54 protein-coding genes and 1 pseudogene (1 of these 55 only partly in view) are annotated in these 55,677 nt (G+C 71.2%); 21 read left to right on the top strand and 34 right to left on the bottom strand.

Annotation, left to right across the window (positions count from 1 at the left end):
• From AQJ58_RS37180 to AQJ58_RS45145, 10 genes and pseudogenes are all read right to left on the bottom strand, one after another.
• Positions 1–121, bottom strand: the beginning of a protein-coding gene (locus AQJ58_RS37180) for a hypothetical protein (protein ID WP_067258641.1). The gene continues 140 nt to the left of window position 1, outside the view; 121 of the gene's 261 nt are visible here — the first part of the coding sequence; its start codon is at positions 119–121; the stop codon falls past the left edge of the window.
• Complete coding sequence (locus AQJ58_RS37175) at positions 118–1,023, bottom strand: carbohydrate ABC transporter permease (protein WP_067258639.1); 906 nt, start codon at positions 1,021–1,023, stop codon at positions 118–120. The genes AQJ58_RS37180 and AQJ58_RS37175 overlap by 4 nt, the downstream gene beginning before the upstream one ends.
• Positions 1,020–1,955 carry a carbohydrate ABC transporter permease gene (locus tag AQJ58_RS37170; RefSeq protein WP_067258638.1) on the bottom strand — a complete coding sequence of 312 codons (936 nt, stop codon included), beginning with the start codon at positions 1,953–1,955 and terminating at the stop codon, positions 1,020–1,022. The genes AQJ58_RS37175 and AQJ58_RS37170 overlap by 4 nt, the downstream gene beginning before the upstream one ends.
• Before the next feature lie 83 nt (positions 1,956–2,038).
• Entirely contained in the window at positions 2,039–3,784 is a 1,746-nt protein-coding gene (gene araD / locus AQJ58_RS37165) for an L-arabinonate dehydratase (RefSeq protein ID WP_067258636.1), read from the bottom strand.
• A complete protein-coding gene (locus AQJ58_RS37160; RefSeq protein WP_067258634.1) occupies positions 3,781–4,692 on the bottom strand; it encodes a dihydrodipicolinate synthase family protein in 912 nt (303 codons plus the stop codon). Before AQJ58_RS37160 ends, araD begins: the two co-directional genes overlap by 4 nt.
• Positions 4,689–5,345 carry a GntR family transcriptional regulator gene (locus tag AQJ58_RS37155; RefSeq protein ID WP_067258631.1) on the bottom strand — a complete coding sequence of 219 codons (657 nt, stop codon included), beginning with the start codon at positions 5,343–5,345 and terminating at the stop codon, positions 4,689–4,691. The genes AQJ58_RS37160 and AQJ58_RS37155 overlap by 4 nt, the downstream gene beginning before the upstream one ends.
• 151 nt (positions 5,346–5,496) lie before the next feature.
• The gene (locus AQJ58_RS37150; RefSeq protein WP_067258629.1) at positions 5,497–6,249 is read right to left on the bottom strand and encodes an MBL fold metallo-hydrolase; all 753 of its coding nucleotides are present in this window, start codon (positions 6,247–6,249) and stop codon (positions 5,497–5,499) included.
• Between the two features lie 133 nt (positions 6,250–6,382).
• A complete protein-coding gene (locus AQJ58_RS37145; protein WP_079079465.1) occupies positions 6,383–7,051 on the bottom strand; it encodes a TIGR03086 family metal-binding protein in 669 nt (222 codons plus the stop codon).
• A 70-nt stretch (positions 7,052–7,121) separates the two neighbouring features.
• The gene (locus AQJ58_RS37140) at positions 7,122–8,285 is read right to left on the bottom strand and encodes a hypothetical protein (protein ID WP_067258626.1); all 1,164 of its coding nucleotides are present in this window, start codon (positions 8,283–8,285) and stop codon (positions 7,122–7,124) included.
• Positions 8,282–8,492, bottom strand: a pseudogene (locus AQJ58_RS45145) (5-dehydro-4-deoxyglucarate dehydratase); the annotation flags it as partial. The pseudogene AQJ58_RS45145 and the gene AQJ58_RS37140, both read right to left, overlap by 4 nt.
• Positions 8,493–8,635: 143 nt before the next feature.
• Here AQJ58_RS45145 and AQJ58_RS37135 point away from each other — a divergent pair.
• Both AQJ58_RS37135 and AQJ58_RS37130 read left to right on the top strand, forming a co-directional pair.
• Positions 8,636–9,445: an NAD-dependent epimerase/dehydratase family protein gene (locus AQJ58_RS37135; RefSeq protein WP_067258623.1), complete on the top strand. Its 810-nt coding sequence runs from the start codon at positions 8,636–8,638 to the stop codon at positions 9,443–9,445.
• Positions 9,446–9,508: 63 nt separating this feature from the next.
• Positions 9,509–10,708, top strand: coding sequence for a TerD family protein (locus tag AQJ58_RS37130; RefSeq protein WP_067258621.1), 1,200 nt, complete (start codon positions 9,509–9,511; stop codon positions 10,706–10,708).
• A gap of 64 nt (positions 10,709–10,772) precedes the next feature.
• Here the strand turns inward: AQJ58_RS37130 and AQJ58_RS37125 are convergent, their stop codons facing one another.
• On the bottom strand, positions 10,773–11,339 hold the full coding sequence (locus AQJ58_RS37125; protein WP_067258619.1) for a TetR/AcrR family transcriptional regulator: 567 nt from the start codon (positions 11,337–11,339) through the stop codon (positions 10,773–10,775).
• A gap of 77 nt (positions 11,340–11,416) precedes the next feature.
• Between AQJ58_RS37125 and AQJ58_RS43620 the strand changes: the two genes are divergently transcribed.
• The gene (locus AQJ58_RS43620; RefSeq protein WP_159056385.1) at positions 11,417–11,566 is read left to right on the top strand and encodes a hypothetical protein; all 150 of its coding nucleotides are present in this window, start codon (positions 11,417–11,419) and stop codon (positions 11,564–11,566) included.
• On the opposite strand, the gene AQJ58_RS37120 is transcribed toward AQJ58_RS43620, so the two are convergent.
• The 4 genes from AQJ58_RS37120 to AQJ58_RS37105 all read right to left on the bottom strand — a co-directional run bounded on the left by AQJ58_RS37120 (position 11,548) and on the right by AQJ58_RS37105 (position 17,099).
• Entirely contained in the window at positions 11,548–12,573 is a 1,026-nt protein-coding gene (locus AQJ58_RS37120) for a 1-aminocyclopropane-1-carboxylate deaminase (RefSeq protein ID WP_067258616.1), read from the bottom strand. The genes AQJ58_RS43620 and AQJ58_RS37120 overlap by 19 nt on opposite strands.
• 14 nt (positions 12,574–12,587) lie before the next feature.
• Positions 12,588–13,226: a GntR family transcriptional regulator gene (locus tag AQJ58_RS37115; protein WP_067258614.1), complete on the bottom strand. Its 639-nt coding sequence runs from the start codon at positions 13,224–13,226 to the stop codon at positions 12,588–12,590.
• A 337-nt stretch (positions 13,227–13,563) separates the two neighbouring features.
• The gene (locus tag AQJ58_RS37110; protein WP_067258612.1) at positions 13,564–15,012 is read right to left on the bottom strand and encodes an alkaline phosphatase PhoX; all 1,449 of its coding nucleotides are present in this window, start codon (positions 15,010–15,012) and stop codon (positions 13,564–13,566) included.
• A 656-nt stretch (positions 15,013–15,668) separates the two neighbouring features.
• Positions 15,669–17,099, bottom strand: coding sequence for a hypothetical protein (locus AQJ58_RS37105; protein ID WP_067258608.1), 1,431 nt, complete (start codon positions 17,097–17,099; stop codon positions 15,669–15,671).
• 248 nt (positions 17,100–17,347) lie between these two features.
• Between AQJ58_RS37105 and AQJ58_RS37100 the strand changes: the two genes are divergently transcribed.
• Positions 17,348–19,174 carry an endonuclease/exonuclease/phosphatase family protein gene (locus AQJ58_RS37100; RefSeq protein WP_067258606.1) on the top strand — a complete coding sequence of 609 codons (1,827 nt, stop codon included), beginning with the start codon at positions 17,348–17,350 and terminating at the stop codon, positions 19,172–19,174.
• 4 nt (positions 19,175–19,178) lie between these two features.
• Here the strand turns inward: AQJ58_RS37100 and AQJ58_RS37095 are convergent, their stop codons facing one another.
• Positions 19,179–19,913, bottom strand: coding sequence for an SRPBCC family protein (locus tag AQJ58_RS37095; protein WP_067258604.1), 735 nt, complete (start codon positions 19,911–19,913; stop codon positions 19,179–19,181).
• Positions 19,914–19,933: 20 nt separating this feature from the next.
• Entirely contained in the window at positions 19,934–20,572 is a 639-nt protein-coding gene (locus AQJ58_RS37090) for an ArsR/SmtB family transcription factor (protein ID WP_067258602.1), read from the bottom strand.
• A 177-nt stretch (positions 20,573–20,749) separates the two neighbouring features.
• Between AQJ58_RS37090 and dapA the strand changes: the two genes are divergently transcribed.
• The gene (dapA, locus tag AQJ58_RS37085; protein ID WP_079079464.1) at positions 20,750–21,649 is read left to right on the top strand and encodes a 4-hydroxy-tetrahydrodipicolinate synthase; all 900 of its coding nucleotides are present in this window, start codon (positions 20,750–20,752) and stop codon (positions 21,647–21,649) included.
• A 410-nt stretch (positions 21,650–22,059) separates the two neighbouring features.
• On the opposite strand, the gene AQJ58_RS37080 is transcribed toward dapA, so the two are convergent.
• Positions 22,060–23,283 (bottom strand): hypothetical protein, encoded by a 1,224-nt coding sequence (locus tag AQJ58_RS37080; RefSeq protein WP_067258598.1) that lies wholly within the window; start codon positions 23,281–23,283, stop codon positions 22,060–22,062.
• Positions 23,280–23,837 (bottom strand): SigE family RNA polymerase sigma factor, encoded by a 558-nt coding sequence (locus AQJ58_RS37075; RefSeq protein ID WP_067258596.1) that lies wholly within the window; start codon positions 23,835–23,837, stop codon positions 23,280–23,282. The genes AQJ58_RS37080 and AQJ58_RS37075 overlap by 4 nt, the downstream gene beginning before the upstream one ends.
• A gap of 295 nt (positions 23,838–24,132) precedes the next feature.
• On the opposite strand from AQJ58_RS37075, the gene AQJ58_RS37070 reads away from it, so the two are divergent.
• From AQJ58_RS37070 to AQJ58_RS37050, 5 genes are all read left to right on the top strand, one after another.
• The gene (locus AQJ58_RS37070; protein WP_234360429.1) at positions 24,133–25,311 is read left to right on the top strand and encodes a tyrosine-type recombinase/integrase; all 1,179 of its coding nucleotides are present in this window, start codon (positions 24,133–24,135) and stop codon (positions 25,309–25,311) included.
• Positions 25,308–27,932 carry a tyrosine-type recombinase/integrase gene (locus AQJ58_RS45130; RefSeq protein WP_067258590.1) on the top strand — a complete coding sequence of 875 codons (2,625 nt, stop codon included), beginning with the start codon at positions 25,308–25,310 and terminating at the stop codon, positions 27,930–27,932. The genes AQJ58_RS37070 and AQJ58_RS45130 overlap by 4 nt, the downstream gene beginning before the upstream one ends.
• Entirely contained in the window at positions 27,929–28,516 is a 588-nt protein-coding gene (locus AQJ58_RS37060) for a DUF6262 family protein (protein WP_067258588.1), read from the top strand. The genes AQJ58_RS45130 and AQJ58_RS37060 overlap by 4 nt, the downstream gene beginning before the upstream one ends.
• A gap of 69 nt (positions 28,517–28,585) precedes the next feature.
• Positions 28,586–29,161: a hypothetical protein gene (locus AQJ58_RS37055; RefSeq protein WP_067258586.1), complete on the top strand. Its 576-nt coding sequence runs from the start codon at positions 28,586–28,588 to the stop codon at positions 29,159–29,161.
• A 146-nt stretch (positions 29,162–29,307) separates the two neighbouring features.
• Entirely contained in the window at positions 29,308–29,787 is a 480-nt protein-coding gene (locus AQJ58_RS37050) for a hypothetical protein (RefSeq protein WP_067258815.1), read from the top strand.
• A 115-nt stretch (positions 29,788–29,902) separates the two neighbouring features.
• Here the strand turns inward: AQJ58_RS37050 and dapD are convergent, their stop codons facing one another.
• The gene (gene dapD, locus AQJ58_RS37045) at positions 29,903–30,892 is read right to left on the bottom strand and encodes a 2,3,4,5-tetrahydropyridine-2,6-dicarboxylate N-succinyltransferase (RefSeq protein WP_067258584.1); all 990 of its coding nucleotides are present in this window, start codon (positions 30,890–30,892) and stop codon (positions 29,903–29,905) included.
• Positions 30,893–31,025: 133 nt separating this feature from the next.
• Positions 31,026–32,255: an MFS transporter gene (locus tag AQJ58_RS37040; protein ID WP_067258582.1), complete on the bottom strand. Its 1,230-nt coding sequence runs from the start codon at positions 32,253–32,255 to the stop codon at positions 31,026–31,028.
• Positions 32,256–32,380: 125 nt separating this feature from the next.
• On the opposite strand from AQJ58_RS37040, the gene AQJ58_RS37035 reads away from it, so the two are divergent.
• Positions 32,381–33,292 carry a winged helix-turn-helix transcriptional regulator gene (locus AQJ58_RS37035; protein ID WP_067258579.1) on the top strand — a complete coding sequence of 304 codons (912 nt, stop codon included), beginning with the start codon at positions 32,381–32,383 and terminating at the stop codon, positions 33,290–33,292.
• On the opposite strand, the gene AQJ58_RS37030 is transcribed toward AQJ58_RS37035, so the two are convergent.
• Both AQJ58_RS37030 and AQJ58_RS37025 read right to left on the bottom strand, forming a co-directional pair.
• Positions 33,234–33,818: a TetR/AcrR family transcriptional regulator gene (locus tag AQJ58_RS37030; protein WP_067258578.1), complete on the bottom strand. Its 585-nt coding sequence runs from the start codon at positions 33,816–33,818 to the stop codon at positions 33,234–33,236. The genes AQJ58_RS37035 and AQJ58_RS37030 overlap by 59 nt on opposite strands.
• Positions 33,818–34,138 carry a DMT family transporter gene (locus AQJ58_RS37025; RefSeq protein WP_067258575.1) on the bottom strand — a complete coding sequence of 107 codons (321 nt, stop codon included), beginning with the start codon at positions 34,136–34,138 and terminating at the stop codon, positions 33,818–33,820. Before AQJ58_RS37025 ends, AQJ58_RS37030 begins: the two co-directional genes overlap by 1 nt.
• Positions 34,139–34,338: 200 nt before the next feature.
• On the opposite strand from AQJ58_RS37025, the gene AQJ58_RS37020 reads away from it, so the two are divergent.
• Entirely contained in the window at positions 34,339–35,217 is an 879-nt protein-coding gene (locus tag AQJ58_RS37020; RefSeq protein WP_067258572.1) for an AbfB domain-containing protein, read from the top strand.
• Positions 35,218–35,292: 75 nt separating this feature from the next.
• Here the strand turns inward: AQJ58_RS37020 and AQJ58_RS37015 are convergent, their stop codons facing one another.
• The 8 genes from AQJ58_RS37015 to AQJ58_RS36980 are packed head-to-tail and all read right to left on the bottom strand — an operon-like array spanning position 35,293 to position 41,847.
• Positions 35,293–35,625, bottom strand: a complete 333-nt coding sequence (locus AQJ58_RS37015) for a metal-sulfur cluster assembly factor (RefSeq protein ID WP_067258571.1) — start codon at positions 35,623–35,625, stop codon at positions 35,293–35,295.
• Positions 35,622–36,086 carry a Fe-S cluster assembly sulfur transfer protein SufU gene (gene sufU / locus AQJ58_RS37010; protein WP_067258568.1) on the bottom strand — a complete coding sequence of 155 codons (465 nt, stop codon included), beginning with the start codon at positions 36,084–36,086 and terminating at the stop codon, positions 35,622–35,624. Before sufU ends, AQJ58_RS37015 begins: the two co-directional genes overlap by 4 nt.
• Before the next feature lie 16 nt (positions 36,087–36,102).
• Positions 36,103–37,359 (bottom strand): cysteine desulfurase, encoded by a 1,257-nt coding sequence (locus AQJ58_RS37005; protein ID WP_067258565.1) that lies wholly within the window; start codon positions 37,357–37,359, stop codon positions 36,103–36,105.
• Positions 37,356–38,120 carry a Fe-S cluster assembly ATPase SufC gene (sufC, locus tag AQJ58_RS37000; protein ID WP_055636906.1) on the bottom strand — a complete coding sequence of 255 codons (765 nt, stop codon included), beginning with the start codon at positions 38,118–38,120 and terminating at the stop codon, positions 37,356–37,358. Before sufC ends, AQJ58_RS37005 begins: the two co-directional genes overlap by 4 nt.
• A 7-nt stretch (positions 38,121–38,127) precedes the next feature.
• The gene (locus AQJ58_RS36995; protein WP_067258562.1) at positions 38,128–38,445 is read right to left on the bottom strand and encodes a non-heme iron oxygenase ferredoxin subunit; all 318 of its coding nucleotides are present in this window, start codon (positions 38,443–38,445) and stop codon (positions 38,128–38,130) included.
• On the bottom strand, positions 38,445–39,626 hold the full coding sequence (gene sufD, locus AQJ58_RS36990; protein WP_067258560.1) for a Fe-S cluster assembly protein SufD: 1,182 nt from the start codon (positions 39,624–39,626) through the stop codon (positions 38,445–38,447). The genes AQJ58_RS36995 and sufD overlap by 1 nt, the downstream gene beginning before the upstream one ends.
• A 59-nt stretch (positions 39,627–39,685) precedes the next feature.
• The gene (sufB, locus tag AQJ58_RS36985; protein WP_067258557.1) at positions 39,686–41,107 is read right to left on the bottom strand and encodes a Fe-S cluster assembly protein SufB; all 1,422 of its coding nucleotides are present in this window, start codon (positions 41,105–41,107) and stop codon (positions 39,686–39,688) included.
• On the bottom strand, positions 41,104–41,847 hold the full coding sequence (locus AQJ58_RS36980) for a helix-turn-helix transcriptional regulator (RefSeq protein ID WP_067258555.1): 744 nt from the start codon (positions 41,845–41,847) through the stop codon (positions 41,104–41,106). The genes sufB and AQJ58_RS36980 overlap by 4 nt, the downstream gene beginning before the upstream one ends.
• Before the next feature lie 172 nt (positions 41,848–42,019).
• On the opposite strand from AQJ58_RS36980, the gene AQJ58_RS36975 reads away from it, so the two are divergent.
• The 4 genes from AQJ58_RS36975 to AQJ58_RS36960 all read left to right on the top strand — a co-directional run bounded on the left by AQJ58_RS36975 (position 42,020) and on the right by AQJ58_RS36960 (position 45,671).
• A complete protein-coding gene (locus tag AQJ58_RS36975; RefSeq protein ID WP_067258552.1) occupies positions 42,020–42,817 on the top strand; it encodes an AAC(3) family N-acetyltransferase in 798 nt (265 codons plus the stop codon).
• Between the two features lie 79 nt (positions 42,818–42,896).
• Positions 42,897–43,820: an ABC transporter ATP-binding protein gene (locus AQJ58_RS36970; protein WP_067258550.1), complete on the top strand. Its 924-nt coding sequence runs from the start codon at positions 42,897–42,899 to the stop codon at positions 43,818–43,820.
• Positions 43,821–43,870: 50 nt separating this feature from the next.
• Positions 43,871–44,587, top strand: coding sequence for an ABC transporter permease (locus AQJ58_RS36965; protein WP_234360432.1), 717 nt, complete (start codon positions 43,871–43,873; stop codon positions 44,585–44,587).
• 91 nt (positions 44,588–44,678) lie between these two features.
• The gene (locus tag AQJ58_RS36960) at positions 44,679–45,671 is read left to right on the top strand and encodes a COX15/CtaA family protein (protein ID WP_199844781.1); all 993 of its coding nucleotides are present in this window, start codon (positions 44,679–44,681) and stop codon (positions 45,669–45,671) included.
• A 75-nt stretch (positions 45,672–45,746) separates the two neighbouring features.
• On the opposite strand, the gene AQJ58_RS36955 is transcribed toward AQJ58_RS36960, so the two are convergent.
• From AQJ58_RS36955 to AQJ58_RS36945, 3 genes are all read right to left on the bottom strand, one after another.
• A complete protein-coding gene (locus AQJ58_RS36955) occupies positions 45,747–46,853 on the bottom strand; it encodes an amidohydrolase family protein (protein WP_067258543.1) in 1,107 nt (368 codons plus the stop codon).
• A 73-nt stretch (positions 46,854–46,926) separates the two neighbouring features.
• Positions 46,927–47,268 (bottom strand): hypothetical protein, encoded by a 342-nt coding sequence (locus tag AQJ58_RS36950; protein WP_067258541.1) that lies wholly within the window; start codon positions 47,266–47,268, stop codon positions 46,927–46,929.
• 95 nt (positions 47,269–47,363) lie between these two features.
• Complete coding sequence (locus tag AQJ58_RS36945; protein WP_067258539.1) at positions 47,364–48,317, bottom strand: heme o synthase; 954 nt, start codon at positions 48,315–48,317, stop codon at positions 47,364–47,366.
• Between the two features lie 474 nt (positions 48,318–48,791).
• On the opposite strand from AQJ58_RS36945, the gene tkt reads away from it, so the two are divergent.
• The 5 genes from tkt to pgl are packed head-to-tail and all read left to right on the top strand — an operon-like array spanning position 48,792 to position 55,535.
• Complete coding sequence (gene tkt, locus AQJ58_RS36940; RefSeq protein ID WP_067258536.1) at positions 48,792–50,879, top strand: transketolase; 2,088 nt, start codon at positions 48,792–48,794, stop codon at positions 50,877–50,879.
• Between the two features lie 34 nt (positions 50,880–50,913).
• Complete coding sequence (gene tal, locus AQJ58_RS36935; RefSeq protein WP_067258534.1) at positions 50,914–52,032, top strand: transaldolase; 1,119 nt, start codon at positions 50,914–50,916, stop codon at positions 52,030–52,032.
• Between the two features lie 4 nt (positions 52,033–52,036).
• Positions 52,037–53,575 (top strand): glucose-6-phosphate dehydrogenase, encoded by a 1,539-nt coding sequence (zwf, locus tag AQJ58_RS36930; RefSeq protein WP_067258532.1) that lies wholly within the window; start codon positions 52,037–52,039, stop codon positions 53,573–53,575.
• Positions 53,572–54,756, top strand: coding sequence for a glucose-6-phosphate dehydrogenase assembly protein OpcA (gene opcA, locus AQJ58_RS36925; RefSeq protein WP_067258529.1), 1,185 nt, complete (start codon positions 53,572–53,574; stop codon positions 54,754–54,756). Before zwf ends, opcA begins: the two co-directional genes overlap by 4 nt.
• Positions 54,753–55,535 carry a 6-phosphogluconolactonase gene (gene pgl, locus AQJ58_RS36920; RefSeq protein ID WP_067258526.1) on the top strand — a complete coding sequence of 261 codons (783 nt, stop codon included), beginning with the start codon at positions 54,753–54,755 and terminating at the stop codon, positions 55,533–55,535. Before opcA ends, pgl begins: the two co-directional genes overlap by 4 nt.
• The last annotated feature ends 142 nt before the right edge of the window (positions 55,536–55,677 follow it).

The raw sequence follows: 55,677 nt of genomic DNA, 5'->3' as shown, positions 1-55,677 counted from the left end.
CGTAGGCCGCCCAGTCGTCGGGGGTGTGGGTGGCGCGGCCGATGTCCCGGGCCTCGGCGTGCGCGGGGGCGCGGAAGGCGCCCACCAGGACCCCCACGGAGGCGATCTGCCGGAGTCTCACCCCTTCACCGCCCCCGCGCTGAAGCCGGTGATCAGCCACTTCTGGATGAAGGCGAACACGATCACCACGGGGACGGCGGCGATGATGCCGCCCGCGGCGAGTGCGCCGAGGTCGACGCTGTCCGCGCTCATCAGGGTGTTCAGACCGACCGGAATGGTCTGCTTGGTCTGGTCGGAGAGGAACATCAGGGCGAAGAGGAAGTGGTTCCAGGCGTGCACGAAGGCGAAGGAGCCGACGGCGATGAGGCCGGGGCGCAGCAGGGGGAGGACGACGATGCGGAAGGCGGCGAGCCGGCCGCAACCGTCGACCCAGGCGGCCTCCTCCAGGGAGTAGGGCACGTTCCGGATGAAGCCGCTGATCAGGATCATCGACAGGGGCAGCTGGAAGACCGTCTCGGCGATGATGACGCTGCCCAGCGAGTTGATCATCTTCAGCTCGGCGAAGATCTGGAAGAGCGGGACCAGCAGCAGCGCGCCCGGGACGAACTGGGTGCAGAGCAGGGCCAGCATGAACCCGCGCTTGATCCTGAAGTCGAAGCGGGCCAGGGCGTAGCCGCCGGTCAGCGCGACGACGGTGGTGAGCAGCAGGGTGGCGACGCCGGTGAGCACACTGTTCTGGAAGTAGGTCCCGAAGTCGCGTTCGTTCCAGACCTTCTCGAAGTGCTCGAAGGTCATCGGCCAGGGCACGAGCGAGGTCGAGCCGGCCGGGCGGAACGCGAAGAGCAGGATCCAGTAGAACGGGATCAGGGTGAAGAGCAGGTAGATCGACAGGGGGACGTAGATCTGCCGGCGGGGGACCTCGTCCCAGGCGCGGTGCTTCCTGCGCGGCCGCTGGTCGGCGGCGGGGGTCACGGGCGCGGGTGCGGGTGCGGGAGTGACCTCGGTGGCCTCCTTGGTGATCACGTGCCTTCGCCTCCGAACTTGCTGAGCCGCAGATAGACCATCGAGCAGAAGAGCAGGATCACGAACGCCACCGTGGTGAGGGCGGACGCGTAGCCGAAGTCGTGGCCGTCGACCGAGGTGTTGGCGATGTAGAGCGGGAGAGTGGTGGTCTCCCCCGCCGGGCCGCCGCCGGTGAGCGTGTACAGCAGGTCGACGTTGTTGAACTCCCACACCGCGCGCAGCAGCGTGGACAGGACGATGGCGTCCTTCAGATGGGGCAGGGTGATGTACCGGAACTGCCGGAGGCGGCTCGCCCCGTCGACCTCGGCGGCCTCGTAGAGGTCCTTCGAGACGGACTGGAGGTCGGCGAGGATGAGGATCGCGAAGAAGGGGACCCCGCGCCACAGGTCGGCGACGATCGCCGCCGGGAAGACCGTGGAGGGGTCCGACAGCCAGCTGGTGCCGTACTCGCCGATGCCGGCGTCGGCGAGGTAACGGGTGATGCCGGTCTGGGAGTTGTAGAGGAGCACCCAGATCGCGGAGGTCAGCACGCCGGAGACGGCCCACGGGGAGAAGACCAGGGCCCGGCCCAGCGCCCGGCCGACGAAGGTCTGGTTGACGATCAGCGCCAGCGCCAGGCCGAACAGCAGTTGCAGCCCGACCTCGACGACGACCCACTGGGCGCTGAAGGTCAGGGTGTCCCAGAACTGCGGGTCGTCGGTGAAGGCGTGGACGAAGTTGTCGAAGCCCGCGTAGCCGTTCCGCCACGGCTTGGTGGGGTTGTAGTTCTGCAGGCTGTAGTAGAAGACGCTGATCACCGGGTAGGCGATGAAGCCCAGCATCAGCAGGGCCGCCGGCGCGATCAACAGGTACGGGAGCCTGCGGGGCGTCGCTGAGGCACGGCGCCGCCGGGGTGGCGCGGGCGGCTTCGCCACGGCTGCGGCTTGGGCCATGGACTGTTCTCCGTTCTCGGTCGCGTCGTGCAGGAAGCGCTTTCTCCATGGGCAGGGGTGTGCGCTGTCGTCCGGCCGGCGGGTCAGCCCGCGTAGGGGTCGGCGACTGTGCCCGGACGGGCCAGGAACGCGAAGTCGCAGCCGGTGTCGGCCTGGGTGATCTGTTCGTCGTAGAGCGCGCCGTAGCCGCGCTCGTAGCGGGCGGGCGGCGGGACCCACCGCGCCCTTCTGCGCTCCAGCTCCTCGTCGTCGACCTCGAGGCGAAGAACGCGCGCCTGCACGTCCAGGGTGATCGGGTCACCGCTCTCGACCAGGGCGAGCGGCCCGCCGACGTGCGACTCCGGCGCCACGTGCAGCACACAGGCGCCGTAGCTCGTGCCGCTCATCCGGGCGTCGGAGATCCTGACCATGTCCCGCACGCCCTGCTGGAGCAGGTGGTCGGGGATGGGCAGCATGCCGTACTCCGGCATGCCCGGGCCGCCCCTCGGACCGGAGCCCCGCAGCACCAGCACGCTGTCGGCGGTGATGCCGAGCTCCGGGTCGTCGATGGTGCGTTGCAGGGTGCGGTAGTCGTCGAAGACGACCGCGGGACCGGTGTGCTTGAGCAGGTGCGGCTCGGCGGCGATGTGCTTGATGACCGCGCCGTCCGGGCACAGGTTGCCGCGCAGTACGGCGACCCCGCCCTCGCTCGCGACCGGGTGGTCGCGGGGCCGGATCACGTCGTCCTGGTGGACCCGGGCGCCGGCGATCTGCTCGCGCAGGGTGTCGTGGGAGACGGTCGGCCGGTCGAGGTGGAGCAGGTCCGGGATGCGGGAGAGGAAGCCGGGCAGGCCGCCCGCGAAGTGGAAGTCCTCCATGAGGTACTTACGGCCGCCGGGGCGGACGTCGGCGAGCACGGGGACCGTGCGGGCGATGCGGTCGAAGTCGTCGAGGGTGAGGCGGACCCCGGCCCGGCCGGCCATGGCGATGAGGTGGATGACGGCGTTGGTGGAGCCGCCGAGGCCGAGGACGGTGGTGACGGCGTCCTCGAAGGCCTCCGCGGTGAGGATCTCGGAGAGGACGCGCCCCCGGTGGACCAGTTCGACGATCGTCAGTCCCGCCCGCGCGGCCATCCGGTCGTGTCCCGCGTCCACGGCCGGGATGCTCGACGCCCCCGGGACCGTCACGCCCAGCGCCTCCGCGGCCGCCGTCAGCGTGGACGCCGTCCCCATCGTCATGCAGTGGCCCGGTGAGCGCGCGAGGCCGTTCTCCAGCTCGGCCATCTCGCAGTCGCCGATGAGGCCGGCGCGCTTGTCGTCCCAGTACTTCCACATGTCGGTGCCGGAGCCGAGGACCTCGTTGCGCCAGTGCCCCGGCAGCATCGGCCCGGCGGGCACGAAGACGGTGGGCAGGTCGACGCTGGCCGCGCCCATGAGCAGCGCGGGGGTGGTCTTGTCGCAGCCGCCCATCAGGACCGCCCCGTCGACGGGGTAGGAGCGCAGCAGCTCCTCGGTCTCCATGGCGAGCAGGTTGCGGTAGAGCATCGGGGTCGGCTTCTGGAAGGTCTCGCTGAGCGTGGAGACCGGGAACTCCAGCGGGAAGCCGCCCGCCTGCCAGACGCCCCGCTTGACCGCCTGCGCACGGTCACGGAGGTGCACATGACAGGGATTGATGTCCGACCAGGTGTTGAGGATCGCGATGACCGGCTTGCCGAGGTGCTCCTCGGGGAGGTAGCCGAGCTGGCGGGTGCGGGCGCGATGGCTGAAGGAGCGCAGGCCGTCGGTGCCGTACCACTGGTGGCTCCGCAGCTCCTCGGGCCGCTTGCGGGGAAGATCGTCGAAGCGCTTCACAGGGCCCACCCCGCGACGATGGCGGCGACCTCGGCACGCTCGCTCTCGGGCAGTGCGCGGCTCGGCGGGCGGACCTCGGCGCGGCACAGGCCCAGGGAGGCAAGGGCCGCCTTGACCACCGTGACATTGTCGGCGGACCCGTTGGCGGCCCGCAGCTCCTCGAAGCGGCGGATCTGCTCCCAGACCTTCATGGCCGCCGGATAATCTCCTGATCGAAGCGCTTCGATCATGTTCAGCGAAACGGCGGGGGCGACGTTCACCAGCCCCGAGGTGAAGCCGGTGGCGCCCGCCGAGAAGTAGGAGGGGGCGTAGGGCTCGGCGAGCCCGGCCACCCAGACGAAGCGCTCCAGACCCGCGTCCCGGGCGAAGGCGGCGAAGCGGGCCGCGTCCGGGACGGCGTACTTCACGCCGATCACGTGGGGGCACGCGTCGGCGAGTTCCGCGAGGCGGTCGCCGTGCAGCTGCGCGTTGCGGATGTACGGGACGACGCCCAGCTCGGGCACGGCCTCGGCGATGGCCCGGTGGTAGTCGACCCAGCCGCGCTGGGAGACGTACGGGTGGACGGGCTGGTGCACCATGACCATCGCCGCGCCCAGCTCCCGGGCGTGCCGGGCGGAGGCGACGGCGGTGGGCACGTCGTGCCCGACCCCGACGAGGATCGTCGAACGGTCCCCCGCCTCCTCCACCGTCAGTTCCGTCACCAGCCGCCGCTCCTCGGGGGTGAGCGCGTAGAACTCGCCGGTGTTGCCGTTCGGCGTGAGCGTGGTGATCCCGCCGTCGAGCAGCCGGCGCAGGAGGGCCCGGTGGGCGGCCCGGTCGACACCGCCGTCCCCGGCGAACGGGGTCACCGGGATCGCCACCACGTCGGCCAGGGCCGCACGCTGGGTCTCGAACGCCACGCCGCTCATCCCTGGCCTTCCTGGTGCGCCGCCTCGGGGAACGCTCGTTCGACGAAGGACGCGATGTGGGCGTGCAGGGCGCGGGCCGCGCCGTCGGCGTCGCCGTCGAGGGCGAGCCGCAGGATCTCCCGGTGCTCGCCGGCCTCGCGCTCCCAGGAGGGCGAGGCGGCCCAGGCGACGGCGGAGACCAGGGCGGCCTGGTCACGGACCTCGTCGAGCATCCGGCCGAGCAGCGGGTTGCCGCAGGGCAGGTACAGGGCGCGGTGGAACTCCCGGTTCGCGAGCGAGCGTTCGGCGGTGTCGGCGGCGCCGTCGGCCCGGGCGAGGGCGTCCCGGGCGGCGTCCAGCGAGGCCCCGCGCCGGACGGCCCGCTTCAGCGCCTCGGGCTCCAGCAGCAGCCGGACGTCGTAGACCTCGCGCGCCATGTCCGCGTCCACCATGCGCACCGTGACGCCCTTGTACTGGCTCATGACGACCAGTCCGGTGCCGGCCAGGGTCTTGAGCGCCTCTCGCACCGGCGTCTTGGACACCCCGAACCGTGCGGCGAGCTCGGTCTCCACCAGGGCCTGCCCCGGCGTCAGCTGCCCGGTGAGGATGCGGCGTTTGATCTCCTCCAGCACGTACTGCGTGCGGGAGGGGATCGGCGTGGGCACAGAGGTCATGCGCGCCTCTCGGATCTCAGATCTCGGATCGGATCTCACATATCGCGTCTCATATATGACGTACGAAGTGCGACGCGTTGAAGGTAGGAGGCCCGCCGTGTGCCGTCAATGCTTCCGGCAGAGGGAAGTTGAGGTGACCGCGACGCCCGGCTCAGAAGGGGATGGTCTCGCCCTCGCGCGCGGTGCGGGTCGGTCCGCCGAAGACCGCCGCGGCCCGCGCGGTCGCCTCCTCGCGGGTGAGCGTGGGCCCGACATGGGTGATGAACAGTTCGCGCACACCCGCCTTGCGGGCCGCCTCACCGGCGCCCTCCGGAGTCAGGTGCACCTGTTCGCTTTCGCCATGCCGGTCGACGTCCGCCTCGCAGAGGAACAGGTCGGCGCCGGAGGCGGTCTCGGTGAGCGCGTCGCACGGGCCGCTGTCCCCGGAGTACACGAAGACGCTCCCCTGGCTCTCGGCGCGCAGGGCGTACGCCTCGGTGCCGTGCGCCACCGCGCGGGAGGTGAGGCGTACGTTCCAGTGCCGGACGGTGTGGCCGTCGTACAGGGGCCGGAAGTCGAAGACCTCGCTCAGGAACCGGATGTCCGGCCGCCCGAAGAACCCGGCCAGGCGCCGGGCGCAGTCCATGGGGGCGTACACCAGGATGGGCACCGGCGGGGTCAGGCCGCCGTAGGCGAACGCGTAGGCGGCGGAGAGCAGATCGGCGCTGTGGTCGGCGTGGAGGTGGGAGATCCAGATCGCCGTGAGCCGTTCCGGATCGGTGTGCCGCTGCAACTCGGCAAAGGTTCCGGGGCCCGCGTCCACCCAGATCTCGGCGCTCCCGCCGCGCAGCAGATAGCCCGAGCACGGGCGCCCCGGACGGGGGTGCGGGGAGGCGGTGCCGAGGACGGTGAGACTCAGGGGCATGGTGGGGAGCGTACGGTCCGCCCCCGCCGCGCGGGCCCGGATCGCGGAGGTCTACGGCATCCGTACAGCACCGTCTACGGCCCCCTACGGCCCGCGACGACCCCCTGCGGCCCGCCGGGGCCTCTCTCGGCGGTCACCCCCGCGGCCGGCCCGGGTCCCGTCCGCTCAGGCCGACCGCCCGGTCCAGCAGGGACGCGTCCTCCGGTACGGGCACCACGGGCCCGAAGATCCCGCCCCCGCGGCTCGGATCGTCGGCGGCGGCGCACAGGAAGGCGTACGTCGCCTCCAGCGCGGCCGGGTCGGGGGTGTACTCCTGGCCGGTGGCCCGGGCGAGGTCCCAGCCGTGGATCACCAGCTCGTCGGCGGCGACGGCTCCGGCGACCGCGCCGGGCAGGTCGATGCCACCCGCGCGGGTCGTCCCGGTCCAGGCGGCGGGGTCCCGCCAGGCCTCGGCCAGTTCGTCGAGCACCCGGGGCAGCTCGGTGCGCCAGCCGGGAGCGAGCCGGGGCACGGAGTCGGTCGGCGGAGTGTCGGTGGTGGCCCCCAGGTCCTTGCGCGCGGCGTCCCGGAAGGCGGCGGCGAGCCCGGCCAGATGCCCGAGCAGGGTGCCCACGGGGTACGCGGGGCAGGGTGTGCCGTCCGTGAGCTGCTCGTCCCGGACGGCCGCCGCGAGACGGGCCACGATCCGGGTCTGGGGGCCGAGGTCGAGGAGGCCGGTCGGGGTGCCGGTCGTCGCCGCGTCGGTCGTGGTCGCGTCGGTGGTTTTCGTGGTGGTCGTTTTCGTGTGGGTCGTGTGGGTCATGGAGGGTGGACCGGACGGGGCGCGAGAACTCATCGCGGCCCGGCCCGCCGCCGGTCGGCGCCCCCGGTGGTCAGCGGGCCGCCAGTGCCTCCTGTACGGCGGTCAGGTCGGCGTCCGAGGCCAGGCCCGCGTGGTACAGCCGGATCTCCGTCGCCCCCAGCTCACGCGCGCGTGCCGTGTCCTCGGTGAGCGTGCCGGGGCTGCCGCCCATCCCGGAGACGATGCCGAGGTTCGCGGCGATCACGGCGTCCGCGCGGCCCCGCACGGCGAAGGGGGTCAACAGGCCCGGCCCGCCCGCGCACGGCACCACGACACCGTCCGCGACGGAGAGGACGTGCCCGGGGTCGACACCGGCGTTGGCGCCCACGTGGTGGGTCACCGGGTCGGCATGCAGCAGCACCTGGAAGCCCTCGGGGGCGGCCGCGCGGACGGCGGCGACCGCGCTCTCCTGGAGCGTGCGGGCGGTGCCGTCGCGCCACGCGCGCGTGGCTGCCGCCGTCTCCTCCCCCAGCAGCTTCTCGACGCCCGCCCAGCCTCCGTCGTCCGGCGCCCCGCGCCACAGCGGCTCCAGCGCCTCGCGCACGGCGGCGGCGAGCGCGTCGGCGTCCAGGCCCTGCTCGCCGTAGCCGGTCCGGCAGGCGGGGCAGAAGCAGAGCGCCATCAGGTACTGGCCGGCGTCACCGAGGCCGACCCCGCCGGTCTTGTCGTGGGCGTGCAGATGCTGGAGGCCGTACCAGCCGAGGGACTCCAGCTCGGTGCCGCGCGCGCCGGGGCGGACGGCGGCCTCGGCCGCGAGGTCGACGAGGTACGCGCGCGTGGCGGGCTGGGCGATGCACGGCGCCCAGGGGTAGCGGTCGCCGTAGGCGTTGACGACGGAGGTGTCCGGGCGGTCGGCGCCCAGCCGGGAGTTGTGCGCGAGCACCACCCAGCTGTGCACCTCCAGGCCGGCGGCCGCGAGGGCCTCGGCGGCCCGGCCGTAGGCGTCGCCGGGCGCCCAGTCGCCGGCCGGGTACGGGCGCAGCTCCCGCCCCTCCCAGCGGGCGTCCGCCGGGTACAGGACGGCCGCGTGCTCGGCGGTGACGATACGGTGGCGCGGGTGGCGGGGGGTGAGGGCGCGGGTGGAGTGGTAGGCGGCGGCCAGGGTCACCTGCTCCACGCCGAGGGAGGCGATCCGGGCGGGGGCCGCGGGATCGCCGTTGACGTCCCAGGGGTAGACGAACGTCGACGCCTTCACCTGTTCTCCTCCTCCAGGAGCGCGTGGCCGCACTCGATCAGCCGCGCGACTGCTTGACGTGATCATCGTCCGGTTCGCTCAGCGGCGGGCGGACTTCGCCGACATCGAGGCCGCCGAGCCGGACGCCCGCCTTGGCGAGGGAGACGGCGTGGAGAAGCCGTCGAGCAGACGGTGGACGGTGGCGTGGTCGCCGGTGGTGAGCGCCCGAGCTGTGCATGCTTCTGATGGGAGTTTATGTTTATGAACACACGTCACGCCACCCTTGACCGGGCAAGACGGTGATCCTTAACTTGTCCAAGCATGTGAATACCGTGGACAGCCTGCGACTCAAGACTCAAGGAGAACCGAGGATGCCCAGTCCCCGCACCGTCCTGCTCACCGGAGCCGCCGGGGGCCTCGGCACCCTGATGCGGGACCTGCTCCCCGCCCACGGCTACACACTGCGCCTGCTGGACCTGCGCCCGATCGAGGGCGAGCCGGACGCGATCGTCGCCGACCTCGCCGACCGGGAGGCCCTGCGGGAGGCCGTCCGGGGCGTCGACGCGATCATCCATCTCGCGGGCATCTCCCTGGAGGCCCCCTTCGAGAAGATCCTCAAGGCCAACATCGAGGGGACCTACAACCTGTACGAGGCCGCCCGCGAGGAGGGCGTCCCCCGGATCGTCTTCGCCTCCTCCAACCACGCCGTCGGCTTCACCCCCCGCCCCCGGGGCGACGACCCGCTGATCCCCGTCGACACCCCGCGCCGCCCGGACACCTTCTACGGTCTGTCCAAGTCCTTCGGCGAGGACCTCGCCCAGCTCTACTGGGACAAGCACGGCCTGGAGACGGTGTCGGTGCGCATCGGTTCCTGCTTCGGCGAGCCCACCAGCGTGCGCATGCTGTCGGTCTGGATGAGCCCGGCCGACTGCGCCCGCCTCTTCCACGCGGCCCTCACCGCCGAGGACGTCGGCCACACGGTCGTCTACGGCTCCTCGGCCAACACCCGCCTGTGGTGGGACCTCGGCTCAGCGCGGGCGCTCGGCTACGAGCCGCAGGACGACTCCGAGCCGTACGCCGAGAAGCTGATCGCCGAACAGGGCGAGCTGGACCCGGAGAACATCGCGCACGCCTACCTGGGCGGCCACTTCGTGAGCGACCCGCCGATCTGGCCGTACTGATCCCCCCGGGAACGGTAAGGGAACGGTAAAGCGGGTTCGTTCGTTCTACCCGGCATGACAGCTATGACCCCTGGCTCGAACATCCCTCTCCCCGCCTCCCGGGTGGCGGTGGACGTCGCCGCCCCGGTGCGGCTCGACGTGTCGGGCCTGCTGCTCACCGGCGACGGCAAGGTGCGCTCCGACGACGACTTCATCTTCTACAACCAGCCCTCCGGCCCCGGCGTGACGTACCGCTCCGGCGGCGGTACGGCACCGGACGCGATCACGGTCGACACGGCCGCGGTGCCGCCGGGCATCGAGAAGATCGTCGTCACGGCGAGCCCGGACGCCGCGGGTCAGACCTTCCAGGGCATCGAACCGACCGCCACCATCCGCAACGCGGACGACAACAGCGTCCTCGCCACCTTCACCCCGCCGCAGCTCGGCACCGAGACGGCGCTGGTGGTCGTGGAGATCTACCTGCGCAACGGCGCCTGGAAGGCCCGGGCCGTGGGACAGGGCTACGCCAACGGGCTGGCGGGCATCGCCACCGACTTCGGCGTGACGGTGGAGGAGCCGGCCGCCGCGGCGCCCGTCGCCCCGGCCCCGGTGGCGCCCGCCCCGCCCGCGCCCGCCGCGGTGGCGTCGGCCGTCCCGCCGATGCCGCAGACCCCGCCGCCACCCGCCCCGCCCGCGCCCGGCACCGGCAAGATCAACCTGGACAAGGGCCGGGTCAGCCTCCAGAAGAACCAGACCGTGTCCCTGGTCAAGGCCGGCCGGCCGCTGCTCTCGCAGATCAAGATGGGGCTCGGCTGGGAGCCCGCCTTCCGGGGCGCGGACATCGACCTCGACGCGTCCGTGATCGCGTTCGGCCCCCAGCGCAACCACATCGACAGCTGCTACTTCGGCAAACTGTCCATCATCAACGGCGCGATCAAGCACTCCGGTGACAACCTCACGGGTGAGGGCGGGGGCGACGACGAGGTGATCGCCGTGGACCTCGGCCGGCTCCCGCAGGAGGTCACCGGGCTGGTCTTCACCGTCAACTCGTTCTCCGGCCAGAACTTCACCGAGGTGGCCAAGGCCTACTGCCGGCTCCTGGACGCCGTCACCGGCGAGGAACTCGTCCGCTTCGACCTCACCCACGCCGAACCCCAGACCGGTGTGATGATGGCCAAGCTGATCCGCCAGTTCTCCGGCGAGTGGGACATGACGGCGATGGGCGACTTCGTGAAGGCCAGGACCGTGCGCAACATGGTCAAGCCGGCGGCACAGGCGCTGTAGCGGTCCGCCGGCCGCACGCAGGTGGCGAGGGGCCGGCCGCGCGGTTCGCCGCGGCCCGCGGGGGCTAGGCCCCCAGCCCCTCCACCAGCAGTCCGACGTACCGGCGGATCACCGCCCGCTCGCCCTTCGCCAGTTCCGACGCCGTGGCCACGCCGTGGGCCAGCCGCAGGACGTCGATCGGTTCGAGATCGCCCCGCAGCGCCCCGGCCTCCTGCGCGGCCGACACCAGGCGGGTCGCCGCCCCCTTCATGCTCGTCCCGCAGTCCGTCACCGCGGCCCCGCTCCCGTCGGTGACGGCGGAGCCCAGCAGCGCCTTCATCCCGCGCACCTCGATCGTGCCCACGCACAGCTCGTTGAGCCACTCCACCAGCGCCTCCCCCGGCGGCAGCGCCTCCGCCAGCTCGTCGGCCCGCGCCGCGAGCGCCTCGATCCGGTCGACGTACGCGGCCTCCAGCAGCGCCTGCCGCGTGGGGAAATGCCGGTACAGCGTGCCGGAGCCGACCCCGGCCCGCTTGGCGATGTCGTCCAGGGACGCCCCCTCCCCATGCTCGGCGAAGGCCCCGGCCGCCGCCTTCAGCAACCGCTCGTAGTTGCGGCGAGCGTCCGCGCGCATGGGTCTGACCTGCGTCATCCAGTTACTCCTCGCGAACCGGGGGCCCTCTCCGTATGTTATCGAGCACGTTCCGCGGGCCGTGGCGTGCTGCCCGCATGCTCCACCACTTCGCGCGGGGGCACCAGACGGGGAGCACCGCCCTCGGCGAGGCCGCCCTGATCGCGCAGGCCGCGCTCCTCCCGGCGGCCCGCGCGATCAGGGCACGCGGAAGCGCCCCGACCGCCGGTCAGAACAGCGCGCTGTAGGCGTTCAGCGCCGGCTGGCCGCCCAGGTGTGCGTACAGCACGGTGGAGTCGGCGCCGATCTCGCCGCGGCCGACCAGGTCGATCAGACCGGCCATCGACTTGCCCTCGTAGACGGGGTCGGTGACCATGCCCTCGGTGCGGGCGGCGAGGCGCATCGCCTCCAGGGTGGTGTCGTCGGGGACGCCGTAGATGCCCGCGTGGTACCGCTCGTCGAGCTCGATGTCGTCGACCGTCACCTCGCTCCGCACGCCGATGAGCTGTCCGGTGCGGTGGGCGATACGGGCGATCTGCTCGCGGGTCTCGGTGGGCTTGGCCGAGGCGTCGATCCCGATCACCCGGCGCGGCCGGCCGCCGGCCTCCTCCAGGGCGGCGAACCCGGCGACCATGCCGGCCTGGGTGGAGCCGGTCACCGAGCACACGATCACGGTGTCGAAGAAGACGCCCGACTCCCGCTCCTGCTCGGCCACTTCGTAGGCCCAGCCGGCGAAGCCCAGTCCGCCGAGCGGATGGTCGGAGGCGCCGGCCGGGATGGCGTACGGCTTGCCGCCCGACTCCTCGACCTCGCGCAGCGCCAGTTCCCAGCTCTCCTTGAAGCCGATCCCGAACCCGGCCCGCACCAGCCGTACGTCGGCCCCGGCCAGCCGGCTGATCAGGATGTTGCCGACCTTGTCGTACACGGCGTCCGGCCACTCCACCCAGCTCTCCTGCACCAGCACGCACTTCAGCCCGGCGCGGGCGGCGACGGCGGCGACCTGGCGGGTGTGGTTGGACTGCACCCCGCCGATCGAGACGAGGGTGTCGCAGCCCTGCGCGAGGGCGTCGGCGACCAGGTACTCCAGCTTGCGGGTCTTGTTGCCGCCGTACGCGATGCCGGAGTTGCAGTCCTCCCGCTTGGCCCACAGGGCGGCGCCGCCGAGGTGGGCGGTGAGCCGCTCCAGCGGATGGACGGGCGAGGGGCCGAAGAGGAGGGGGTAACGCTCGTACGAGGAGAGGGACTTCTCGGGCATGGAGCCTCCTTGGCTCATTCGGTGTCGGCCAGGTCGGCCAGGGTGCGCCAGATCTCCGCGGTGATCCGGACCGCCTCGTCCACGTCACCGTCGGCGCAGGCCCCGATCAGCCGTCCGTGCAGCCCGGCCGAGCGGCAGGTGCCGCCCTCGCCGAAGCGCCGTCGCTCCAGCCGGCGGATCAGGGGGGTGTAGCGGGCCACGGTCGCGGCGGCGGCGCGGTTGCCGGCGGCCCGGACCAGGACGTCGTGCAGGTCGTCGTCGGCGCGCAGGGCCGCGTCCACGTCGCCGTCCCGTACGGCGGCCGCGAACCGCTCGTTGGCCGCGCGCATCGCCTCGACGTCCGCGGCGAACAGGCGCGGCACCGCGGTCCTGGTCGCCAGCTCGTGCATGGCGCCGACCACCGCCGCCGCGTCCCGTACGTCGGAGGCGACCACGGGCGTCACCCGGGTGTAGCTCTGTGGCTTGCTCTCCAGCAGCCCCTCGTCCACCAGCCGGGCGAACGCCTCCCGTACGGGTCCCCGGGACAGCCCGAGCCGCTCGGCGAGATCGGCGTCCCGCACCACCGCGCCGGGCTCGATGGCCCCGGTCACGATGGCGTCCCGGATCGCGGCATAGGCGCGGTCCCTGAGCAGGGTGCGGGGTACGGCCTCCATGAACTGAAATGTTAGATGTCAGTCCGGGACACGGGCAAGGGTGCGGAGGGAGGGATCGAGCAGGGCCAGGTTCTCCTCGATGAAGCCCGCGTTCAGCCCGCGCCGCCGGCCGGGGCGCTTGATTCACGGGTGCGGCCCCTTGGGTTGGTTCCGGGCGGTCGGGGCGAGCTCGCTCGCGACGCCCGCAGTACCTTCCCGCACTACGCGTCGGCAGCGGGTGGCTCCCTCTCCCGCAGCGGTCGGCCGAACCAGGACGCCACGGGATGTCGCACACATGGCGGCGGCCCGCACCCCGGGTGGGAGTGCGGGCCGTGGTCCGGTCGGGGGTGCGGGTCGCTCAGCCGCGCTTCTGGCGCTTCCACGGGCCGGTGATCGCGAGCATGATGCCGGGCTCCTGGATGTTGGCGAAAAGGGTCTTGCCGTCAGGGGAGAAGGTGACGCCGGTGAACTCGCTGTACTCCGGCTCCTCCTCGGTGCCGATGTTGAGTTCGTTGCGGGCGATCGGGTAGGTGCGGCCGCTGTCGGTGGCGCCGAAGAGGTGCTGGATGCCCTCGCCGTCCTCGGCGATGACCAGTCCGCCGTACGGCGAGACCGTGATGTTGTCCGGGCCGTCGAAGGTGCCGTCCACGTCCGGGTCCGGGTTGACGCCGAGCAGCACCTTCAGGGTGAGGGTGCGGCGCTTGGGGTCGTAGAACCAGACGGCTCCGTCGTGCTGGACCGGGCTCTCGCTGCGGGCGTACGAGGAGACGATGTACGTGCCGCCGTCGCCCCACCACATGCCCTCCAGCTTGCGGGCGCGCGTGACCTGACCGTCGGTGAACTGCTTGCGGACGGCCGTGGACGTGGCGTCGCGGTCGGGGACGGTGACCCAGTCGACGCCGTATACCGTGCCGATCTTCGTCGCGCGGGACAGGTCGTCGACGAACTGCCCGCCGGAGTCGAAGCACTTGAAGGCCTCGAGGACACCGGCGTCGTCGGCGAGGGTGCGCAGCTTGCCGCGGCCGTGGCAGAAGTGCTCCGGCGGCGTCCAGCGGTACAGGAGCCCGTTGGGGCCGGCCGCGTCCTCGGTGAGGTAGAGGTGGCCGCGCTTGGGGTCGACGACGACGGCCTCGTGGGCGTATCGGCCCAGCGCCTTGATCGGCTTGGGGTCCAGGTTGGCGCGCCGGTCCTCGGGGTCGACCTCGAACACATAGCCGTGATCCTTGGTCATACCGTTCTGGCCGGCCTTGTCCTCGGTCTCCTCGCAGGTCAGCCAGGTGCCCCAGGGGGTGTTGCCGCCCGCGCAGTTGGTCGAGGTGCCGGCGATGCCGACCCACTCGGCGACCTTGCCGCCGGGGCGGACCTCGACGACCGTGCAGCCACCGGAGGCGGCGGGGTCGTAGACCAGGCCCTCGGTGAGCGGGACGGGGTACTTCCACTTGGCGCGCGGGCCCTTGAGCTCGTGGTTGTTGACCAGCAGGGTCGCGCCGCGCGGGCCGTCGAAGGTGGAGGTGCCGTCGTGGTTGGAGGGGGTGAACTCGCCGGACTCCAGCTTGGTCCTGCCGCTGTACGTGATGATCCGGTACTTAAACCCGGCGGGCAGCGCGAGGATGCCGGCGGGGTCGGGGACGAGGGCCCCGTAGCCGACGCCGCCGTGTGCGGCCGCGGACTCCTCCGTCGCGCTCTCGGTCTCCGTGGCGGCGAGGGCGTTCGGCGCGGTGGCGAGGGCGCCGACAGTGCCCGCCAGTGCCACCCCGGCACCGGTGAGCGCGGAGTTTCTGGCGAAGTCCCTGCGGGTGAGCGACATGAAGTCTCCTGAGACGGTGGACGTGCCGTGGAGGGTGGCGGACCTCGTTCGGGCGACACCGTTTCGCCCATGCGTGAACGGGAGTTGAACGGCGCGCGGCGGACGGGGACCCGGTTCCATGAATCCGTACGGATCCGGCCAGGAAAGCCAAAAGAGCACCGCTGCGGGGGCGGCGACCGACCGGAGAAGGGGAGGCGGGGTGGGGGGAGGCGGGGCGCGGGGAGCTGGGCAGCGGAGAGGCGGGGCGCGGATAAGCGGATCGCGGAAAGACGGGCGACGGAGAAGCGAGGCGGCACGGACAAGCGCGGCGCCGAACGTCGGGCGGCGGAGAAGCGGGGCACGGAAAGGCAGGCGACGGAGAAGCGGGCGGCAGAGAAGCGGGTGGCGGAGAGGTGGGTGGCGGAGAGGTGGGTGGCGGAGAGGTGGGTGGCGGAGAGGTGGGTGGCGGAGAGGTGGGTGGCGTGGGCCCGGGGACCCGGCCATTCTCGCCCGCGACCCGCCGCCGACCGCCGCAAGACACGAGGGCAGGCCACTCCCGCGACGACCACCGAGCAGCACCGAGGCCGGACCCGCCAGTCACCGCCCGGCACGGGCACCCCCCCCCACTCCCCCGCCACCACCACCGCGTCGGTCGTGTCCGGGCGCCCGTCCAGGAGTCAGCCGTTCTGGTGGGATCGCGCCTTGAAGGCCGCCTTGCGGGCCTCCTTCGCGATGCGCTTGTCCGGGTGCAGGCGGCCCATCGCCTCCAGGACGTCCGGGGTCGCCGGGTGGTCGACGCGCCAGGCCGCCGCGAAGAAGCCGCTGTGCTGGGCGGCAAGGCCCTCGACGAGGGCCTGGAGCTCCTCGGAGTTGCCCTCGGCGGCGAGCTGCGCGGCGACGGTGTCGATGGTGAGCCAGAAGACGAGGTCCTCGGAGGGCGCGGGGACATCGGTCGCGCCCAGCTCACTCAGCCAGACCCGGGCGAGTCCGCCCAGTTCGGGGTCGTCGAGGACCTCGCGCACGGCCGGTTCGGCGTGGGCGCCGACGAGGGAGAGCGCCTCCTGGCAGCGGAGCCGGCGCAGCGGCGCGCCGGGGTCGGTGCCCCGGGCGGCGGCGAGCAGTTCGCGTGCGGCGTCGAGGGGTTCGCGCCGCTCCAGCCACTGTTCCGTCTCGGCGCGGGCGGCCCGCGGACCGTACCCGGCGCTGCCGTCGAGGAGGACGTCGGCGCCCTTGTCGGAGAGGTCGCCGACGGACGGCGCCGCGAAGCCGGACTCCAGCAGACGCGCGCGCAGCCCGTACAGGCCGAGCGGGGTGAGGCGGACCATGCCGTAGCGGGAGACGTCCGTCTCGTCGACGGGCGTCCCGGCGCTCTCCTCGTCCGTGTCGCTCATGAGCGCCTCGTCCACCGGCCGGTAGGTGACGAGACCGATCGGCTCCAGGAGCCGGAACTGCTCGTCGAGGCGCATCATCGCGTCGGAGACCTGCTCCAGCATGTCGTTGGTGGGCTCGCCCATGTCCCCGGGGACGATCATGGAGGCGGCGAGCGCGGGCAGCGGGACGGGCCCGTCGCCGGGGCCGTCCTCGCTGGCGGTGAGGAGATAGAGGTTGCCGAGTACGCCGTCGAGGAAGGCGGCCTCGCCCTCGGGGTCCCAGTCCAGCTTGGAGAAGTCGACGGCGCCGCCCTCGTCCATGGCGTCGATCAGTCCGTCGAGGTCGGGCACGGCCGCGTCGGCGATCACCGACTCCAGCGCGCCGAGCCAGACGCCGAGCACGTCGTGCGGGGAGCCGCCGGTCAGCAGGGCGAGGTCCTCGCCGGGTGTGACGGTGTCGGCCTGCTCGTCGACGACCTCCAGCAGGCCGATGTCGAGGGCGATCCGCCAGGCGTCCGCGACGTCGGCGGCCGCGTCGTCGCCGGTCAGCCCGAGCTCCTCGGCGGCGGCCGGCAGCAGTTCCTCGGTCAGCCGGCCCCCGGCGTCGACGCGGGTGCCGGGGCCGGCCCAGCGGGCGAGCCGGACGGCCCGGGAGAGCAACGGCGTGGACAGCGCGTCGCGCGCCAGCTCCGCTTCGGGGTGCAGCCGTACGGGCGGCAGGGGGGAGCTGTCTGACATCGGCTGGGTCTCCTAGGGCGTCGTACCACTCAGGCGTTCAGCCTAGAGGGATTTCCACCCATCACGTCCGGTTCATCTCCCCGCCGGGACTCATACATGGCTCAATCCTTGACAACTGGCCTGATCAAGCAGGAGATTGACGCGCGTAGAAGTCGGGGGAACGACTGTTCACTCATTTCTGCACGCGTTCCACGCGCTTCCGCTCCACCCTCGTCCCGGCACCCACGTATGTCCCCGGAGGGATCCCGTTGCCGAGCAAGAAGTCCGCGCGCCTCGCCGCGCTCACCGTCGCCGCCGTCTGTTCCGCGGCGTCCACCGTCGCCCTCACCTCCCCCGCGCACGCCGACGCGGTGGCGATCCATGACATCCAGGGCACGACCCGGATCTCGCCGTACGCCGGCCAGGCCGTCACGGGGGTGACCGGAATCGTCACCGGCGTGCGCACCTACGGTTCCTCCCGAGGCTTCTGGATCCAGGATCCGACCCCGGACGCCGATCCGGCCACCAGCGAGGGCGTCTTCGTCTTCACCAGCTCCGTCCCGAGGGTCGCGGTCGGCGACTCGGTCAGCGTGAACGGCACGGTCTCCGAGTACGTCCCGGGCGGCACGTCGTCCGGGAACCAGTCCGTCACCGAGATCGTCAAGCCGGCGGTGACCGTGGTCTCCGGCGGCAATGCCGTCCCGGCCGCCACGGTGATCCGCGCGCGGTCGGTCCCGGCCGCGTACACCCCGGCCGGCGACAGCGCCGCGAACAACTCGATCAACGCGCTCCCCCTGGAGCCGAAGAAGTACGCCCTGGACTACTACGAGTCCCTGGAGGGCATGAACGTCCAGGTCGCGGACGCCCGTGTGGTCACGGCCACCGACCCGTACAGCGAGCTGTGGGTCACGGTGAAGCCGCACGAGAACGCCAGCCGGCGCGGCGGCACGCTGTACCGCTCCTACACCTCGCAGAACACCGGCCGGCTCCAGATCCAGTCGCTGGGCGCGACGGCCGACTTCCCGGCGGCGAACGTCGGCGACACCCTGACCGGCACGACCGCGGGCCCGCTGGACTACAACCAGTTCGGCGGCTACACCCTGGTCGCGAACGCGCTCGGCAGGCTCAAGAGCGGCGGGCTTCAGCGGGAGACGACCCAGAAGCAGAAGACGCGCGAGCTCGCGGTCGCGACGTACAACGTCGAGAACCTCGACCCGTCCGACACCACGTTCGCGGCCCATGCCTCCGCGATCGTGAACAACCTGCGCTCGCCCGACATCGTGTCCCTGGAGGAGATCCAGGACAACACCGGCGCGAAGGACGACGGGACGACCGCCGCGAACGTCACCGTGACCAAGCTGATCGACGCGATCGTCGCGGCGGGCGGTCCGGCGTACGAGTGGCGTTCGATCGACCCGGCGAACGACACCGACGGCGGCGAGCCGGGCGGCAACATCCGCCAGGTGTTCCTGTTCAACCCGCAGCGGGTGTCGTTCACCGACCGCGCGGGCGGCGACGCGACCACGGCCGTCGGGGTGGAGAAGGTGCTCGGCAAGGCGCGGCTGACGGTGTCGCCGGGCCGGATCGACCCGGCGAACACGGCCTGGAAGGCCAGCCGCAAACCGCTGGTGGGCGAGTTCGTCTTCCGGGGACAGACGGTCTTCGTGATCGCCAACCACCTGAACTCCAAGGGCGGCGACCAGGCGCTGCACGCGCAGTACCAGCCGGTGGTGCGCAGCTCGGAGGTCCAGCGCCACCAGCAGGCGACGCTGGTCAACGCGTTCGTCAAGGATCTGCTGAAGGCGCAGCGGAACGCGGAGGTGATCGCGCTCGGCGACATGAACGACTTCGAGTTCTCCGACACCGCGAAGATCCTCGAGGGTGACGGCGAGCTGTGGTCGGCGATCAAGTCGCTGCCCAAAAAGGAGCGGTACAGCTACGACTACCAGGGCAACCAGCAGGTGCTGGACCAGATCCTGGTCAGCCGGTCCGTGCGGCGGTCCGGCGACTTCGCGTACGACAGCGTGCACATCAACGCGGAGTTCCACGACCAGATCAGCGACCACGACCCGCAGGTGCTGCGCTTCGAGCCGTGACCCGTCAGCGGGCCTGGCCGTACACCTCGTCCAGCCAGGTCCGCCAGGCGGTCTCGGTGGCCTCGGCGTCGGCGTCCGCCGCGAAGTCGTGGACGCTGATGCCGACGGGGGCGCCCCAGTGGTTGCGCCCGAAGAAGCGGATCAGGGCGTCGTCGGTGCGCAGTCCGACGAAGTAGGGGTTGCGGTAGTCGAGCACGGCGTCGAACTCCCGGGGACCGCGCACGGTGACCCGGCTGCCCTCCACAGCGTCCTCGGGCAGGCCGAGCGCCCGCTCGGCCTCGGTGAGCGCCCCGGGGGCGGTGGCCGCCTCGGGCCCGTTGAGCTGGGCGAACGTGACGGGGCGGGGCGCGAAGTGGGTGAGGTATTCGCGCAGGGTGTGCAGATAGAAGTCGGTGTGCCGGCTCGCCCCGTCGTACTGGTTGTCCCAGTCGTCGGTGAAGATCCCGCTGTGCACGTACCTGACCCAGGCGCGCCGGCCGCCGTCGCGTGCCTCGATGACGTGCTCGAGCTGGTTCAGGCTCTGGGTCGGCATGCCGACGTCCTCACTGCGGACGGCGAGGTGGTGCGGGGGGTCGTAGGCGGTGACGGTGGACCCGAAGGCCGCCGAGCCTCCGACCTTGGGCTCCGGGGCCTCCATCGGCCACAGGTACGCCCCGGTGCCGCGGGTGATCGCCTCCCACACCTCCTCGGGCGTGGCGTCGACCTCAAACTCACGGACGATCTCGAATTCCTTGGACATCCTCTGCTCCTGAAGCGGGTTCACGGGTGGGGAAGTGCGGGGTCGTGCGGGGCGACCGCGGGAGGTGCGGGGGGCTGCTCCTTCAGCGTGGGATGGACGGCGACGACGATCCGGTGGTCGCGGCCGCCCTCCGCGTCCGGGGAGCCGTACTTGCGGACGAGGGCGCTGACCCCCGCCGTCAGTTCCTCGATGAACGCGGCGCGGTCGGCGGCGGTCGCGAAGCGGACCTCGCCGTCCAGCGCGTAGGTCGCCAGCCGCTTGCGGGCCTTCGCGGCTCCGGTGATCAGCGAACCGACGTCCCGCACGAGGCGTGCGCCGAGCGCGAGCAGCCAGCGCGCGGAGAGCTGGTCGCGGAAGCGGTCGGGGTCCGGCTGCACCCCGGCGAGGGCGAGCGGCGAGATGACGTACGAGGCGGCGGTGGCCCGCATCAGCCGCTCGGTGACATTGCCCTTGCGGCGCTCGCCGGCCAGTTCGACCAGGCCGTGCCGCTCCAGGGCCTTCAGGTGGTAGTTCACCTTCTGCCGCGGCAGGCCGACCTTTCCGGCCAGCATCGCCGCCGAGGCGGGCCCCGCGGCCAGCTCGGCCAGCAGCCTGGCCCGTATGGGGTCCAGGGAGACGGCGGCGGCCTCGGGGTCCTCGATCACGGTCACATCCAGCATGCGTCCAGCGTCTCACCGAACACTTTTTTTGTCCAGGAGAAATCAGTTTTCGGTGGACGGTCGCGCGGCGTGTACCTCCCGAAGAGTCGGCCGGTCGGCAACTTCTCAGCACCACTTATCAATATCTCGTAGAAGATTTAAGTGGAGCTTCACGGTGGTGGGCCCGAGACTGCTGCCATGACATACGCGGCTTCCCTCACCCCACCCTTCGGTCGAGCCCTCTGCGCGATGGTCACGCCCTTCACCGCGTCGGGTGCGCTCGACCTCGACGGGGCACAGCGGCTCGCCGAGTGGCTGGTGGGGCACGGCTGCGACGGGCTGGTGCTGTCCGGCACGACCGGCGAGTCGCCGACCACCTCGGACACCGAGAAGACGGAGCTGGTCGCGGCCGTCCGGGAGGCGGTCGGCGACCGGGCGTCACTCGTCGCGGGCGTCGGCACCTTCGACACCCGGCACACGGTCGAACTCGCCCGGTCCGCCGAGAAGGCCGGCGCCGACGGGGTGCTCGTGGTCAGCCCGTACTACAGCCGGCCCCCGCAGGACGCCCTGGAGGCGCACTTCCGAGAGGTCGCCGACGCGTCCGGGCTGCCGGTGATGCTGTACGACATCCCCGGCCGCACCGGCACCCGGATCGAGCCGGAGACCCTGCTGCGACTCGCCGGGCATCCGCGGATCGTCGCCGTCAAGGACTGCTCCTACGACTTCCTCGGCGCCCAGCAGGTCATCGGGCAGACCGGGCTGGCCTACTACGCCGGATGCGACGAGCACAATCTCGCGCTGTACGCGGTCGGCGGGGCGGGGTACGTCAGCACCGTCGCGAACGTGGTGCCGGCGCAACTGCGCGCGATCCTGGACGCGTTCGAGGCGGGCGACACCCCCGTGTCCGCCCGCCTCCAGCAGCGCGCCATCCCCCTCATCACCTCGATGACGGCCGCGGGTCTGCCCGGCACCGTCACCGCCAAGGCGCTCCTCGGCACGCTCGGCCTGCCCGCAGGCCCGGTCCGCGCCCCACTACGCCCGGCCGACCCCGAAGCGGTCGAGAGCCTGCGGAACGCCTACGAGCACTACCTCGCCTGACGCCACCGCACCGCACGGGACGCCGTCCGAGGCGGGCGACACCCCCGTGTCCGCCCGCCTCCAACAACGCACCACCCGGCACCGTCACCCGCAAGGCACTCCTCGCAACACTCGGCCTGCCCGCAGACCCCGTCCGCGCCCCACTACGCCCGGCCGACCCCGAAGCGGTCGAGAGCCTGCGGAACGCCCACGAGCACTACCTCGCCTGACGCCACCGCACCGCACGGGACGCCGTCCGAGGCGGGCGACACCCCCGTGTCCGCCCGCCTCCAACAACGCACCACCCGGCACCGTCACCGCTCGGCCTGCCCGCAGGCCCGGTCCGCGCCCCACTGCGCCCGGCGGACCCCGAGGCGCTCGACCGGCTGCGGGACGCCCACGAGCGCTGCGCCGTCTGACGTCGAGGAGCGTCATCGGTCCGCGAACACCGGGTCCCAGCGGCCCAGGGTGTCGTCCTTCGTCGAGCGGAAGTCGCTGAGCGGGACCACCTTGTCGCTGTCTAGGGTGACCAGGACGAGCCGCTGGTGGTACTCGTTGCCGTCCTTTCCGATGTCCCAGGCGACCAGCGAGTCGTCGCTCGCCCAGGCGAGCAGCTGCTGGCCGTGCGTCTCGGTGATCCGCCCGCCGGTCCTGGGGTCGAGGATCCAGGAGGACGTCTTGTACTTGCTGCCCGCGAAGTCCCCGGCGAGCAGCCTGCCGTCGGGCGAGAGGCCCGCCTCGACGTACCAGCGCCGGTACTTCGCGTCGGCGGGCGGCTTCACCGGGGTGCCGTCCCGGTCGTAGTACTGGTAGCCCGGGTCCATGGGCATGCCGGACCAGACGAGGCCGCCGTCGCGGCTGAAGGCGAAGTCCTGACGCGTGTTGATCATGTCGGGGGCTCCGGGGCCGCCGCCCGCGCCTACCTGGCTCCACCGCGACGCCTTCCCGGACGCCACCTCGATCACGTAGAAGCCGGTGCGATGCGACGGCGTCTCCACGGTCACCTCGCCGCCGCCCTTCAGCTTCTTCGGGATGGGCCTGAGGTCGGGGTTCTCGCTGTACGTCGTCGCGACCAGCTCGCGTCCGTCGCGGGAGAACGCGAGCCCGCCGACGGCGTGGTCGACCTGGATCCACCGCTCGACCTCGCCACTGGCCAGGTCGAGCAGGCCGATCCGGCGCACGGGCAGATGCTGCTCCAGGACGGCGGCGGTCCGCAGCCCCGGGGCGACGGCGACCCACGACCACTTGGTGGTCTTCACGTACTTCTTCGTCACCGGGTTCAGCAGCCAGTAGGTGCGGGTGGCCACCGCCGTCTGCGCGGACTGCGCGACCGGGACCGTCCCGTAGTAGGCGGCCAGCGCCGTCCGTCCCGCCGCGATCAGGTCGCTCGGCGGGGACTGGTCGGGGTGCGCGACGGTCCGGTTCGGCTCCGTGACGTCCGCGGGGCGTACGTCACGGGTCCCGCCCGAGTCCAGCATCGGCACCGCCACGGAGACCACGACCACGGCGGCGACGGCGGCCGCCGTCGACACCAGCCTGCGGGTACGGCGGCGCCGGCGCAGGCCCAGCACCCGGTCGGCGAGGCCAGGTGCGGCCGGTGGCTGTCCCTCGGCCTGGTCGCGCAGGGAGTCGCGCACGAGTTCGTCGACGTTCACGGACGCACCTCCACGGGCGAGAAGTCACGGGACGACGGCTGCTCGACGTCCGCGGGACCGAGGGCGGCGAGTTCCGGCGCGAGGGAGCGCAGCCGGGCCAGGGAGCGGTGGGTGGTGGACCGTACGGTGCCCACCGAGCAGCCCAGGATCCGGGCCACGTCGGCCTCCGGGAGATCCTCGAAGTAGCGCAGGACGAGGACGGTGCGCTGGCGGGCGGTCAGCCGGGACAGCGCCGCGCGCATCACCAGGCGCAGGTCGGCGGCGTACGAGCCGTCCGGGTCGGCACCGGGTTCCGGCGGTTCGGCGACGCTGATCTCGCGTCGGCGCCACTTCAGCCGCCAGCGGCTGATCTGCTGGCGGTACAGCACCTGTCGTACGTATGCCTCGGGTTCGTCGATGCGGTGCCAGCGGCCCGCGGCCTTGGCCAGGGCGTTCTGGAGCAGGTCTTCGCCGGCGTGCCGATCGCCGCCGCTGAGCAGGACGGCGGTCCTCAGCAGCGCGGACGACCTGCTGTCCACGAAGTCGCGGAAGCTCTCCAGTCCCTCGGCATCCATCTGCACCTTCTCTTCCCCCGGAGCGGACCCGCTGCCCGGCCCCTGTGCCCCTGGTGACGCCTCCGGGCGGGTCCCGCTATGCCTGTCGGCCGAAAATAATTCCGCCGGCTCGGGGAGGGTGCTGCCCTACGGTGGGCGCATGAGCCGCCCCCTGCTGTTCCTGGACGTCGACTTTACCGACCGCGGGTAGTGCTGCCCGTGATGTCCGTCTGGGCCTGTGACTTGGGCGTCATGGGCTCGTTTACCGACCGGGACCGTGACGTCAGTCATGTTCCGGAGTCGGTACGGAGGACAAGTGGTACGGCACGTCGTGGTCGGGGACTTGAGGGTCCAGCGGATCGAGAGGAAGGACGGGCGGAGATCATGGACGATCGTCTGGCCCGAGGGCACGCTGCACACGGAGGCGGACCGGTTCCTGCGTGAGCACGAGGGCTCGGGCACGCAGAAGACCTACGCGTACTACCTGGTGGACCACCTGCGGTGGCTGGAGCGAGAGTGTCTGGCCTTCGAAACGGTCCAACTGCGCGATCTGGAAAGGTACATGGGGATCGTCGGTGCCGAGGTCCGCATGCCTCTCGGAGAACCGTGGCGGGTGGGTAAGCGCCCTTACGGCCGCTCGGCGCTGTCGACCGCGGCGGCCTGCTTGAAGGGCTTCTACCTGCACCAAGCCGCGCTCGGCGTAAACGGCGAACTCGGCAAGAAACTCGACAGGTCCCGGCTGCCGTCGCGGGTGGACCGCCGTCGCTCGTTCCTCGGTCATGTGAAGTCGCCGCTGCCCACGAATCCGCTGGCGCCGAAGGGGCCGCACCGCCGGCACCCGAAGATGTTGCCGGACGGGGCGAGGGAGAGGCTGCTGGAAACGGTGAACGCCGCCCGTGACCGGCTGGTCGTGGACTGGCTCGCCGACGGTGGCCTGCGGATCGGCGAGCTGTGCGGGCTGCACCTGGTCGACCTGCACCTTCGGGAGAACGCTGCCTGCGGCGAGTGCCGCACCCCGCATCTGCATGTCTGCCACCGGCCCGGCAACCCGAACGGGGCAGAGGCCAAGACCAAGCACCCGTGGCGGGTCGAGCGCGGGATGGTCACCGGCGGGCTGATCAAGCGTGTCAGCCCGGCGATGGTGCACTCCTACTTCGAGTACATCACCACCGAGTACCCGCGCAGCGTCCGGCACGGAATGCTCCTGGTCCAACTGCACGGCGCCGATACGGGCCAGCCGTGGACCCCGGTCGGCGCCCGCCGGATGCTCGGCCGGGCCGGGAAACGCGCTGGGCTGGGGCTGGTGAAACCCCATGCCTTCCGGCACACCTTTACCTCGGCGGTTCTCGACGCCGCGGGCGGCAACACCCTGATCGCCCGGGACGCGGGCGGCTGGGCCTCGGCCGCGATGGTCGACGAGGTCTACGGGCACGTCGACATCCACGATCCGGTCTTCGACGCCGCTCTGCGCACGGTCTGGGGTGAGGACCGGTGAAGCGCCGGGACGCGTTTCTGCTGCCCTTGCTGAACACGCACCAGGACCACACGCGAATCGGCAGGGATCGCCTGGAGATCCTCACCGCGCTGACGAGCGCGCCCTCCTTCGACCCTCTGTTCCGCGACGACATCGTCCAGATCCCGCGAGGGCACCAGACCTACCGGTGGTTCTGCCGGGTCACCGACTGCCAGCGCGTCACCGGTCTCGGCGACTTCTGCCACGCCCATCGCCAGGAGTGGCTCACGGCAGCGAAAGAAGGCGTCATCAGGTCAGCATTCCTCAGCACTGCTGAACCATTGAGCCAGACAACCGAGCATGACGGGAATCTGGCCTGTCTGATCTGCCCCGGACGACCCGCGCGGGCAGGTCGGTACCGTCTCTGCAGATATCACCTCCAGAAATGGAGTCGGACGCGAGCCGGACAGGACGCCGCACCCGACTTCGGTGGGTGGGCCGCCGAGCAAAGCCCTGCTCCGGGGTTCGGGACCTGCACGGTGCTGGTCTGTCCCCTGCTGGCAGAGTCGCCGCTGGGACTGTGCCAGCGACACACTCACGCCTACCGGAGGGCGGGTTCTCCCGGCGGCGCGTCCATTCCGGGCGGATCGTGGCGCGGGGGGCGAGTCGCTGTCAGCTACGTCGACCACGTCCAGTTCCGTGCGTGGTGCGCCAGGGAGATCGCGGTCTCTGTGCCCGCTCAGCTGAATTTGCGCGGGCTGAGGCCGCTGCCGCGAGCGGAAATCCAGTGGGGGTTGTTCGCTCATACGCAGCGGTCGCGTCCGGCCCGCTGGGATGTCACCGCGCTCCGCATGGTGGTGAACGCCTGCCGCGAGCAGGATGCGACCTCGATCGTCGATCTGGACCTTGCTTGCCTGACCAAGGCCGCCAGCGGGGTCGTGAAAGAGATCCTCCACGAGTTGCGCCTGGTCTACTTCACAACTGAGGAGGCCAAAGAGGCCGGATTCCTCGAAACGAGGCACTTCGGTATCAGTTACGAGAACCGGCTCGGGCACATCAGCCTCACCGCGATCTCTCAACGGTGGCTGCGGGACATCACGTGGGACTACTTCGCGGAACTCCTGCGCTCCCCGCGCTGCCCCAACAGTGCCCACACGCTTGACCAGATTCGTCGAGCGATGATCGAGTTGAGCGCTTTCATCGAGGCCGACGCTCCCGGCGGGGGCCACGACCCCGCAGTCCTGGCGAAGGAACACGCCGACCGCTTCGTCGCAGATCAGCGATATCGCGAGCGCCACGCGCTCCCGTCTTTGGCCATGGTCCGGGTCGATGGGAAGGCGAGCATCGTCACGACCGGCACGCGATCGTTGGTCTTCAACCACACCCGCAGGATCCTCCGTAAGGCGATGGACGATGGCGTGACCGGCGCCATCGGTCTGGCCAGGGAGTTCGTCATCGCGTTGCCGAATGCCGGCGGCACCGCCTACCAGAAGCGGCGACGCCCCTTCGCCGACGAGGTGGCACGCGCACTGGCCGACGAACACAATCTCGCCGAGTTCACACGCGTCCACGATCCGGATGACGAGGGCGCCCGGGACATCTGGGAGATCCTCGTGGTCACCGGACGGCGGTTGGGGGAGGTCATCGAGCTCCGCTGGAACTGCATCGGCCGGCTCAACGGGCTCGCGATGCTCTGGCACGACCAGACCAAGGTAGGCAACTACGACGCGGCCATCCGCATCCCCGAATCCCTCTACGCCCTCATCGCCGACCGGCAGCGCAAAACGCTCAGCCGGTTCGCCGACGAACACGGCTACACCCCTACGGGCAAGGAACGCGACGGACTCGCGCTGTTCCCCACCAACTACCGCAGCACCGACGGAACAATCGCGCTGAGCAGACCGTGGTTCTACAGCCGTTTCCGTCCCTGGGTCGACGCTATGGACATCGGCCATTGCGTCCCCCACCAGGCCCGCCACACCCTGGCCACCAGCCTCCTGCGTCAAGGCGCCACCCTCACCCACATCCGCCGCTACCTCGGACACGTCTCGGACCGGATGGCCGAGCACTACGTCCACCTCTCCAGCACCGATCTGGAGAACGTGCTCCAGCATGTCTGGGTCGCCGGCCCCGGCACGACCGCTCCTGGGGAGCTCCTTGCAGGGGACTCAGCCGAGGCGCTCACGAAGGAGCAGGCTCTGGCCATCGCCGTCGACCTCGCCCGCCGCAGCACCCCGGCCGAGGGTGGCTTCTGCACCTTCCAGCCGGTCGTCGACGGCGGTGCCTGTCCCTGGAACCTCGACTGCCACAACTGCGACAAGTTCGTCCTCTCCGGCGCGGATCTCCTCTACTGGCGGCGGAAACGGGAACAGTGGCGGCAACTGGCCGAAGGCGCCTCGGACGACGCCACCGCCGACTACCTCCACCGCTACTTCGAGCCGACCGCCCGCGCCATCGACGGCTTGGAGAAAGCCCTGGCCGGCCTCGGGCTGCTCGATGACGCCCTCGCCCTGGACCTGCGCAAACCGCAGGACTACTTCCACCGCGTGTGGTCCACCGCCTTCCGCGCCGCCGACCTCGCCGCCGCGGGCAGCGAAGACGAGCAGAGCGAGTACAGCGATACGCGCACAACCGACAACGACCCTGATCAGGAAATCGCATGAAGACCGCTGCCGTCCCAGAACCCCGCACGGCCGCCGCCCTGGCGGCCCGCCGCCACAAGACCGAGGCCGCCCTCCAGCGGGTCCGGGAAGCCATCACCCGACTTCAGCGCGAGAAAACCCAGGTCAGCATCGCCGCCGTCGCCCGTCGCGCGGACGTCTCGCGCACCTTCCTCTACAACAACGCCGAGGCCCGAGCCACGATCACCAGCGCGATGGCCGAGTCCGGAAGCCGCCGGGCACAGTTGCTCGCCGACCAGGACGACGAGCGCGAGGCGACCTGGCGCGAACGTGCCCTGAACGCTGAGGAAGGTCTCAAGACCGCCCAGGCCGAGATCCTCACCCAGCGCACCCGCATCGGTGAACTCCTCGGGCAAATCCGGGACTTGGAAGCCGAGTGGACCGAAGAGGCCATCCAGCGGATCACCACCGAGAACACCACCCTCAAACAACGCGTCCGCCAGCTCACAACCGATAACCGCACCCTCGACGAGCGGCTCAAGGCAGCCCGATCCAACCTCCGCTTCCAGGACCGCCGCGTCGCCGACCTCGAAGCCCGCCTCACCGACCCGGCACCAGGGAACTGAGCGTCGCCCCGATCGTCCGTCGCACCCCCGACAGGAAATCTTCTGTCGGGGGTGCCTCACAATGTCGACGTGGATTCAGCCTGGGGAACAGCCCTCATCGCCTTGGGCGGCACACTCGTTGGTGCCGCCGTCTCCCTGTTCGGCGGCATCTGGCAGCAGAGGCGGAACGAGAAGGTCACCGAAGCGAACCGTCGGACAGTTCTGCGGGAGGCCAGCCTTGAACGTATCGCAGAAGAGCTCTTCGCCATCAACCGGCATGCGGAGTCGATCCCCCATCAACACACCCCAGCCCACGAACACTTGGCCTGGGAGAAGACGCTGCGGGAGCACCTGATCCGGATCGAGATGGCCACTCTGCGTTTGGACGACCCAAAGCTGCTGGCCGTGATCCACGACATGTGCTCGCTGCTCAGGGACTGGGACAGACTGCAGCCGGATGCCTGGCCGCGTGAAGTAGTGACAGGCGCACCCCAGCATGCAATCGACAGCATCAGAGCGCACCTGACAGGAAAGCCACTGCCCCGACCGGGTCGGGACATCCAGAAACTCTGGGCAGCACGAGAGGCTGCGGACGAGTACGAGCGCGTGGCCGCCGAGGAAACACGCCTGGCCACGGAAGAAATGCGCCGGAACTCTTCAACCTGATCCAGCCCGCACAAGGCCGTCCCACGAGACCACTCGGACGAGTGACAGCAACGGCCTCAACTCCCCGTCACGGACATGTAGTCTATGAATCGTCGCAGTTCAGAGCAGGTTCGCGAGCTCCTGCGGTCGGTAAAGTCGACGGGCCGCTGAATCCGTACGCCGCCAAGGCCCAGCGGCGCCCCGAGGGGTATACGACGATCAGGGCGTCCGTGCGGCCGGGGCGGCCGTTGCGGGTCTGGCTGAACCCGGGACACGGGGCGGCGCTGCTGCGGCTTCCCTACGAGCTGGTCTGGGCCACGACCTGGATGGCCCTCGCCAATCGCTGGATCGCGCCGGTGGTGGGGCTGCCCGCCCTCCCCCACGTCGACTTCGGCCCGGCCCTGTTCGCCGAGCGGCCCGACGGCGTCCACTGGAAGACGGAGACCCTCGTCGCCCATGCCGGGGGCCGCCCCTTCGCCTGGGTCGACGACGAACTCTCCCCCGCCGACACCGGCTTCGTCACCGCCCACCACCCGGCCCCCGCGCTGCTGCACCACGTCAGTCCACGCGTGGGCCTGGGGGACGGGGACTTCGAGACGTTGCGGGGATTCGCGCGGGGGCTGGGCGTCCAGGGGGTTCCCGGGTGACGGGAAATCAGTGGCCGGCCGCGTGCCGCGGCCGGCTCCGGGGGACGGCCCCTCATGGCCGAGCGCCCTCCCCCGGGAAGGGAGGGCGCTCGGTGGTGACCGGTGGGGGCGGCGGTCAGTTGTGGCTGTGGAGGATGTCGTTCAGGCCGCCCCAGACCGCGTTGTTCGGGCGGGCCTCCACCGTGCCGGTGACCGAGTTGCGGCGGAAGAGGATGTGGGAGGCGCCGGAGAGTTCGCGGGCCTTGACGATCTGGCCGTCGGGCATGGTGATGCGGGTGCCGGCGGTGACGTAGAGGCCGGCCTCGACCACGCACTCGTCGCCGAGCGCGATGCCCACGCCCGCCTCGGCGCCGATGAGGCAGCGCTCGCCGATGGAGATGATGACATTGCCGCCGCCGGAGAGCGTGCCCATCGTGGAGGCGCCGCCGCCGATGTCCGAGCCGTCACCGATGATCACGCCGGCCGAGATGCGGCCCTCGACCATCGAGGTGCCGAGGGTGCCGGCGTTGAAGTTGACGAAGCCCTCGTGCATGACCGTCGTGCCCTCGGCGAGGTGCGCGCCGAGGCGGACACGGTCGGCGTCGGCGATCCGGACGCCCTTGGGGGCGACGTAGTCCGTCATGCGCGGGAACTTGTCGATGGACGTCACCTGGAGGTGGAGGCCCGCGGCGCGGGCGTTCAGGCGGACCTTCTCCACGTCGTCGACGGCGACCGGGCCGAGGGAGGTCCAGGCGACGTTGGCGAGGTGGGCGAAGATGCCGTCCAGGTTCTGGCCGTGCGGGCGGACCAGCCGGTGCGAGAGGAGGTGGAGGCGGAGGTAGACGTCGTGCGCGTCGAGCGGCTTGGCGTCGAGGGAGGCGATGACCGTGCGGACCGCTACGACCTCCACACCTCGGCGGGGGTCCGGGCCGATGGCCGCGGTCGCGCCCGCACCGAGGAGTTCCGCGGCCTGCTCGGCGGTGAGGCGCTCGGTGCCGGAGGGGCCGGGGTCGGTCACCAGCTCGGGGGCCGGGAACCAGGTGTCGAGGATCGTGCCGTCGGCGGCGAGGGTGGCGAGGCCGGAGGCCACCGCGCCGGTGGTGCCAGGAGCAGTCGTATCGGTCATGGGAAGAACCTAACCGGACGAAGAGTGCGGAGGCTAACCAGCGGGGCGTCGTCTCAGGTGGCGGGCCGAGGGGGCGGGGAAACGGGGCAGGAAAAGGGGAAGAAAGGGAGGCGGGGGAGGTCGGGGGCGGCTCTCAGCCGACGGCCTGCTCAGGGCGCCCGGTCCGGGACGCCTGCGCCGGGGTCTCCCGCTCGCCGCCTCGGGGTGTGCGGGGCGTGGCGGCCAGTACCGCCGCTCCCGCCAGCGCCGCGAGGGCCGCGCACAGGGGCCAGAGGACGGTCGGGTGTGCCGCGTAGAGGGTGCCTCCCAGGGGGGCCGCCAGGACCACCCCGGTGATCGACGCGCCCGCGTAGAGGGACTGGAAGCGGCCCTGGACGTGGGGTGGGGCCTCGTCCGCCATGTAGGCGGTGGCCGTGGTCTTGTAGAGGAGTTCGCCGAGGGTGAGGAGGGTCATCATGGCGGCGGCCGTGGTGACGCTCGCACCCAGCAGGAGGGTCGCGTAGCCGGCGCCCACCAGGAGGAGGCCCGTTCCGACGATGCGGAGGGGGGCGCGGCGGCGCAGGGCCAGGGCCGCCGGGAGTTCCAGGCAGAGGAGGACCGCTCCGTTGACGGCCAGGAGCGCGCCGTACACGCCCGTGTCCATGTGGTGGTCGGCCAGGTAGAGCGGGAACGTGGAGTACTGCTGGCGGTAGACGACGTCGGTGATCACGATCGCCACGAGGAGGGTGAGGACGGCCGGCCGGGTGCGGAGTTCCGGCCAGAGGCCGCCCGCGGCACGCCGGGGCGGGCGGCGGTGGGCGGTGGTTCCGGCGGGGAACACCCGGGCCGTCCAGGCCGCCAGGGCCAGGCTGCCGATGCCTTCGGCCGTGTAGAGCCAGTCGTAGGAGAGGTGGGTGGCCACGAAGGCGCCCAGGACGGGGCCGATGGTGAAGCCGCCGTTCGCCGAGGCCCGGATCAGGGCGAAGGCCTGGCGGCGGGCACCTTCGGGCACGATCACCGCCACGAGGGCGGAGTTGGCCGCGCGCTGCACGCCGGAGGTGTACTGCGCCAGGGGCAGGACCGCGTACAGGGCGGGGGTGGGGAGGGCGGGGACGGCCGCGAGGAGGGCCCCGGAGGCGGTCGCCGCGGTGAGGAGGACCCGGCGGTGGCCGAGGTGGTCGCCGTACCAGCCGCCGGTGAAGTTGCCCGCCAGCAGTCCGACGCCGCCGAGCCCCACCAGGAGGCCCGCCTCGCCGGGGCTCAGGGCGCGGGGGCCGGTCAGATAGAGGAAGACGAAGACGAAACTGACGCTGACGGTCATGTTGGCGAACGTGCCGGCCGCCAGGAGCCATACCGGTCGCGGCAGGTGCCGAAGTCCTCGCACTCTTCCCCCCGAGTGAGTACCTGCTCGGGTGAGTCCCCCCTGCGGGCCCCGTCCGAGTGAGTTCCTTTTGGGAACTCACTGTGTCAGCATGACAGCCTCGGGTCAATGGAGAAGGGAGGCCTGCCATGGCCCGCAGGACGAGCCTCGACGACTCCACCTGCGCGATCGCGCAGGCCCTGGACGTCGTGGGTGACTGGTGGACGCTGCTGATCGTGCGGGACGCGGCGCGCGGGGTGCACCGGTTCGACGCGCTGCAACGTGAACTCGGGCTGTCCCGGAAGGTGTTGACCGAGCGGCTGCGGCTGCTGGTGGAGGCCGACGTGCTGGTGCGGGTGCCCTACCAGGAGCGGCCCGTGCGGTACGAGTACCGGCTCACCCCGAGGGGGCGCGCGCTGCTGCCGGTGCTGGTGGCCCTTCAGGACTGGGGGGACGCCTGGGTGCTGGGCAACGGCGGGACCACGGCCACGGCCGAGGAGGCGTCAGCCGAGGGGCGGCGGGTGCACGCCCTCGCGGGGACCCGGGTGCCGGAGCTGCGCCTGGTCGACGACCGGGGGGAGGTGCGGGATCCGGTCGACGACGAACTGCCGTACACGGTTCTGTACTGCTTTCCGGGGGCCTTCGCCCGGGGGGCGTCCTACCCGCCCGGGTGGGCCGACATCCCGGGGACCGCGGGCTGCACGCTGGAGTCGTGCACCTACCGGGACCGCAGGGGCAAGTTCCGGGAGGCGGGAGCCGCCGTGCGCGGGGTGTCGACGCAACGGGCCGATGAGCAGCGGGAGTTCTCCGAGAAGGAGGGGCTCGGGTTTCCGTTGCTGTCCGATGCGGAGTTGTCGTTCATCGGGGCCCTGCGGCTGCCGACGTTCCGGGCGTCCGGTGCCACTCGGCTGAAGCGGCTGACGCTGGTCGTGGACCGGGAGCGGGTGGTGCGGGAGGTGCAGTATCCCGTCACCGATGTGACGGGGAGTGTGGCCGCCGCGCTCAGTGCGGTGCGGCGGTTGGGGGCTCCGGAGAGTCCGGGGACGGGGACGGGGGGATGAGGCGGGCGAGGGCCTGCCTGGCGTACTCCTTGTCGTAGGGGGTGTCGGTGAGGAGCACCTGGAGGCAGATGCCGTCCATGAGGGCCACCAGGGCACGGGCCGTCAGCGGGTCGGTGCGGGGGGCCAGGAGGGCGGCCATCGCGTCGGCCCACTCGGCCGCCACCGGGCGCAGGGCGGGGCGGCGCAGGGCGGCCAGGTACAGCTCGTACTCCAGTTCCACGCCGGTGCGCTCGCCCGCCAGCCAGGCACCGAGCCAGGCCGCCAGTTCGGTGGGCAGGTCGGCCCGCGGGTCCGACAGCGCCCCGCGGGCCGCGACCACCTTGGCGAAGCCCTCGTTGGCCTGGCGCAGGGCGGCCGTCATCAGGTCGTCGAGGGTGCGGAAGTGGTACGTGGTGGAGCCCAGGGGGACGTCCGCCTCGGCCGCCACCGAGCGGTGGGTGAGGCCGGCCAGGCCCTTGCGGGCGACCACGCGGATCGCCGCGTCGATGATCCGCTGGCGGCGCTCGGGGTCGTAGCGGCGGGCCATCAGTGCGCACCTCCGAGGTTCAGGACCACCACTCCGCCGATGATCAGGAAGACTCCGGCGATCTTCGTGAGGGTCAGGGACTCGCCGAAGAGGGCGAGACCGAGGACGGCGATGGTCGCGGTGCCCGCCCCGGACCAGATCGCGTACGCCGTGCCGATCCCGACCGACTTCAGAGTCTGGGAGAGGAGGAGGAAGGAGACGGCGTACCCCACCGCCGTCAACAGCGTGGGCCAGAGCCTGCTGAAGCCCTCGCTGTACTTCATGGCGGTCGTCGCGGCCACCTCGGCGGCGATGGCTCCGGAGAGCGTCAGGTATCCCATGTGTACGAGCGTACACAACGAATCGGGGTGATATGTACGGACGTACGCATGCAACCCGTGGACAGACGCGAAAGCGTTATCGAAAGCGCTCACCCAAACGGCTGAACACGAGCCACAGCGTCCACTACTGTTTCACCGTTCACATACCGGGCCATCGCAGCCGCGGCCGCCGTCAGCAGCGCCGCTGGAGGAACTAGCGCATGCCAGAAAACAAGTCCCGGCCGCCCCAGGAGCAACCGTGGGAGAACGGCTGGGCCCCGGACACCTCCCGGGCCCCCGGAACCCGACGGCTCTGGCTGGCCGGCGGACTCGCCGTGGCCACCGTCGTCGCGTGCGTGACCGCGATCGCCGTCAACGACCGGGATTCCGCCGGGAGTTCGGAAGCACGCCAGGGACGGACGCTGTCCGGCGACCCCGACTCGGACGGCCTGATCTCGTTCGCCACGCCCTCGGTCTCCGCCGACGGCACCGCCTCCTCGACGGCGGCCGGCCACCGGGGCACCGACAGCTCCTCCCCGTCCGTCTCCTCCTCGCCCTCGGTGGCCGGAGAGGCCTCCCCGTCCGCCGACGGGACGGATGACGGCGCCAGCCCCTCGCCGCACACCTCGGGCAAGGCCTCGACGTCCCCGACCCGCAAGCCCACCGAGCCCCCGCCGACCAGCTACGAACGGTCGGTGCGGTCCGTCAACTACCCGGACCGTTACTGGCATCTGAGCAGCGGTCTGGTGAAGCTCGACCCGCTGCGCGGCTCGGAGTCCCGCCAGGACTCCACCTTCACCGTGGTCAAGGGGCTGACGGACAGCGCCTGTTACTCCTTCAAGACGAACGACGGCCGGTACCTGCGGCACCGCAGCTTCGTGCTCCACGCCGACAGCTACGACGGCTCCTCCCTGTTCAAGCAGGACGCCACCTTCTGCGCGCGCCCCTCCTCCTACTCCGGCGCCGTCATGCTGGAGTCGGTCAACTACCCCGGCCGCTACCTGCGCCACAAGGACTTCCAGGTCCGCCTCGACACGTACCAGAACAGCGATCTGTACCGTGCCGACTCGGCGTTCCGGTTCGTGGCCGGACTGGGCTGAGACCTCAGGACGAACGAGCGAGTGGCGGCACCCCCCGGAAGGGGTGCCGCCACTCGCTCGTTTCCGCTGGTGATCTCAGACGTTGAAGCCAAGCGCGCGCAGCTGCTCGCGGCCGTCGTCCGTGATCTTGTCGGGGCCCCACGGGGGCATCCAGACCCAGTTGATGCGCAGTTCGTTGACGAGGCCGTCCGTGGCGGACTTGGCCTGGTCCTCGATGACGTCCGTCAGCGGGCAGGCCGCGGAGGTCAGGGTCATGTCGATCGTCGCGATGTTCGCGTCGTCGATGTGGATGCCGTAGATGAGACCCAGGTTGACGACATCGATGCCCAGCTCGGGGTCGACGACGTCGTACAGCGCCTCGCGGACCTCGTCCTCGGAGGCCGGCTTCATCTCCACGGTGTCGGTCATGCCGTCTTCCTTTCGGCGTCCGAGCCCAGTGCCTGGGCCGTCGCGTCCTTCCACGCCATCCAGCTCAGGAGGGCGCACTTGACCCGGGCCGGGTACTTGGAGACACCGGCGAACGCGACCGCGTCCTCCAGCACCTCCTCCATCGCGTCGTCGGGCTCGATCCGGCCCTTGGACTGCATCAGCTCCAGGAAGGTCTCCTGGATCTTCTGCGCCTCGGACACGTCCTTGCCGACCAGGAGGTCGTTGAGGACGGACGCGCTGGCCTGGCTGATGGAGCAGCCCTGCCCCTCGTAGGAGACGTCCTCGATCTTCGTGCCGTCGTACTTCACCCGCAGGGTGATCTCGTCACCGCAGGTGGGGTTGACGTGGTGCACCTCGGCGTCGCCGTCCCGCAGACCACGCCCGTGCGGGTGCTTGTAGTGGTCCAGGATGACTTCCTGGTACATCGAGTCGAGCTTCACGGTGTCAGCACGCCCCTCAGCCGAAGAAGTTCCGTACGTGCTCCAGACCGTCGACCAGTGCGTCGATCTCGGCCGGCGTGGAGTACAGATAGAACGACGCTCGCGTGGTCGCGGGAATTCCGTACCGCAGGCAGACCGGGCGCGCGCAGTGGTGGCCGACGCGGACCGCTATGCCCTGCTCGTCCAGCACCTGGCCCACGTCGTGCGGGTGGATGTCGCCGAGCGTGAAGGAGATCGCCGCGCCCCGGTCCTCGGCGGTGGTGGGGCCGATGATCCGCAGGTCCGGCACCTCCGTCAGGCGGCGCACGGCGTACTCCGTCAGCGCGTGCTCATGGGCGAGGATCCTGTCCATGCCGATGGCGTTCAGGTAGTCGATCGCCGCGCCGAGACCGACCGCCTGGGCGATCGGCGGGGTGCCCGCCTCGAACTTGTGGGGGGCGGGAGCGTACGTCGACGAGTGCATCGACACCGTCTCGATCATCTCGCCGCCGCCGAGGAACGGGGGCAGGTCCTCCAGGAGTTCCTGGCGGCCCCAGAGCACACCGATGCCGGTCGGGGCGCACATCTTGTGGCCGGTGAAGGCCACGAAGTCGGCCTGGAGGGCCTGCACGTCCAGCGGCATGTGGGGCGCGGCCTGCGAGGCGTCGATGCAGACCAGCGCGCCGACCTCCTGGGCGCGGCGCACTATCGCCTCGACCGGGTTGACCGTGCCGAGGATGTTCGAGACCAGGACGAAGGAGACGATCTTCGTCTTCTCCGTGATGATCTCGTCGATGTTGGAGAGGTCGAGACGGCCGTCGTCCGTGAGACCGAACCACTTCAGCTTCGCACCCGTGCGCTGCGCGAGCAGCTGCCACGGCACGATGTTGGAGTGGTGCTCCATCTCGGTGATGACGATCTCGGTCTCGCGGTCCACCCGGTAGGGCTCGTCGGCCCAGCCGAGCATGTTCGCCACGAGGTTCAGCGATTCGGAGGCGTTCTTGGTGAAGATCACCTCGTCGCGGCTGGGCGCGTTGATGAACGCGGCGACCTTGTCGCGCGCGCCCTCGTACAACGCCGTGGCCTCCTCGGCGAGCACATGCACACCGCGGTGGACGTTGGCGTTGTAGCGCTCGTAGTACTCGCTCAGGGCGTCCAGCACCTGGCGCGGCTTCTGCGAGGTCGCCGCGTTGTCCAGGTACACGAGCTTCTTGTCGTCGTGGACCAGCCGGTCCAGGACGGGGAAGTCCTTACGGATCGCCTCGGCGTCGAGGAGGCCCGGCAGCTGTGTCACTCGGATGCGCCACCCTTCGTGTATGCCTCGTAGCCCTCGGCCTCCAGCTTGTCGGCGAGCTCGGGGCCACCCGACTCGACGATCTTCCCGGCGGCGAAGACGTGCACGTGGTCGGGCTTGATGTAGCGCAGGATGCGCGTGTAGTGCGTGATCAGCAGGGTGCCGACCTCGCCGGACTCCCGGACGCGGTTGACGCCCTCGGAGACGATGCGCAGGGCGTCGACGTCCAGACCGGAGTCCGTCTCGTCGAGGATCGCGACCTTGGGCTTGAGCAGTTCGAGCTGGAGGATCTCGTGGCGCTTCTTCTCACCGCCGGAGAAGCCCTCGTTGACGTTGCGCTCGGCGAAGGAGGGGTCCATGTTGAGGCGCTCCATGGCCTCCTTGACCTCCTTCACCCAGGTACGCAGCTTGGGGGCCTCGCCGCGGATGGCGGTGGCGGAGGTGCGCAGGAAGTTGGAGACCGAGACACCGGGGACCTCGACCGGGTACTGCATCGCCAGGAACAGGCCCGCGCGGGCGCGCTCGTCGACGGACATCTCCAGGACGTCCTCGCCGTCGAGCAGCACGGTGCCGCCGGTGATCGTGTACTTCGGGTGGCCCGCGAGGGAGTAGGCGAGGGTCGACTTGCCGGAGCCGTTGGGGCCCATGATGGCGTGCGTCTCGCCCTGCTTCACGGTGAGGTCGACGCCCTTGAGGATCTCCTTCGTGGCGTTGTCGGCCTCGACGGTGACGTGCAGGTCTCGGATTTCAAGCGTTGCCATGGTGGCCTCAGGACTCCTGGGTGAGGGAGACGAGCACGTCGTCCCCTTCGATCTTGACGGGGTATACGGGGACGGGGCGCGTCGCGGGAAGGCCGGACGGCTTGCCGGTGCGGAGGTCGAACGCGGAGCCGTGCAGCCAGCACTCGATCTGGCAGTCCTCCACCTCGCCCTCGGAGAGCGAGACGTTCGCGTGGGAGCAGATGTCGTGGATGGCGAACACCTCTCCCTCGGTTCGGACGACCGAGACCGGCGTGCCGTCGAGCTCCACCCGTTTGGGGGTGTCCTCCTCCAGCTCGCTCAGTCCGCAGGCGCGTACGAAGGCCATCAGACGGTGGCCTCCAGCTCGGTCTCGATCTTCGCGAGCAGGCGCTCCTCGATGTCCGGGACACCGATCTGCTGGACCAGCTCGGCGAAGAAGCCGCGGACCACCAGGCGGCGGGCCTCGTCGGCGGGGATGCCGCGGGCCATCAGGTAGAAGAGCTGCTCGTCGTCGAAGCGGCCGGTGGCGGAGGCGTGGCCGGCGCCGACGATCTCGCCGGTCTCGATCTCCAGGTTCGGCACCGAGTCGACGCGCGCACCGTCCGTGAGGACCAGGTTGCGGTTCATCTCGTAGGTGTCGGTGCCCTCGGCCGTGGCCTCGATCAGCACGTCACCGATCCACACCGCGTGCGCCTCGTCGCCCTGGAGGGCGCCCTTGTAGACCACGTGGGACGTGCAGTGCGGGACGTTGTGGTCGACCAGCAGGCGGTGCTCCTGGTGCTGGCCGGCGTCGGTGAAGTACAGCCCGAACAGCTCGGCCTCGGCGCCGGTGCCGGCGTAGGCGACGCGCGGGTGCAGGCGGACGACGTCGCCGCCGAAGGTGACGACGACCGACTTGAACGAGGCGTCGCGGCCGACGAGGGCGTTGTGCTGGGCCACGTGCACGGCCTTGTCGTCCCAGTCCTGGACGGAGACGACGGTGAGCTTGGCGCCGTCGCCGAGGACGTAGTCGACGTTGGCGGCGAGGACCGCGTCACCGGTGTGGTCGATGACGACGACGGCCTCGGCGAACGCCCCGAGCTGGATCACCTGGTGGCCGAAGGAGGTGCCGCCCTCGCCGTGCACCGCGATGCGGATGGGCTCGGTGAGGACCGTCTCCTTGGGAACGGTGATCACGCCGGCCTTCTCGAACGCCGAGTAGGCCTGGGCGGCGATCCGGTCCACGGGGGTGCCCGCCTTGCCGAGGCGCGGGTCGTCGCGGTCGACGGTCTCGACGATGACGCCCTCGGGGGCCTCGACAGCGACCTTGACGCCCTCGCCGGTCGCGACGGCGGTGCCGTCGTGCAGACCGCGCAGACGCTCCAGCGGGGTGAACCGCCACTCCTCCTCGCGGCCGTGCGGGACCGGGAAGTCCGCGACGTCGAAGGACGGGGGTGCGCTCATGCGCGTGGCGACGGTCGACTCGGCGGCGACCGCGATCGCGCCGGCGGTGGTGGACCCCACCGGGATATTCTGAGCCTCAGCCATGGCTGTCGTAATGCTCGCTTTCCGTTACGTAAGGGGCTTGATGGGCTGCGGACCGGTGGTTAACCGACCGCACCTTCCATCTGCAGCTCGATCAGCCGGTTGAGCTCCAGCGCGTACTCCATCGGCAGCTCCTTCGCGATGGGCTCGACGAAGCCGCGCACGATCATCGCCATCGCCTCGAACTCGGAGAGACCGCGGCTCATCAGGTAGAAGAGCTGGTCCTCGGAGACCTTGGAGACGGTCGCCTCGTGGCCCATGGACACGTCGTCCTCGCGGACGTCCACGTACGGGTAGGTGTCCGAGCGGGAGATGGTGTCGACGAGCAGCGCGTCGCACAGCACGTTGGACTTGGAGCCGTGGGCGCCCTCGCCGATCTCGACGAGACCGCGGTAGGAGGTACGGCCGCCGCCCCTCGCCACCGACTTGGAGACGATGTTGGAGGAGGTGTTCGGCGCCATGTGGACCATCTTGGAGCCGGCGTCCTGGTGCTGGCCCTCGCCCGCGAAGGCGATGGAGAGGGTCTCGCCCTTGGCGTGCTCGCCCATGAGGTAGACGGCGGGGTACTTCATCGTCACCTTGGAGCCGATGTTGCCGTCGATCCACTCCATGGTGGCGCCCTCGTAGGCGACGGCGCGCTTGGTGACCAGGTTGTAGACGTTGTTCGACCAGTTCTGGATGGTCGTGTAGCGGCAGCGGGCGTTCTTCTTGACGATGATCTCGACGACCGCGCTGTGCAGGGAGTCCGACTTGTAGATCGGGGCCGTACAGCCTTCGACGTAGTGCACGTAGGCGCCCTCGTCGACGATGATCAGGGTCCGCTCGAACTGGCCCATGTTCTCGGTGTTGATCCGGAAGTAGGCCTGGAGCGGGATCTCGACGTGCACGCCCTTCGGCACGTAGATGAAGGAGCCGCCGGACCACACGGCGGTGTTCAGCGCGGCGAACTTGTTGTCACCGGCGGGGATGACGGTGCCGAAGTACTCCTTGAAGAGCTCCGGGTGCTCCTTCAGGGCGGTGTCGGTGTCGAGGAAGATGACGCCCTGCTCCTCCAGGTCCTCGCGGATCTGGTGGTAGACGACCTCCGACTCGTACTGGGCGGCGACACCGGCGACCAGGCGCTGCTTCTCGGCCTCCGGGATGCCCAGCTTGTCGTAGGTGTTCTTGATGTCCTCGGGCAGGTCCTCCCAGGACTCCGCCTGCTTCTCCGTGGAGCGCACGAAGTACTTGATGTTGTCGAAGTCGATGCCGGAGAGGTCGGAGCCCCAGTTCGGCATGGGCTTCTTCTCGAAGAGCTTCAGGCCCTTGAGACGGAGCTTGGTCATCCACTCCGGCTCGGACTTCTTCGCGGAGATGTCGGTGACGACCTCCTCGTTGATGCCGCGCCGCGCAGAGGCACCGGCGGTGTCGGAGTCGGCCCAGCCGTATTCGTACGTGCCCAGGCCCTCGAGTTCGGGGTGAGCAGTCTCCGTGGGGAGAGTCATGCGGGGTTCCTCCCGGCCGTGCTTGCAGATGCGTTGTGGGAAATCTTGGGGATGAACGTCGTGCAGACCCCGTCGCCGTGGGCGATCGTGGCCAGTCGCTGGACGTGCGTTCCGAGCAGCTGGGAGAAGACCTCGGTCTCGGCCTCGCAGAGCTGCGGGAACTTCTCCGCCACGTGGGCGACCGGGCAGTGGTGCTGGCACAGCTGCTCGCCGACCGGTGCGCTGCGCGCCGTAGCAGCGTACCCGTCGGCGCTCAGGGCCCTGGCGAGGGCTTCGGTGCGCTCCTCGGGGGCGGCCGCCTCGATGGCCTCGCGGTAGGCGTCGGCCTGCTCGGCGATCCGCGCGCGGGCGAAGGCGACGACGGCCTCGTCCCCGCCGAACCGCTGCTGGATCCAGCGCAGGGCGTCGGCGGCGAGCGCGTCGTAGGACTGGTCGAAGGCGTCCCGGCCGCAGTCGGTGAGGGCGAAGACCTTGGCCGGCCGGCCGCGGGTGCGCGCCCCGTAGACCCGCTGCTCGCGGGGTTGCACGATGTCGTCGGCGACCAGGGCGTCGAGGTGGCGGCGGACGGCGGCGGGGGTGAGCCCCAGCCGGTCGGCCAGCTCGGCGACGGTCGACGGCCCGTGGTCCAGGATCGAGCGCGCGACCCGGTTGCGCGTCGAACGGTCCGAGCGCATCCCAGCCGCGAGCTCCTCGTGCGGGGTCCCCGTGGGGGTCTCCCGAGCCTCGCCGACGTTTTTCACAACGCCATTGTTGCGTAATTCCTCGAACACAGGCAAGCCGCGTCCGGGCCACCCGGGGTGCCCTGCGTCACTTAGGCATACCTAATCTGACCTGCGGAAACGATCACTGATCGATCAAGGGCCCGCGGAAACCGGTGGCCGCGGCGGCCCGCTTCGGGGACACTGCTCGACCATGGCCACACCCCCTCCGACCGGCCCACTCGTCACGCGCCGGACCCTGGCGGCGCACCTGCGGGACCTGGGTGTCGAACCGGGAGAAATCCTCCTCGTGCACTCCTCCCTCAGCTCCCTCGGCTGGGTGTGCGGCGGCTCCGTCGCGGTGGTCCAGGGACTGCGGGACGCCCTCGGCCCCCACGGCACGCTCGTCGTCCCGACCCAGACGGGCGAGCTCTCCGACCTGCGGGAATGGAGCCGGCCGCCCGTCCCGCCGCAGTGGTGGGAGACGATCCGGGCCACCATGCCCGCCTACGACCCCCTCGTCACCCCCAGCCGGGGGCCCGGGGTGATCCCGGAGACCGTGCGCACCTGGCCCGGGGCCGTCCGCAGCGCCCACCCGCAGACCTCGTTCGCGGCGCTCGGGGCGCGGGCCGAGGAGATCGTCGAAGGCCACGCCACCGACTGCCGGCTCGGTGAGCACAGCCCGCTGGCCCGGCTGGAGCGGCTGGGGGCGCGGGTGCTGCTCCTGGGGACCGGCTACGACACCTGCACCAGCTTCCACCTCGCCGAGTACCGCATCCCCGCCCCGCTGGTGGAGATCGGCCGGCCCGGTCCGCACGGGTGGGAGACCGTGACGGAGGTGTCCATCGACTCCGACCGGTTCGACGAGCTCGGGCACGACTTCGAGCGGGACCGGCCCGTCGTACGGGGGACGGTGGGCGGCGCCCGCGTACGGCTGTTCCCGGTGGCGGACGCGGTCGCCTACGCGCAGCGGTGGCTGGCCGTGCACCGCTCCCGCGAGGAGGAGGTCTGACGGCCGCTTCCGGTCGGGTGTGGCCGGTTCCCGTACCCGGCGGTCGGAGCGGCCGGCGGCGAACCTAGACTCTGGGGCCATGCGAAGCGAGCCTGTCGTCCGGGTCCAGGCCCTGGTGAAGCGGTACGGGACGAAGACCGCGGTGGACGGCCTGGAGCTGACGGCCCGGGCGGGCGTCACCGCCGTCCTCGGACCCAACGGCGCCGGCAAGACGACCACCATCGAGATCTGCGAGGGGTACCGCGCGGCGGACTCCGGCACCGTCCGCGTGCTCGGGCTCGACCCGGTCGCACAGGCGTCCGAGCTGCGGCCCCGCATCGGGGTGATGCTCCAGTCCGGGGGCGTGTACTCGGGGGCGCGGGCCGACGAGATGCTGCGGCACGTGGCGAAGCTGCACGCGCATCCGCTGGACGTGGACGCGCTGATCGAGCGGCTCGGGCTCGGCTCCTGCGGCCGGACGACGTACCGCCGGCTCTCCGGCGGCCAGCAGCAGCGGCTCGCCCTGGCGATGGCGGTCGTCGGCCGGCCGGAACTGGTCTTCCTGGACGAGCCGACCGCCGGCCTCGACCCGCAGGCCCGCCGCGCCACCTGGGACCTGGTCCGGGACCTGCGCGCCGACGGCGTCTCGGTCGTCCTGACCACCCACCACATGGACGAGGCCGAGCAGCTCGCCGACGACGTGGCGATCATCGACGGGGGCCGGGTCATCGCCCACGGCTCCCCCGAGGAACTGTGCCGCGGCGGCGCCGAGAACACCCTGCGCTTCTCCGGCCGCCCCGGCCTCGACGTCGCCTCCCTGCTCAAGGCGCTGCCCGCCGACTCCTCCGCGGCCGAGCTGACGCCGGGCTCGTACCGGGTGGTGGGCAAGGTCGACCCGCAGCTGCTGGCGACCGTCACCTCGTGGTGCGCGCAGCACGGGGTGATGCCCGACCGCATCTCGGTCGAGCGCCACACCCTGGAGGACGTCTTCCTGGAACTGACCGGCAAGGAGCTGCGCTCGTGACCGCCACCGGCACCTACACCCCCCGGCCCGGCGCGGCCCCGCTCCCCCGCATGATCGCGGCGCAGGCGGCGCTGGAGACGAGGATGCTCCTGCGCAACGGCGAGCAGCTGCTGCTCACGGTGGTGATCCCGACGCTGCTGCTGGTGCTGTTCAGCAGCGTGGACGTGGTCGACACCGGTGCGGGCGCGGCGGTGGACTTCCTCGCCCCCGGCATCCTCGCCCTGGCGGTCATGTCCACGGCCTTCACCGGCCAGGCCATCGCGACGGGCTTCGAGCGCCGCTACGGCGTCCTGAAGCGGCTCGCGGCCTCCCCGCTCCCCCGCTGGGGGCTGATGGCGGCGAAGACCGCGTCCGTGCTGGTCACCGAGGTCCTCCAGGTGGTCCTGCTGACGGTGATCGCCTTCGCGCTGGGCTGGGACCCGCACGGGAACCCGCTCGCCGTCCTGCTCCTCCTCGTCGTCGGTACGGCGGCCTTCTCGGGGCTGGGTCTGCTGATGGCGGGCACGCTGCGGGCGGAGGCGACCCTGGCCGCCGCCAACCTGGTCTTCCTGCTGCTGCTCGTGGGCGGTGGGGTCGTCGTCCCGCTGGACAAGTTCCCGCCGGCCGCCCAGGACGTCCTCGGTCTCCTGCCCATCTCGGCCCTCTCCGACGGGCTGCGCGACGTCCTCCAGCACGGCGCGGGCATGCCCTGGGCGGACCTGGGGATCCTGGCGGTGTGGGCGGTGGCCGGGCTCGCGGCCGCGGGGCGGTTCTTCCGCTGGGAGTGAACCGGGGGCGCGCGGACCCGGCGCCGGCCGCCGGACCCGACCCTCGTGAAAGCGTGCACAAGCGGCGGCCTACGATGGGGGCGTGCCAAACGTGACCCGCACCGACGCCGTAGCGGCGCTGCGCAACCCGCTCGCCTTCATCGCCGAACGCTGGACCCCCGCACCCCGGACGGTTCAGCGGGCGGCCCTGTCCGCGCTGGTGATGTCGGTGATCATCGTGGTCACCGGCGGTGCCGTGCGCCTCACCGGCTCCGGCCTCGGCTGCCCGACCTGGCCCAAGTGCACGGCCGACTCGCTCACCGCGACCGGCGCGATGGGCTTCCACGGTGCCATCGAGTTCGGCAACCGCATGCTGACGTACGTCCTGTGCGCCGCCGTCGGCTGGGCGATCATCGCCGCGCGCGCGGAGAAGCCGCGGCGTGCGGGGCTGACCCGGCTGGGCTGGGCGCAGTTCTGGCTGGTGATGAGCAACGCGGTGCTCGGCGGCATCGTGGTGCTGGTCGGCCTCAACCCGTACACGGTCGCCGCGCACTTCCTGCTGGCCTCGGCGCTGATCGCGGTCGCCGCGCTGATGTGGCAGCGCACCCGCGAGGGCGACGGGGAGCCCCGGCCGCTGGTCGGCAAGCCGGTGCAGCAGCTGGTGTGGTTCCTCGTCGTCGCCGCGTCGCTGCTGATCGCGGTCGGCACGGTGGTGACCGGGGCGGGGCCGCACGCGGGTGACTCCAGCGAGGTCGAGCGGATGCCGCTGGACTGGGAGACGGTGGCCAAGCTGCACGCGGTGCTCGCGTGGATCGTGGTGACCCTGACCTTCGCCCTGTGGTTCATCCTCAAGGCGGTCGACGCCCCGCGCGGCCCGCTGAACCGCACCCGGGAGCTGTTCCTGGTGCTGCTGGCGCAGGGTGTCATCGGGTACGTCCAGTACTTCACGAACCTTCCCGAGGTGCTGGTGGGCCTGCACATGCTCGGGTCGGCGCTGGTGTGGATCTGGGTGCTGCTGGTGCTGCTGGCCCTGCGCGAGCGCCCGGCGACGACGGCCGAGCTGCCGGCCCCGGCCGCCGAGGCCACGGTCGCCTCGAACGCCTGACGTCCAGCCCGGGCCGCGGTCGCCTCGAACGCCTGACGTCCAGCCCGGGCCGCGGTCGCCTCGAACGCCCGACCTTCACCCCAGGCCGTACACCCGCCGGGCGTTACCTGCCGCCACCATCCCCGCCACCCGCTGGGCGTCCGTCAGGGACCACGCGCCCTCGGCGACCCAGCCGCCCAGGACCCGCCCCAGGGCCTCGCGGAACAGCCGGGCACCGACCACGTGCAGCTCGGGCAGCGCCTGCGCCCCGCTGGAGAACAGGACCTTGCCGAACGGCGCCACCTCCAGGATCTCCGCGAGAACCGTCGCGGCACGGGCGCCGGTGCGGACGAGCGCGGCACCCGAGTCGGTGTGGACGTGCGGGAAGACCGCGGCGAGATGGGCGGCCTGGCGGTGGTACGGATAGCCGTGCAGCAGGATCAGGTCGGTGCCGAGGCCTGCGGTGGCGCGGACGAAGTCGGTCAGCAGCGCGGGGTCGGAGCGGTCGATGCGCAGGCCCGGTCCGCCGACTCCGGCGTGCAGCTGGAGGGGCAGTCCCGAGGCGACGGCGATCCACAGCAGGTGCCGTAGCAGCACGGGGTCGCGCAGCTCGCCGCCGACGCGGCGGGCGGCCAGCCAGCGGCCCGCGGCGCCCCGCACCTCACCGGGACCCGGCGGTTCGGGCGCCAGGGCCAGGCCGTGCCGGACCCCGGCGACGGAGGTGAAGGCGACGGCGCCGGCCGCGGCCGAGTGGACGGCCTCGGCGAGATTGGCGAGAAAGGCCTCGACGGTGCCGGAGGTGTCGGCGACCTGCTCGGCCAGCAGTTCGAGGCGGACGATCTCATGCGCGTCGGCGGCCCCCGCGGCGCCCAGCTCCCCCGGACGGGTGAGGTCGCCGGGCAGTCCGGTGTCGACGAGGTAGGTCGTGATGCCGCTGCCGCGCAGCAGTCGGCGGCCCGATTCCAGTACGCCGAGTTCACGTCGCCGGGCGAGATACCGGGCGGGTGTGCAGTGCGGTTCCAGACCGAGCAGTGGGGGGCACCAGCGGCGTACCGCGAAACCGGTCTGGGTGTCGAACAGGGTCGTACCGGGGGCGGGCGGGCCCTCGGTACGGGCCAGCCGGGCCTCGAAGGTGCCGAGACCCAGCTCGGTTCTGAGCACGCCGTGGCAGTACTGGTCCACCAGGGACGGCGTTTCGATCATCGGGACTCCCGCGACTGGACCTCGTACCGATGAAGGTCCTAACGGGTGAACCCGGTGTCAGGTGTTGGGTCGGTCAGCCCTTGCCGGGTCCGCCCACCTGGATTCCGGCCATGCGGGTCCATTCGTACGGCCCGGTCCGCACCTTGGCCGCGAACTCGCCGTCGAAGGACTCGTGGACCGTGATGCCCGCCTTCGCCACGGCCTTCTCGGCGATCTCGACGGAGGGCGCCACCAGGTCGCCCCAGCCGCCGTCCTCGCCGACGAGGACGATCCGGGCCCCGCGTTCCCCGATGTACGCGACCTGGCCCTCGGCCCCGCCGTGCTCCTTGGAGAAGGCGCTGATCCGCTGCGCGAGCCGGGCGATGCGACGCCCGTCCTTCGCGTCCACCTGCTGTGTGTCTGCCGTGTCTGCCATGGCCAGGATGCTACCGACGGGTAGATCAAACGGCGACGGCCGGGGTGCGTGGCCTTGACCACGCACCCCGGCCGCGGAACCGGAAGGGAAGGGGGCTAGCGCAGGAAGGGGTCCACCGCGATCGCCACGAACAGCAGCGAGACATAGGTGATGGACCAGTGGAACAGCCGCATCTCCTTCAGCTTCGCGCCCGTGACCTCGTCCTTCGCGCGGTTCTGGAGGGCGTGCGCCTCCCACAGCCACCAGCCGCCCGCCACCAGTGCGACGGAGGTGTAGAACCAGCCGGTGTAGCCGAGCGGCGTGAGCAGCAGCGACACCGCGACCATCACCCAGCTGTAGATCACGATCTGCTTGGCGACCACCTTGTTGGAGGCGACGACCGGCAGCATCGGGACGCCCACGCGCGCGTAGTCCTCACGGACCTTCATGGACAGCGGCCAGTAGTGCGGCGGCGTCCAGAAGAAGATGACCAGGAAGAGGATCAGCGGCGCCCAGGACAGCGAGTTCGTCACGGCCGACCAGCCGATCAGCACCGGCATGCAGCCGGCGATGCCGCCCCAGACGATGTTCTGCGCGGTGCGCCGCTTGAGGATCATCGTGTACACCACGACGTAGAAGAGGAGCGCTCCGAGCGACAGCCAGGCGGACAGCCAGTTGACGGTCAGCCCGAAGAGCAGGGTCGACACCACCGCGAGGGTGACGCCGAAGGCGAGGCACTCGCGCGGCGAGACCATGCCGGTGACCAGCGGGCGCTGGGAGGTGCGGTCCATCAGGGCGTCGATGTCGCGGTCGATGTACATGTTCAGCGCGTTGGCGCCGCCCGCGGACAGATAGCCGCCGAGGCACGTGAGCAGGACCAGTCCGAGGTCCGGCACACCCCGCTGCGCCAGGAACATCACCGGAACGGTGGTGATCAGCAGCAGCTCGATGATCCGCGGCTTGGTCAGCGCCACGAACGCCTTGACCCGGGCCCCCAGCGGCCGCCGGCTCGGGCTCTGGCTCGTCCCGACGATCCCCACTGGACGGGATTCAACGGCCGTCACGCACACCCCTGACAGAGACTCCCAGCAAGCCTCCCCATGTGAATGCGGGGTAAAGGCTCGCGCGTACCACGCCACTGTAGACGTTGCCCATACCCCGGCCTTCGCGGGGGTGGGGTCGTGTTGGCGGGGGCCCCGGCAGGGGGTGCCGGACAGGGGGCGGGACAGGGGTGCGGAACGCGGTGCGGAACGGGGTGCGGAACGGGGTGCGGAACGGGTGCGAAAAAGGGGTTCCGATGAGTCGTACCGGGGCTCGATTGAGCAGTCAGATGAGCGGCTCCGTATTCAAGTGCCAAATGCCGTTCCGGCTAGCCGCCGGGCGGATCACGGCGAGGCCCGGCAGTCTGGAATGACGCGAAAAAACGCACGTCCCCTCAGGGGTAGGCTCGACAGCGGCCGGTGGGCATCCAGTCCCCCGGAAGCCGGTGGGCGTGTGCCCGGAACAGCCGGTATTCGACATGTGGAGAGGAGCCCTGACCCAGGGTGAGCACCAAGCCGACCACCACAGACCTCGAGTGGACCGAATTGGACCAGCGGGCCGTCGACACCGCGCGTGTCCTGGCCGCCGACGCCGTACAGAAGGTCGGCAACGGCCATCCCGGTACGGCGATGAGCCTGGCACCTGCCGCCTACACCCTCTTCCAGAAGGTGATGCGGCACGACCCGGCGGACGCCGACTGGGTGGGCCGCGACCGTTTCGTCCTGTCCGCGGGCCATTCGTCCCTGACCCTCTACACCCAGCTGTACCTGGCCGGTTTCGGCCTTGAGCTGGACGATCTGAAGTCGTTCCGCACATGGGGTTCGAAGACCCCGGGTCACCCCGAGTACGGCCACACGGTGGGCGTCGAGACCACCACCGGCCCGCTGGGCCAGGGTGTCGCGAACGCCGTCGGCATGGCGATGGCCGCCCGCTACGAGCGCGGTCTGTTCGACCCCGAGGCTCCCGAGGGCGAGTCCCCCTTCGACCACTTCGTGTACGTGATCGCGGGTGACGGCTGCCTCCAGGAGGGCATCTCCGCCGAGGCGTCCTCGATGGCCGGCCACCAGAAGCTGGGCAACCTGGTCCTGCTGTGGGACGACAACCACATCTCGATCGAGGGCGACACCGAGACGGCCGTCTCCGAGGACACCGTCAAGCGGTACGAGGCCTACGGCTGGCATGTGCAGCGCGTCGCCCCGAAGCCGGACGGCGACCTCGACCCGCACGCCCTCTACAACGCGATCGAGGCCGCGAAGCAGGTGACGGACAAGCCGTCCTTCATCGCGATGCGCTCGATCATCGCCTGGCCGGCCCCCAACGCGCAGAACACCGAGGCCGCGCACGGCTCGGCGCTCGGCGACGACGAGGTGGCCGCGACCAAGCGCGTCCTCGGCTTCGACCCGGAGCAGACCTTCGAGGTCGCCGACGAGGTCATCGCCCACACCCGCAAGGCGCTGGAGCGCGGCGCGCAGGCGAAGGCCGAGTGGGAGAAGTCCTTCCAGCTGTGGCGGGACAACAACGCCGAGCGCGCCGCCGACTTCGACCGGATCGCCGCGGGCGAGCTGCCGGCCGGGTGGGAGGAGAAGGTCCCGGTCTTCGAGCCCGGCAAGGGCGTCGCCACGCGCGCCGCGTCCGGCAAGGTGCTCCAGGCGCTCGGCGCGGTGATCCCGGAGCTGTGGGGCGGCTCGGCCGACCTCGCGGGCTCCAACAACACCACGATCGACAAGACGTCGTCGTTCCTGCCGGCGGACAACCCGCTGCCGGAGGCGAACCCGTACGGCCGCACCATCCACTTCGGCATCCGCGAGCACTCCATGGCCGCGGAGATGAACGGCATCGCGCTGCACGGCAACACCCGGATCTACGGCGGCACGTTCCTCGTGTTCTCCGACTACATGCGCAACGCCGTCCGGCTCTCGGCGCTGATGCACCTGCCGGTGACGTACGTGTGGACGCACGACTCCATCGGCCTCGGCGAGGACGGCCCGACCCACCAGCCGGTCGAGCACCTGGCCTCGCTGCGCGCCATCCCCGGCCTGAACGTGGTCCGCCCGGCCGACGCCAACGAGACCGCGATCGCCTGGCGCGAGATCCTCAAGCGCTACACCAAGGTCTTCGGCAAGGGGGCCCCGCACGGTCTGGCGCTGACCCGTCAGGGCGTGCCGACGTACGAGCCCAACGAGGATGCCGCGCGCGGCGGTTACGTCCTCTTCGAGGCGTCCGGCGGCACGCCGGAGGTCATCCTCGTCGCCACCGGTTCCGAGGTGCACGTGGCGGTCGAGGCACGCGAGGCGCTGGAGGCCGACGGCGTCCCGACGCGGGTCGTGTCCATGCCGTCCGTGGAGTGGTTCGAGGAGCAGGACCAGGGGTACCGGGACAGCGTGCTGCCGCCGTCCGTGAAGGCCCGTGTCGCGGTCGAGGCGGGTATCGGTCTGACCTGGCACAAGTACGTGGGGGACGCCGGCCGCATCGTTTCCCTGGAGCACTTCGGTGCTTCGGCCGACGGCAAGGTCCTCTTCCAGGAGTACGGCTTCACTGCCGAGAACGTGGCGGCGAAGGCGCGGGAATCCCTCGCCGACGCCCGGCGCTGACGCTCACATACGACACGTAGGAGATGCATTTTCCATGACAGACGCACTCAAGCGCCTCTCCGAGGAGGGCGTCGCGATCTGGCTGGACGACCTGTCGCGCAAGCGCATCACGTCCGGCAACCTGGCGGAGCTGATCGACCAGCAGCACGTCGTGGGCGTCACCACCAACCCGTCGATCTTCCAGAAGGCGATCAGCGGCGGCGACGGCTACGAGCAGCAGCTCGCCGACCTCGCGGCCCGCAGGGTCACCGTCGAAGAGGCCATCCGCATGATCACCACGGCGGACGTCCGGGACGCGGCCGACATCCTGCGCCCGGTCTTCGACGCCACCGGCGGTCAGGACGGCCGGGTGTCGATCGAGGTCGACCCGCGCCTGGCGCACGAGACCCGGGCGACGGTCGCCGAGGCCAAGCAGCTCGCCTGGCTGGTGGACCGCCCCAACACGCTGATCAAGATCCCGGCCACCAGGGCGGGTCTGCCGGCGATCACCGAGGTCATCGGCAACGGCATCAGCGTCAACGTCACGCTGATCTTCTCGCTGGAGCGCTACCGCGAGGTGATGGACGCCTACCTGGCCGGTCTGGAGAAGGCCAAGGAGAAGGGTCTCGACCTCTCGCTGATCCACTCGGTGGCGTCCTTCTTCGTGTCCCGCGTGGACACCGAGATCGACCAGCGGCTCGACGCGCTGGGCACCGACGAGGCGAAGGCCGCGCGCGGCAAGGCCGCCGTCGCCAACGCCCGGCTCGCCTACGAGGCGTACGAGGAGGTGTTCTCGACCGAGCGCTGGAGCAAGCTGGAGAGCGCCGGCGCCAACAAGCAGCGTCCGCTGTGGGCCTCGACCGGTGTGAAGGACCCGGCCTACAAGGACACGCTGTACGTCGACGACCTGGTCGCGCCGAACACGGTCAACACCATGCCGGAGGCCACCCTCCAGGCGACCGAGCAGCGCGGCGAGATCACCGGCAACACCGTCGCCGGGACGTACGAGCAGGCCCGCGCCGACATCGCGGCCGTCGAGCGGCTCGGGATCTCCTACGACGAGGTCGTGCAGCTGCTCGAGGACGAGGGCGTCGAGAAGTTCGAGGCCTCCTGGAACGACCTGCTCAAGTCCACCGAGGCGGAGCTGGAGCGCCTCGCTCCCTCGGAGGGCTGATTCCTTGCCTCCCCTTTCCGGTTCCGGGGCGAATCCGCTTCGTGACCCCGCCGACCGACGGCTCCCGCGTATCGCGGGGCCGTCGGGCCTGGTCATCTTCGGCGTGACGGGCGACCTGTCCCGCAAGAAGCTGATGCCCGCCGTGTACGACCTCGCCAACCGGGGTCTGCTGCCGCCGGGTTTCTCGCTGGTCGGGTTCGCCCGCCGCGAATGGGCGCACGAGGACTTCGCCCAGGAGGTCCACGACGCCGTCAAGGAGCACTCCCGCACGCCCTTCCGTGAGGAGGTCTGGCAGCAGCTCATCCAGGGCATGCGCTTCGTGCAGGGCACCTTCGACGACGACGACGCCTTCGAGCGGCTGCGCGCGACGATCGAGGAGCTCGACAAGGCCCAGGGCACGGGCGGCAACTTCGCCTTCTACCTGTCCGTGCCGCCGCGCTCCTTCCCCGTGGTCATCCAGCAGCTGAAGAAGCACGGACTGGCCGACCAGACCAAGGACTCCTGGCGGCGCGCCGTCATCGAGAAGCCGTTCGGGCACGACCTGGCCTCCGCGGAGGAGCTCAACAAGGTCGTCCACGAGGTCTTCGCCCCGGACCAGGTCTTCCGCATCGACCACTACCTGGGCAAGGAGACCGTCCAGAACATCCTGGCGCTGCGGTTCGCCAACACGATGTTCGAGCCGATCTGGAACCGGTCCTTCGTGGACCACGTCCAGATCACGATGGCCGAGGACATCGGCATCGGCGGCCGGGCGGGCTACTACGACGGCATCGGCGCCGCGCGTGACGTCATCCAGAACCACCTGCTGCAGCTGATGGCACTGACCGCGATGGAGGAGCCCGCCTCCTTCGACGCGGACGCGCTGGCCGCGGAGAAGACCAAGGTGCTCGGGGCGGTACGGCTGCCCGAGGACCTGGGCCGGGACACCGTGCGGGCGCAGTACACGGCCGGGTGGCAGGGCGGCGAGAAGGCCATCGGCTATCTCGAGGAGGACGGCATCGACCCCAGGTCGAAGACCGACACCTACGCCGCCATCAAGGTCGAGGTGGACAACCGCCGCTGGGCGGGCGTCCCCTTCTACCTGCGCACCGGCAAGCGGCTCGGCCGCCGGGTCACCGAGATCGCGGTCGTCTTCCAGCGCGCCCCGCACTCCCCCTTCGACCACACGGCGACGGAGGAGCTGGGCAAGAACGCGATCGTCATCCGCGTCCAGCCCGACGAGGGCGTGACCGTCCGCTTCGGCTCCAAGGTGCCCGGCACCTCGATGGAGATCCGGGACGTGTCGATGGACTTCGCCTACGGCGAGTCGTTCACGGAGTCCTCGCCCGAGGCCTACGAGCGCCTCATCCTCGATGTGCTGCTCGGCGACTCGAACCTCTTCCCCCGCACGGAAGAGGTGGAGCTGTCGTGGAAGATCCTGGACCCGATCGAGCGGTACTGGGACGAGAACGGCCGGCCCGCGCAGTATCCGGCCGGCACCTGGGGGCCCGTCGAGGCCGACCAGATGCTCGAACGAGACGGACGGAGCTGGCGCCGGCCATGAAGATAGACCTCACGGACACCACCGCCAGCAAGATCAACAAGGCGCTGGTGCAGGGCCGCCGGGCGATCGGCACCCCGGCCGTGGGCATGGTGCTCACACTCGTCATCGTCACCGACGAGGAGAACGCGTACGACGCGCTCAAGGCCGCCAACGACGCCTCGCGCGAGCACCCCTCGCGCACGCTCGTGGTCATCCGGCGCGTCTCGCGCACGCCCCGCGACCGCACGCAGTCCCGGCTGGACGCCGAGGTGCGGGTGGGCGCGGACGCGGGCACCGGTGAGACGGTCGTGCTGCGGCTGCACGGCGAGGTGTCCGACCACGCCCAGTCCGTCGTCCTGCCGCTGCTGCTGCCCGACGCCCCGGTCGTCGTGTGGTGGCCGGTGAACGCCCCGCTGGACCCGGCCGCCGACCCGCTCGGCGCGCTGGCCCAGCGCCGGGTCACCGACACCTACGCCTGCGAGCAGCCGGTGCGCGAGCTGGGCGCCCGCGCCGGCACCTACACCCCCGGCGACACGGACCTGTCGTGGACCCGCATCACGCCCTGGCGTTCGATGCTGGCCGCGGCGCTGGACCAGGTCACCTGCGCGGTGGAGTCGGTCGAGGTGGAGGGCGAGGAGTTCAACCCGAGCTGCGAGCTGCTGGCGATGTGGCTCGCGGACCGGCTGGACGTCCCCGTCCGGCGCTCGCTGTCCGGCGGGCCCGGTCTGACGGCGGTGCGCATGGCCACCAGCTCCGGGCCGATCATCCTGGACCGGGCCGACGGTTCGCTGGCCACGCTCTCCATCGAGGGCCAGCCCGACCGCGCGGTGGCGCTCAAGCGCCGGGAGACGGCCGAGCTGATCGCGGAGGAGCTGCGCCGGCTGGACCCGGACGACACCTACGCCTCCGCCCTGCGGTTCGGGGTGGAGCGGCTGAAGGCGTCGGCGGCGCCGACGCCGGCGCCGGTACCGGTGCCGGCTCGGGTCGAGAGGGCCGGGACCGCGCTGGAGAAGGCGGAGGCGGCGCCGGTCGAGGCCGGGGCCGCCGTGGAGCAGGCCGAGGGGGGTGCCGAGCCGGCCAAAGGAGCACGGGACGGAGAGGACGGCGTCGAAGGCCCTGCGGAAGCTTCCGGGGCGCAAGGGGAGGCGTCGGCACCACTGACGCCGGTCCCTTCCGGTCTGTCCGGGAAGGCCGCGCGGTGAACGCCCCGCAGCTGGTCGTGCACCGCGACAAGGAGCTGATGGCGCAGGCCGCCGCGGCCCGCCTCATCACCCGGATCGTGGATGCGCAGGCCTCCCGGGGCTACGCGTCCGTGGTCCTGACCGGCGGCCGCAACGGCAACGGTCTGCTGGCCGCGCTGGCGTCCGCGCCGGCCCGGGACGCGATCGACTGGGGCCGGCTCGACCTGTGGTGGGGCGACGAGCGCTTCCTGCCCGAGGGCGACCCGGAGCGCAACGTCACCCAGGCGCGCGAGGCCCTGCTGGACGCCGTACCGCTGGACCCGAAGCGCGTGCACGCCATGCCCGCGTCCGACGGTCCCCACGGCGCCGACGTCGAGGCGGCCGCGGAGGCGTACGCCGAGGAGCTGGCGCGTGCGGCCGGCCCCGAGAACCACGGCGCCGTGCCGACGTTCGACGTCCTGATGCTGGGCGTCGGTCCGGACACCCACGTGGCCTCGCTCTTCCCCGAGCTGCCGGCCGTACGGGAGACCGAGCGCACGGTGGTCGGGGTGCGCGGCGCGCCCAAGCCCCCGCCGACCCGGGTCACGCTGACCCTGCCGGCCATCCGGGCGGCCCGTGAGGTGTGGCTGCTCGCGGCGGGCGAGGACAAGGCGAACGCCGCGGCGATCGCCCTGTCGGACGCGGGGGAGATCCAGGCGCCGGCGGCGGGCGCCCGGGGCCGGGCCCGCACCCTGTGGCTGCTGGACCAGGCGGCCGCCTCCCGGCTGCCGAAGTCGCTGTATCCGCCGGCGTCTCCCTGAGACGACGCGCTCACGGAACCCGTACGGTCAACCGCCGTACGGGTTCCGTGTGTTGCGGGCGTACGAGCGCCGCGGCGCGGTGGCCGGTCAGCCGGCGCGCAGCTCGCGGTACCTGGCCACCAGCGCCCGGGTGGAGGCATCC

The organism is Streptomyces sp. DSM 15324 (assembly GCF_001514285.1).
GTDB lineage: Bacteria > Actinomycetota > Actinomycetes > Streptomycetales > Streptomycetaceae > Streptomyces.
This window is presented reverse-complemented; position numbering and strand designations above follow the sequence as displayed.

What these genes read in the sequence shown, in the direction of transcription:
- AQJ58_RS37170 (WP_067258638.1), bottom strand. Translation starts at nt 1,955, where the DNA reads ATGGCCCAAGCCGCAGCCGTGGCGAAGCCGCCCGCGCCACCCCGGCGG.
- AQJ58_RS37160 (WP_067258634.1), bottom strand. Translation starts at nt 4,692, where the DNA reads ATGAGCGGCGTGGCGTTCGAGACCCAGCGTGCGGCCCTGGCCGACGTG.
- AQJ58_RS37155 (WP_067258631.1), bottom strand. Translation starts at nt 5,345, where the DNA reads ATGACCTCTGTGCCCACGCCGATCCCCTCCCGCACGCAGTACGTGCTG.
- AQJ58_RS37150 (WP_067258629.1), bottom strand. Translation starts at nt 6,249, where the DNA reads ATGCCCCTGAGTCTCACCGTCCTCGGCACCGCCTCCCCGCACCCCCGT.
- AQJ58_RS37145 (WP_079079465.1), bottom strand. Translation starts at nt 7,051, where the DNA reads ATGACCCACACGACCCACACGAAAACGACCACCACGAAAACCACCGAC.
- AQJ58_RS37135 (WP_067258623.1), top strand. Translation starts at nt 8,636, where the DNA reads ATGCCCAGTCCCCGCACCGTCCTGCTCACCGGAGCCGCCGGGGGCCTC.
- AQJ58_RS37130 (WP_067258621.1), top strand. Translation starts at nt 9,509, where the DNA reads ATGACCCCTGGCTCGAACATCCCTCTCCCCGCCTCCCGGGTGGCGGTG.
- AQJ58_RS37125 (WP_067258619.1), bottom strand. Translation starts at nt 11,339, where the DNA reads ATGACGCAGGTCAGACCCATGCGCGCGGACGCTCGCCGCAACTACGAG.
- AQJ58_RS43620 (WP_159056385.1), top strand. Translation starts at nt 11,417, where the DNA reads ATGCTCCACCACTTCGCGCGGGGGCACCAGACGGGGAGCACCGCCCTC.
- AQJ58_RS37120 (WP_067258616.1), bottom strand. Translation starts at nt 12,573, where the DNA reads ATGCCCGAGAAGTCCCTCTCCTCGTACGAGCGTTACCCCCTCCTCTTC.
- AQJ58_RS37115 (WP_067258614.1), bottom strand. Translation starts at nt 13,226, where the DNA reads ATGGAGGCCGTACCCCGCACCCTGCTCAGGGACCGCGCCTATGCCGCG.
- AQJ58_RS37110 (WP_067258612.1), bottom strand. Translation starts at nt 15,012, where the DNA reads ATGTCGCTCACCCGCAGGGACTTCGCCAGAAACTCCGCGCTCACCGGT.
- AQJ58_RS37105 (WP_067258608.1), bottom strand. Translation starts at nt 17,099, where the DNA reads ATGTCAGACAGCTCCCCCCTGCCGCCCGTACGGCTGCACCCCGAAGCG.
- AQJ58_RS37095 (WP_067258604.1), bottom strand. Translation starts at nt 19,913, where the DNA reads ATGTCCAAGGAATTCGAGATCGTCCGTGAGTTTGAGGTCGACGCCACG.
- AQJ58_RS37090 (WP_067258602.1), bottom strand. Translation starts at nt 20,572, where the DNA reads ATGCTGGATGTGACCGTGATCGAGGACCCCGAGGCCGCCGCCGTCTCC.
- dapA (WP_079079464.1), top strand. Translation starts at nt 20,750, where the DNA reads ATGACATACGCGGCTTCCCTCACCCCACCCTTCGGTCGAGCCCTCTGC.
- AQJ58_RS37075 (WP_067258596.1), bottom strand. Translation starts at nt 23,837, where the DNA reads ATGGATGCCGAGGGACTGGAGAGCTTCCGCGACTTCGTGGACAGCAGG.
- AQJ58_RS37060 (WP_067258588.1), top strand. Translation starts at nt 27,929, where the DNA reads ATGAAGACCGCTGCCGTCCCAGAACCCCGCACGGCCGCCGCCCTGGCG.
- dapD (WP_067258584.1), bottom strand. Translation starts at nt 30,892, where the DNA reads ATGACCGATACGACTGCTCCTGGCACCACCGGCGCGGTGGCCTCCGGC.
- AQJ58_RS37035 (WP_067258579.1), top strand. Translation starts at nt 32,381, where the DNA reads ATGGCCCGCAGGACGAGCCTCGACGACTCCACCTGCGCGATCGCGCAG.
- AQJ58_RS37030 (WP_067258578.1), bottom strand. Translation starts at nt 33,818, where the DNA reads ATGGCCCGCCGCTACGACCCCGAGCGCCGCCAGCGGATCATCGACGCG.
- AQJ58_RS37025 (WP_067258575.1), bottom strand. Translation starts at nt 34,138, where the DNA reads ATGGGATACCTGACGCTCTCCGGAGCCATCGCCGCCGAGGTGGCCGCG.
- AQJ58_RS37020 (WP_067258572.1), top strand. Translation starts at nt 34,339, where the DNA reads ATGCCAGAAAACAAGTCCCGGCCGCCCCAGGAGCAACCGTGGGAGAAC.
- AQJ58_RS37015 (WP_067258571.1), bottom strand. Translation starts at nt 35,625, where the DNA reads ATGACCGACACCGTGGAGATGAAGCCGGCCTCCGAGGACGAGGTCCGC.
- sufC (WP_055636906.1), bottom strand. Translation starts at nt 38,120, where the DNA reads ATGGCAACGCTTGAAATCCGAGACCTGCACGTCACCGTCGAGGCCGAC.
- AQJ58_RS36995 (WP_067258562.1), bottom strand. Translation starts at nt 38,445, where the DNA reads ATGGCCTTCGTACGCGCCTGCGGACTGAGCGAGCTGGAGGAGGACACC.
- sufD (WP_067258560.1), bottom strand. Translation starts at nt 39,626, where the DNA reads ATGGCTGAGGCTCAGAATATCCCGGTGGGGTCCACCACCGCCGGCGCG.
- sufB (WP_067258557.1), bottom strand. Translation starts at nt 41,107, where the DNA reads ATGACTCTCCCCACGGAGACTGCTCACCCCGAACTCGAGGGCCTGGGC.
- AQJ58_RS36975 (WP_067258552.1), top strand. Translation starts at nt 42,020, where the DNA reads ATGGCCACACCCCCTCCGACCGGCCCACTCGTCACGCGCCGGACCCTG.
- AQJ58_RS36970 (WP_067258550.1), top strand. Translation starts at nt 42,897, where the DNA reads ATGCGAAGCGAGCCTGTCGTCCGGGTCCAGGCCCTGGTGAAGCGGTAC.
- AQJ58_RS36965 (WP_234360432.1), top strand. Translation starts at nt 43,871, where the DNA reads ATGATCGCGGCGCAGGCGGCGCTGGAGACGAGGATGCTCCTGCGCAAC.
- AQJ58_RS36955 (WP_067258543.1), bottom strand. Translation starts at nt 46,853, where the DNA reads ATGATCGAAACGCCGTCCCTGGTGGACCAGTACTGCCACGGCGTGCTC.
- AQJ58_RS36950 (WP_067258541.1), bottom strand. Translation starts at nt 47,268, where the DNA reads ATGGCAGACACGGCAGACACACAGCAGGTGGACGCGAAGGACGGGCGT.
- tal (WP_067258534.1), top strand. Translation starts at nt 50,914, where the DNA reads ATGACAGACGCACTCAAGCGCCTCTCCGAGGAGGGCGTCGCGATCTGG.
- opcA (WP_067258529.1), top strand. Translation starts at nt 53,572, where the DNA reads ATGAAGATAGACCTCACGGACACCACCGCCAGCAAGATCAACAAGGCG.